This window comes from Streptomyces sp. NPDC000345 (assembly GCF_042898825.1).
GTDB lineage: Bacteria > Actinomycetota > Actinomycetes > Streptomycetales > Streptomycetaceae > Streptomyces.
Map to the genome: position 1 here is coordinate 1 of NZ_JBIAZE010000005.1, position 57,029 is coordinate 57,029.

A 57,029-nucleotide genomic window follows, 5' to 3' on the forward strand; every position below is an offset into this window, starting at 1 on the left:
CCGAGGGCACCCCGCCCCTTGGGGTTGCGCCTGCCGCCGGGGGGCCCCTGGGCTCGCGCACCTCCCACCCCCCCCGGGGGGGGGGGGGGCCCCGGGTCCCCCCGGGGCCCCCCCCTCGTCGTACGCGCCGTCGACCGCGTGAAGACCGCTAGATGCGCACCTCGACCGTGCGGGCCAGCCGGTCGTGCAGCCCCCGCCCGTCCCGGTCCCAGACCAGGGCCGGGATCGCCAGGCACAGCAGGACCGTGCGGATCAGCGCGCCCAGCGGCCGCACGGCGCCGGTCTCCACCGACACCACCCGCAGACCGAAGAGACGCTTGCCGGGGGTGAAGCCGAGCGTACCCACCGTGAGCAGGCTCACCACCAGGAAGACCAGCAGGGTCCAGTTGCTGGTGGAAGGGGTGTAGCCGTCGGTGATCAAGCTGTATGCGATCAGCAGGCACAGGCCCCAGTCCACGGCCAGCGCCCCGAGCCGCCGGCCCGGGCGGGCGATCGAGCCCGGTCCCTCTTCCGGCAGACCGAGTTGTTCGCCCCTGTATCCGAAGTCGACTCCGGCGTCCTCGGCGGCCGCGCGGGGGCCCGAGAGCCACGATCCGATTGCTTCCCTCTTGTCCACGCGTCCACGGTACTGCCCCCGTTTCGCGATACGGACAGGTGGGGGAATCGGACGGAGTCCGGTTAACTTGTGCGAAACAAATGGGTCACGCCAGAGAAATCACCCGTCCCTAGGGTCGAGGTCAGCGTGTGCCACCGCACTGGCCGCACGAACGAACTACCACCCCGGCACGGGAACGGCCGGGAGTAGGAGGAGCTGGATGTTCCAGAACGCCGACGAGGCCAAGAAGTTCATCGCGGACGAGGACGTCAAGTTCGTCGACGTCCGCTTCTGCGACCTGCCGGGCGTCATGCAGCACTTCACGGTGCCCGTCGAGGCGTTCGACCCGGACGAGGAGCTCGCCTTCGACGGTTCGTCGATCCGCGGCTTCCAGGCCATCCACGAGTCCGACATGGCTCTGCGCGCCGACCTGTCGACCGCGCGGGTGGACCCGTTCCGCCGCGACAAGACCCTCAACATCAACTTCTTCATCCACGACCCGATCACGGGCGAGCAGTACTCCCGTGACCCGCGCAACGTGGCGAAGAAGGCCGAGGCGTACCTCGCGTCGACCGGTATCGCGGACACCGCGTACTTCGGCCCCGAGGCCGAGTTCTACGTCTTCGACTCCGTGCGCTTCGCCACCAGCGCGAACGAGAGCTTCTACCACATCGACTCCGAGGCCGGCGCCTGGAACACCGGTGCCCTCGAGGACAACCGTGGTTACAAGGTCCGCTACAAGGGCGGCTACTTCCCGGTCCCGCCGGTCGACCACTTCGCCGACCTGCGCGCCGAGATCTCCCTGGAGCTGGACAAGCAGGGTCTGAAGGTCGAGCGCCAGCACCACGAGGTGGGCACCGCCGGCCAGGCCGAGATCAACTACAAGTTCAACACGCTGCTCGCCGCCGCCGACGACCTCCAGCTCTTCAAGTACATCGTGAAGAACGTGGCCTGGCGCAACGGCAAGACCGCGACCTTCATGCCGAAGCCGATCTTCGGTGACAACGGCTCGGGCATGCACGTCCACCAGTCCCTGTGGAGCAACGGCGACCCGCTGTTCTACGACGAGGCCGGTTACGCGGGCCTGTCGGACACCGCCCGCTACTACATCGGCGGCATCCTCAAGCACGCCCCGTCGCTGCTGGCCTTCACCAACCCGACGGTGAACTCCTACCACCGCCTGGTGCCGGGCTTCGAGGCGCCGATCAACCTGGTGTACTCGCAGCGCAACCGCTCCGCCGCCATGCGTATCCCGATCACGGGTTCGAACCCGAAGGCCAAGCGCGTCGAGTTCCGCGCGCCCGACTCCTCCGGCAACCCGTACCTCGCCTTCTCGGCCCTGCTCCTCGCGGGCCTCGACGGCATCAAGAACAAGATCGAGCCGGCCGAGCCGATCGACAAGGACCTCTACGAGCTGGCTCCCGAGGAGCACGCGAACGTCGCGCAGGTCCCGACCTCGCTCCCGGCCGTCCTCGACTCCCTCGAGCGCGACCACGAGTTCCTGCTCGCGGGCGACGTCTTCACGTCCGACCTGATCGAGACCTGGATCGACTTCAAGCGCGCGAACGAGATCGCCCCGCTGCAGCTGCGTCCGCACCCGCACGAGTTCGAGCTCTACTTCGACGTGTGATCGGCGCGTAGTCCGTCACGTCTGTCAGTCGGCGCCCCCGTTTCCTGTTTCTCAGGACGGGGGCGCCGTCGTATCGTTTTCTGGCACTGCTGTTCGAGAACAGGCAACAGGGGGATACGGGGATGCCCGAACAGGACGACGACCAGCGGGAGTTCGATCTCCAGTGGGCCGACCAGGCGGCGCACAAGGAGCCCTCCGCGCGAGCCCGCATGCTGGCCGCCCGCTGGAAGGAGAACCCACCGGAACCGGTCCCGTTCCGCGGCGACCCGGAGCCGGCCGCACCCCGCAGATCGTCCTGGGTGTCGACGACGATCGTGCTGGGCTGCGTGGCGGCGGTGATCCTGGTCCTGGGCTACGCACGCTTCCAGGCGCCGTACTAGAAACGGGCCGCACACCGGGGACGGGCCGCCTCCGAGGACGGGCGTCTTCGGGGACGGGCCGCCTCCTGGAGGGGGCCGAGCCGGCCGGCCGGGACCTTTTGCTGGTACTAGGGCCGTTCGGGACCCGTTCATGGGAGGGGCCGGGTGCACACTTGCAGTGGGGCGAGTGCCTGACTGCCTGAGGTGATGCAGATGCGGAGCCGTTTCCGGAGCGACCGGGGGCTGACCGTGCGGATGACGGTCACCATGTTTCTGCTCGGGTTGCTGTACGTGGCGTTCGTCGCCGCGCTGATCGTGCTGCTGAAGTCGTGGCTGCTGGTCGTGGTGCTGGTGGCGGCCATGTTCGTCGCGCAGTTCTGGTTCTCCGACCGGATCGCCCTGTTCGCGATGCGCGGCCGGGTCGTGGAGCGGGAGGAGTATCCCGAGCTGCACGCGGTCGTGGACCGGCTGTGCGCCCTGTCGGACATGCCCAAGCCGGTCGTCGCCGTGTCCGACATGGACATGCCCAACGCGTTCGCGACCGGGCGCAATCCGGCCAACGCGGTGGTGTGCGTGACGACGGGGCTGCTGCGGCGGCTGGACCCGGCGGAGCTGGAGGGTGTGCTCGCGCACGAGCTGTCGCACGTGGCGCACAAGGACGTCGCGGTCATCACGGTCGCGTCCTTCCTCGGGGTGATCGCCGGGCTGATCGTGCGGTTCGCCTTCTACTCGCAGCTGTTCGGCGGCGGGCGCAGGGACCAGAACACCGCCGCCGTCTTCGCCGCGGTGATGGGGGTGTCGGCCGCCGTGTACGCGATCAGCTTCCTGTTGATCAGGGCCCTGTCCCGCTACCGGGAGCTGGCCGCCGACCGCGCCGCGGCGCTGCTCACCGGCCGTCCCTCGGCGCTGGCCTCCGCGCTGACGAAGGTCTCCGGTGACATCGCGCGGATCCCGACGAAGGACCTGCGCACCGCCCAGGCGTTCAACGCCTTCTACTTCACCCCGGCGACCGGCAAGGAGCCCGGCATCGAACGGTTCTTCTCCACCCACCCGAGCCTGGAGCAGCGGCTCGACCAGCTGGGCCGGATCTCCGGTGAGCTGGGCGAGGCGGCCACGCCCGGGAAGGCAGGCTGACGGATGGGTCTGCTGGACATCCTGCTCGGCCGCACGAGGGCGGTCACACCCGACCTGGACCAGCTGTTCGCGCTGCCGTCGGCGGCGGTGACGCTGGAGGCGGCGGCCGGGTTCACCCCCACCGGGCAGGGCGCCGTCTGTTTCGCGACCGTCGAGGGCGCCGCCTTCGAGCAGACGCACCGCGAGGTCCAGGCCCTCCTCGACGCGGACGCCGAGCGCACCGGTCCCCCGGTCCGGCTCCTGCGTGACGACTACGGCTACTCCTGGCTGCTGTCGTCCCGCACCCCCGACGATCTGTCCGCCCTCGTCAACGATCTGCACGCGGTGAACAGCGCGATGGAGGTCAACGGCTTCGGGCCGCAACTGCTGTGTTCCCTGGCAGGCTTCGTCAACCCCGCCGGCCGGCCGCTCGCCCTGGTCTACCTCTACAAGCGCGGCACCTTCTACCCGTTCGCGCCGCTGCCCGAGCGGGGGCAGCGGCGCGACAACGCGCTGGAGCTCCAGGTGAAGGCGGCCCTGACGGACGACCTGCGGATCGAGCCGGACCTGAGCCGCTGGTTCCCGCTGTGGGGAGCGCCCGGCCTCTGAGCCGGCCTCGCGCTACTTTCCGCCGCGCTCGCGCGCGTAGCGGCGCTCCCACTTGGTCTGCAGGTCCCGGCGCGCACGGTAGGCCTTGTACGTCGCCGGCGCGGCCCCCGGCCCCGGGGCGGGGCCCGGCGAGGAGGCCGAGGACGAGGACGAGGAGCCGCGCCCGTACTGCACGTACACGTAGAGCAGGGCGACGGCGGCGAGCCAGTAGAGGGGGTTTCCGAATCCCAGGACGACCAGGACGAAGGTCCCGGATATGACGATGGTGCCCATGCCGTTCAGCGTAGGGAGGCGGTCACTCACCGTGCATCTCCTTTTCCGTGGGCGTCGCGGCACCGGCCTCACACGTCGGGCGCCGCGGTGACCACCCCGGCCGCGACCGCCGCGCCCAGCGCCGCGTGGTCGGCGGCCGTCCGGTCGGCGTAGGCCAGGGCGAAGTCGGCGACGGCGCGTTCGAAGGTGTCGGCGCCGCCGAGGTAGCCGGCGATGGCGATCCGGTCGCCGGAGCGGGCGTGGGCGCGGGCCAGGGCGCTGCCGCACAGGCGCGCGTACGCCGTGAGCTCGCCGGGGGTCATGCCGGCGACGTCGGCGGAGCCCTTCATGTCCCGCAGTTGCCGCCAGTAGTAGGCGCGCCCCTGGGGGCCGGTCATCCATCCGAGGAAGATGTCGCTCGCCGCCTGGAGGAGCCGCTGACCGGCGACCACCCGGTGGCCGGGATGGAGGTACGGCCCGCTGGGCAGATGGGCCTCCAGGACGGACGCCCGGGCCTCCTTGATCTGCAGGAACAGCGGATCGTCGGTGTCCCGTCCGGCGAGCAGCACGATGAAGCAGCGCAGACCGACGCCGCCGACGCCGACGACCTTGCGGGCGGCGTCGACGAAGCGGTAGCGGTCGAGGAGCAGCCGGCGTTCCTCGGAGAGGGTGGAGCGGTAGTCGCTGAAGATCTTGCGCAGGGCGGCGGAGTCGGACACGCCCGCGGGCTGGAGCAGCGGCGGGTCGTGGATGATGCGCCGGCGTCCGTCGACGTGTTCGGTGAGTCTGCCGAGGGCCTGAAGGCTGGTGCGGCGGCGGGCGCGGGTGAGGCTGGCCTCGGCGTGTCGGCGGTGGCGGGCGGAGCGCACCAGGGGCAGCAGCCGTTCGGCGTCGATGCGGTCGTACCAGACGGCGAGTTCGCCGAGCCGGGCCAGCCGCCGTATCGCGCCGCGGTAGGCGGCGACGGCCTCCACGGTGGCGGAACGCACCCTGGCCTCGGGGTGGCCGTTCTCGCGGGCCGCCACGGCGACGGAGACCGCGAGCCGCTGGACATCCCACTCGAAGGGGCCGGGAAACGTCTCGTCGAAGTCGTCTAGGTCGAAGAGCAGGGACCGTTCCGGGGAGGCGTACAGCCCGAAGTTGAGCAGATGGGCGTCGCCGGACAGCTGGACGGTCAGCCCGGTGTGCGGCCGGGCGGCCAGGTCGGCGGCCATCACGGCGGCGGCTCCGCGCAGGAAGGCGAGCGGCGAGGCGGTCATGCGCCCGTAGCGGACCGGCAGCAGTTCGGGCAGCCGGTCGCGCCCCTGCCGTTCGAGCACGGCCACGGGATCGTCCCGGTCGACCGGGGGCGTCCATCCGGCGTGCGCGGACCGGGCGAGGCGCTTACGGGCCTCCTTGCCGCGCCGGGCCCGTTCGGCGGGAGTGCCGGGAGCGCCGAAGGCGCGGGGGGCGTTCATCTGCGTCGTCTCCGTACCACGTCGGCCCTCCCGACTCGTACGCACCACCACCGGGCCCCTGTTCGCAGTGAAGGACGGGCCGGTCAGGCCCGCACGCCGGGTACGGCGAACGGGTGACCCGGACGGAGCGGGCCCGGTTGTCAGTGGCGTCGGGGAGGATGCGGTCAGGAACCGGTGACGACGGGCGGAGGCCGTGATGGGTGAGGGAACTCGGTACATCGACGGGGCGGAGCGGCGGGCCCGGCTGGCCCTGCGGCACCGGCTGACCCCCGCGGGGCGGGCCGCGACGCCCGAGGCGGTGGCCGCGTCCCTCGTCGCCCTGCACGGCACGGACCCGGCGACGGTGTATCTGGCGGTCGGGGCCCGGCTGAGGGAGCCGGCGCGGACGGTGCCGGAGACGGAGCGGGCGCTGTACGGCGACCGGACGCTCGTGCGCATGCACGGCATGCGGCACACGGTGTTCGTGTTCCCCACGGAGCTGACGGCCGTCGTGCACGCCTCGACCGGCCTCGTGGTCGCCGCCCGGGCGCGGGCCGCCCTGGTGAACGACATGGCGAAGGCCGGTGCCCCGGACGCGGCCTGGCTGAAGGAGGTCGAGGAGTCGACGCTGGCCGCGCTGGGGCGGCTGGGGCAGGCGACGGCGACCGAGCTGGCGCGGGAGGAACCGCGGCTGCGGGAGCAGTTCGCGTACGCGCCCGGGAAGAGCTACGAGGGGGTGCACACCGTGTCGGCCCGGCTGCTGCGGCTGCTGGGCGTGGAGGGAAAGGTGGTCCGGGGCCGCCCGCTGGGCTCCTGGACGTCCAGCCAGTTCCGCTGGGCCCTCGCGCCGGCCCATCCCGAGCTGGATCCGGCACACGCCCAGGCGGAGCTGCTGCGGCGCTGGCTGACGGCGTGCGGCCCGGCCACCGAAGGCGACCTGAAGTGGTGGACGGGGTGGAAGGTGAGCGACGTCCGGCGGGCGCTGAAGGCGATCGGCGCGCGGGCGGTGACACTGGACGAGGGCACGGGGTACGTCGTCGAGGGCGACGTCGATCCGGTGGCCGCCCCGGAGGAGCCCTGGGCGGCTCTGCTGCCCTGCCTCGACCCGACGGCGATGGGCTGGCAGGCCCGGGACTGGTATCTGGCGCCGGAGCTGCGGCCCGCCCTGTTCGACCGCAGCGGCAACGTGGGGCCGACGGTGTGGTGGAACGGCCGGGTGGTGGGGGGCTGGGCCCAGCGGGCGGACGGCGGGATCACGTGGCGGATCCTGGCCGGGGAGGGCGTCGGCCGGGAGGCCGAGGCGGCGATCGCGGCGGAGGCGGAGCGGATGACCGGGTGGCTGGGCGACGCCCGGGTGACGCCTCGGTTCCGGACGCCGGCGGAGAAGGAACTGGCGGGCTGAGGCGAGGGGGCGGCGGCGGGCGGTCCGAGGGGAACGGGCCGGTCTAGGGGAGCGCCGGGTGCCGTCCGCGCGGACGGCACCCGGCCGCCGGGTCACCGGTTGTAGCGCATGAACGCCCTGACCATGTGGCACGTCGTGTCCGACGGCGGGTGGACGCCGATCAGCTCCGCCGTGCTGCGGATCTTCTCGTTCCGGGCCTGGTTCGGCATGTGGACGCCCAGGTCGAGCAGCGCGATGGCGAGGCGCATCGCCTTGAGGCGGCGGTTGTGCGCCACGTACCACTCCCGCGGCCGTCCGGCCGGCAACGGCGTCTTCGCCACGGGCACATAGGGCTGGTCGAGCTGAACGGAACGCTTCGCGGTGGACTGGGTCGGCAACGGCTTCGGCTTCAGTGCGGCAGCGGGCACGGGCATCCTCCTGTCGCGGTCGGAACCCCACCGGGGCATCCGGCGGAACTCTCGAACACTGCTTACAGTCTACTGCCCACCACTGACAATCGGGGAGCCCGCACAGCCAGCAAATGCCCAGGTGGGGAAGGAAATTGGCGTCATGTCACACCAGATTCACGAGAGGCGCACGAGGCTCCGAATATTCGAACAGACCCCTCCTTCGGACCCCCGCTCCGACCATCGCTCCGTCCGCAGCCCAGGGGCCACTACCGTGGACGGCATGGAGATCTGGATCAATCCGGCCTGTTCGAAGTGCCGCAGCGCGCTCACGCTTCTCGACGCCGAGGGGGCTGACTACACGGTTCGCCGGTACCTGGAGGACGTGCCGGGCGCGGGCGAGATCAGGGAGGTGCTCGACCGGCTCGGGCTGGAGCCGTGGGACATCACACGGACGCAGGAGCCGGTGGCGAGGGAACTGGGGCTCAAGGAGTGGGCGCGGGACGCCGAGTCGCGCGGGCGCTGGATCGCCGCCCTCGCCGAGCATCCCCGGCTCATCCAGCGCCCGATCATCACGGCCGACGACGGCACGGCGGTGGTGGCGCGCACCGACGAGGCCGTACGGGACGCTCTGTCCCGATAGTCGGGTGGGCAGCGGTTCGTCCGGTGACGGGAGCCCGGGTACCAACCGCTGTTACCCTCCGCCGCCATGACCTTCGGTGATCAAGGAATCCCGCCCGCGCAGCCCGACCCGCACGCCCAGCCGGACCCCTACGCCCAGCCGGACCCCTACGCGCAGCCTTCGCCGTACGGCCGGCCCTCGCCTTACGGCCGGCCCGACCCGTACGGCCAGGCGTCCCCGCACACCCCCCACCCGCACGGCGCGGCCGACCCGTACGCCCGGTTCGTGGCGCAGCGGGAGCACATACGCCGTCGGCGGACGCGGCGGGCGGTGGCCGCCGGGGCCGGTGTCGTGCTCGCCGGCGCCATCGCCGCCGGCGCGCTGATGATCGCGGGGGGCGGGGACGAACGGCCCACGGCCGCCTCGGACACCAGCGCCTCGGACACGGCGACCCCGGACACGGCGGCCGCGCCCTCCGCCGACGTCAGCCTCCCCTCGGACGCCCCCAGCTCCCTCCCCTCCCTGCTCGCCCGTCCGGTGATCCGGCCGGAGCAGGCCTTCCCCGCCACGAACGTCCGCCTCCCGGACGGCTCCCGGTACACGCGTGTGGACATGGCCACCACCACCGACTGCGCCGAGGGCATGTCACCGGAGCTCGCCCAGCTGATCGAACAGGGCGAGGAGTGCTCGCGGTTGACGGCGGCTCTGTTCACGGACGCCGAGCGGCTCTCGCAGATCACGGTCACCGTGCTGAGCTTCGCGCGCGTCGAGGACGCCTCGCGGGTCTTCATGATGGCCTCGATGGACCCCGTGACCTATCAGGTCGTCTCGCTCGACCCGCCCCCGCAGGCCGGCCTGCCGACCGTGCCGCCCGGTTCGGCCGGGGTCTTCCGCCGGGTGATGACGGTCCGCTCGGTGGTGTTCGCCAACGGGCAGTGGGGGGACGGCAAGGAGACCCGGGAGGCCGAACTCACCGCCGAGACCGAGGGGTTGCTCCGGCACGTCAATGACACGGTCGTGGCCTACGAGGAGGGGAGGACGGGGACGCGGTGACCCGCTCCCGGCCCGCCTCCCGACCGGTTCCCAGCCCGCCTCCCGACCCGCCCGCCGGCCCGCTGTGACGCGCGCCACGCCAATTGACTCCTGCGACCGCTGAGCAACCTCGTTCGGGATCTCGTACATAGCGGCGTACGCTCCCCTACCTCTTCAGGAGGCGCGCATGTCACGCAGGAGAACACTCGGCACGAAGAAGAAGATCGCGCTGCTCGTCAGCGCGGCGGCGGTGGCGGGCGGTGGGGCCTTCGCCATGGCGAGCAGTTCGAACGCCGCCCAGTCCCCCCGGACGCTGTCCGCCGCGGACTCGAACGTCTGTCAGGGGCTCGCCACCGCCCTCGGCAACAACCAGAAGTTCATCGACGGCCAGCGGGCCGCTCCGGACGCGCAGTCGGCGGCCCGGATCGCCAACCGTGAGGCGGTCATCGCGCAGATCAAGGTCCAGCAGAAGGCGTCGGGGTGCGTCGTTGGGGAGTCGGCTCAGGACTCCCAGACGACGCAGCCGGCCCAGCCCTCGCAGGCCCCCTCCGCGACGGCCTCCGCCCCCGCGGCCGGAAACACGGGCAACACCGGAAACGCCGGGAACACGGGGACCGGCGGTGCCGCCGCCTCGGGTCAGCAGGTCTGCAACGGCTCGACCGTCACGCTCTCCGGCGAGGCGGGCGCACCGGCCGCGTCCAGCAACCAGTTCCCGGCGGGTACGAAGCTGAAGGTCACCAACCTGGACAACAACAAGTCCGTCACGGTCGAGGTGACCTCGGTCTCCGGCAGCTGCGCGCTGCTGAACAACGCCGCTTTCGAGCAGGTCCGTGAGCCCGGCAAGTTCCTGATCCGCAGGGCCCTGATCGAGAAGGTGGGGTGAGACTCAGCCGCCCAGGAACGAGATGAGGCGGCGGCCCAGGTCCGCGGGCGCGGCCTGGGGAAGCGCGTGATGGGAGACGTCCGGCAGGACGACCGTCTCCACACCGTCCCCCAGCAGTCGCTCCGCCCTGGCCGTCACCGTGTACGTGTCACGGGTCCCCCCGCTCGAGCGAAGCCGAGCGCGGGGATGGGTCCTGCTGTTCGCGGCCACGAGCAGCAGGACCCGCACCCGCAGTGACCGCAGCGCGTCCGCTGCCGGACGCGGGCCGGTCACCGGCCGCCCGGCGGGGAAGCCCGCGGCGGCCTCCTGGAGCCGGAGCCAGTCGGGGTCCATGACCGCTCCCCCGGTCTCCCATTCCAGGAAGGCCCGCACCCGGCGCGGGGTGGGCCGCAGCAGCATCGGCAGGGCGCGGAGCAGATACGCCGTCTCGAACCCGGCGAAACAGAGGGTCGGGTCGAGGAGGAACAGGCGGCGTACCCGCTCCGGTGCGCGCAGGGCGTGGTGCAGGGCGATCCAGGCGCCGTAGGAGTGCCCGCCCACGTCCGCCCGCTCGACGCCCAGGCCCGTCAGCACCGCGTCCAGCCAGTCCCCCAGCCCGGCGACGTCGCGCACCCCGCGCACCCGGGTGCGCCCCGCCGCCCCGGGCAGGTCGACGGCGTACACCCGCCGGACCCGGGCCAGCTCGGCCGCCTGCGCGAACCACGACGCCGAGGTCGCCCCGCCGCCGCCCGGCAGGAGCAGCAGCGCGGGCGCGTCACGCGGCCCGCAGACGTTGACGTGCGTCGGGCCGAACGGAGTGGGGACGGTGACCGCCTCCCGGTCCGCCGGCCACTTGGCCATGACCTTGTCGTAGGCGGCCTGGAATGCGTCGTCGTCGTACGTGCCCATGAGACCTCCCCTATTATCTCGCTGAGCAAGATACATGGCGAGCGAGATGAACACGATGGGAAGGGCAGGCGCATGGCGACCGAGGACCCGGAACTGCGGACCGTCCACCTCCTGCGCGCGGTGGCCGTGGAACTCGGCCTGCACAGCGCCCGGTTCGCGAACCGGAACGGTATGCACCCGACGGACGTACGGGCCCTGATCGCGCTCATGGACGCGCGGCGGGCGGCCGAGGAGATGACGGCGGGGCGGCTCGGGGCCGCGCTCGGGCTGAACTCGGCGGGGACGACCGCCCTCGTGGACCGGCTGGAGCGGGCCGGCCATGTCCGGCGGGTGCGGAGCGCGACGGACCGGCGCAGGGTCGTGGTCGAGGTGGACGAGCGGGCGGTCGAGCTCGGCCGGTCCTTCTTCGGCCCGCTCATCGGCCAGGTGGTGGACCTGCTGCGCGGCTACGACGAGCGCGAGCGCGCCGCGATCCACGGCTTCCTGGAGGGGGTGCGCGAGGCCGCGGCCGAGGCCGGCTGATAGCGGCGCACCCCCGCTCCCCCGCCTGCCCTACCCCCTTCCGCGCCCCGCACTCCCATCGCATACGAGCGCGCGGGGGGTCACGGACCGCCGTCGCGTCTGCTCCCGCGAACGGTGACCCGGGACCCGGCGCATGCCCTCACAAGGTGAGCCGCAGCACAGAACCACCAGGTAACACGGGGTTCACATTCGAGCAATGATCGGGAAATCGCCTGTTGACAAGCTTCCGGGCAAACACCCGCGGCGCCCCAGTGCCGCAGCGCCGCAGCACCCGCAAGTGCGTCAGACACACCCCCGAAGGAAGTGGCCCGTGACCTTCAAGGCTGAGTACATCTGGATCGACGGCACCCAGCCGACCGCCAAGCTCCGCTCCAAGACCAAGATCATCTCGGGTGAGCCCGCCGGTCTGGACGCGCTGCCGATCTGGGGCTTCGACGGGTCCTCCACGAACCAGGCCGAGGGCCACGCCTCGGACCGCGTCCTCAAGCCGGTCTTCACCTGCCCCGACCCGATCCGCGGCGGCGACGACATCCTCGTCCTGTGCGAGGTCCTGAACATCGACATGACGCCGCACGAGTCCAACACCCGTGCCGCGCTCACCGAGGTCGCCACCAAGTTCGCGTCCCAGGAGCCGATCTTCGGCATCGAGCAGGAGTACACCTTCTTCCAGGACGGCTACCCGCTCGGCTTCCCCAAGGGCGGCTTCCCGGCCCCCCAGGGCGGCTACTACTGCGGTGTCGGCGCCGACGAGATCTTCGGCCGTGAGGTCGTCGAGGCCCACCTCGACAACTGCCTGGCCGCCGGCCTCGGCATCTCGGGCATCAACGCCGAGGTCATGCCCGGCCAGTGGGAGTTCCAGGTCGGCCCGCTCGCCCCGCTCGAGGTCGCGGACCAGCTGTGGGTCGCCCGCTGGCTGCTCTACCGCACCGCCGAGGACTTCGGCATCTCCGCCACCCTGGACCCGAAGCCGGTCAAGGGCGACTGGAACGGCGCCGGCGCGCACACCAACTTCTCCACCAAGGCGATGCGCGAGGGCTACGACGCCATCATCACCGCCTGCGAGTCGCTCGGTGAGGGCTCCAAGCCCCTCGACCACGTCAAGAACTACGGCGCCGGCATCGACGACCGCCTGACCGGTCTGCACGAGACCGCCCCGTGGAACGAGTACTCCTACGGTGTCTCCAACCGCGGCGCCTCGGTCCGTATCCCGTGGCAGGTCGAGAAGGACGGCAAGGGCTACATCGAGGACCGCCGTCCGAACGCCAACGTCGACCCGTACCTGGTGACCCGTCTGATCGTGGACACCTGCTGCTCCGCGCTGGAGAAGGCCGGCCAGGTCTGATCCGCACCGCGGCTCTCGTGAAGGGGCGCCCCGCCGGTCCGGTGGGGCGCCCCTCGCGCATGCCGCCGGCGACCGCGCGGGCGCCCGTCGGACGTCGGCTTCAGGCCAAGGAAGCGTCCAAGCAGTGAGAGACGGCTCCTGTGACGGGCAGGTGTCTGCTTCAATATGTTCATGGCCAGCTTCCAGAAGTACACCGCGACGGGTCGCCATGACCTCGAGCCCTTCTGGCCTTCCCGTCAGCACCACGACTTCGACCGGGTGTGTTGCCGCGCGACGAACGCGCCGGCCCCCTAAAGCCGTACACCCCGGCCTTCGGCCGCCGCGAGACGACGTACGTCCCTTCCGACGAAACTCCTCGCGCGAAAGAGCTGACCTCTCATGGCGACCACTCGTTCTCTCTCCACCGCCGCTCTCCCCGACCCCGTCCCCAGCGGCTCCCGGCACCGGCTGCGGGCCGTCCAGCCGGACGACGTGGTGGACGTGGCGGATCTCCTGCCGCCCGGCGCCACCTGGCTGCCGGCACCCCGGCACAGCCTGCCCGCCCTGCCCGGCCGGCCGGAGATGGTCGGCTACCTGGTGCTGATCCCGGCGGACCAGCGCCAGCCGTTCCAGCCCGTCCCGGTGCCGGACACCGGCTCGGCCGACCCGCTCGTGCGCATCGACCCCGTGCAGCGCACCGCCGAGGTGGACGGGCGGGAACTCGACCTCACCTACCTGGAGTTCGAGCTGCTCGCGCACCTCGTGGCGCATCCGAACCGGGTGCACACGCGTGACCAGCTCGTCACCACGGTCTGGGGCTACGGCCATGTCGGCGACGGCCGTACGGTCGACGTCCACGTCGCCCGGCTGCGCCGCAAGCTGGGCGCGGAACACCGCCGGACCATCCAGACGGTGCGCCGGGTCGGCTACAAGTACACCCCGCCGACCGGCCGCTGACCCTCTGCCCTCGGCAGAGCACGGTTCCGTCCCGCGCCCCGGCCGGGCACAGTCACCGGCATGAGACTTCTGGTGCTGGGTGGTACGGAGTTCGTGGGACGGGCCGTCGTCGAGGCGGCCCTCGGGCGCGGCTGGGACGTGACGGTCCTGAACCGGGGGCACCACGCGCCCGCCCCGGGGGTGACGGCCCTGACCGGCGACCGCACCGCGCCGGGCGGACTGGACGCCCTCGACGCGCACGCCGGGGACTGGGACGCCGTCGTCGACACCTGGTCGGCGGCGCCCCGCCCGGTGCACGAGGCGGCGCGGCTGCTGCGGGGCCGCGCCCGCCGGTACGTGTACGTGTCGAGCTGCTCGGTGTACGCCTGGGCCCCGCCCGCCGGGTACGGGGAGGACGCTCCCGTGGTCGAGGGCGCCGCGCCCGACGCCGACCGGACGGACTACGTCCACGACAAGCGGGGCGGCGAGCTGGCCGCCGTGGACGCCTTCGGCGCCGAGGGCTCGGTCCTCGTACGGGCCGGGCTGATCCTCGGCCCGTACGAGAACGTGGGCCGGCTGCCCTGGTGGCTGGGCCGGATGGCGCGCGGCGGCCCGGTCCTCGCCCCCGGTCCGCGGGACCTTCCCCTCCAGTACGTCGACGCCCGCGACCTCGCCGCGTGGATCCTCGGGGCGGCCGAGCAGGAGCTGAGCGGGCCGTTCAACCTGATGAGCCCTCAGGGACACGCCACGATGGGCGAGTTGCTCGACGCGTGCGTCCGGGTCACCGGGTCGGATGCCGAACTGCGCTGGACCGGGCCCGAGGTCGTGCTCGGTGCCGGCATCGAGCCGTGGACCCAGCTGCCGGTGTGGGTGCCGCCGGGAACCGACATGCACGACGCCCTGCACGCGGCGGACGTCTCGCGGGCGCTGGCCACGGGGCTGTCCTGCCGGCCGGCCGGGGAGACCGTCGCCGACACCTGGAAGTGGCTGCGGTCGATCGGCGGGACGGCGCCGCACCGCCCGGACCGGACGGTCAAGGGTCTCGATCCGCGGGTGGAGGCCGAGGTCCTCGCGGGCACCCGGGGTGTATCTGACACCACCCCCTGAGACGGGGGTTCGGGCCCGTGCCCGTGCCGGCCCGCTCGGCCAGACTGGCGCCATGAACACCGACACGAAGAGGCGCGAGGGCGGTTCGAGGGCGCGGGACATGATGCTCGCCGCCGTACGGGGGCTCGTACTGGCCGTCGCGGTCTGGCCCTGGACGGTGGCGGCCTACGTCCTTGCCCTCGTCTCGATCGCGCTGGTTCCGCTCGGCATCGGCGCCGTCACGACCCCCTGGGTCATGACCGCGGTGCGGGCCCTCGCGGACAACCGGCGTGATCTGGCGGAGAGATGGTGCGGGATACGCATTCCCTCGGCGTACCGGCCGCCGCCCGGCACCGCCAACCCGTTCCAGCGCACCAACGCGCTGCTGCGGGACCCGGCGACCTGGCGGGACCTGCGGTGGCTGTTGGTGGACATGGTGGCCGGGCTCATGACCGCGCTGCTGCCGGTCGTGCTGGTCCTCTATCCCGTGGAGGGGCTGGCGCTGGCGGCGGGACTGTGGCGGGTCGTGACGGACGGGTCGGGGGGCGCGTACTGGTACGGCTTCGTGCCCGTCGACAGCCAGACGGCCGCGGTCGGCGCAGGCGCGCTGGCAGTGCTTCTCCTGGTCGTCGCCGACCGGTACGCCGTGAGCGCGCTGCGGCTCCACTTCCGGCTCACCGGGGCCCTGCTCGCCCCCAGTCAGGCCGAACTGGCCGAGCGGGTCAGGGTGCTGACCGAGACCCGGCGGGACGCCGTGGACACCTCCGCGGCCGAACTGCGGCGCATCGAGCGGGATCTGCACGACGGCGCGCAGGCCCGGCTCGTGGCGATGGGCATGGACCTCGGCACGGTCGAGATGCTCGTCGACAAGGACCCCGAGCAGGCCAAGCAGCTGCTCGCGCAGGCCCGGCAGTCGTCCGCCGAGGCGCTGGCCGAGCTGCGCGACCTGGTGCGCGGGATCCATCCGCCGGTGCTGGCCGAGCGCGGACTGGGCGATGCCGTACGGGCGTTGGCGCTGCGGCTGCCGATCGCGACGGAGGTGGCCGTGGACCTTCCCGGACGGGCCGAGGCGCCGGTCGAGTCGGCCGCGTACTTCGCCGTCAGCGAGGTGCTCACCAACGCGGTCAAGCACTCCGGCGCCGAGCGCGTCTGGGTCGACCTGCACCACACGGACGGGCATCTGCGGATCTGCGTCACCGACAACGGCCGCGGCGGCGCCGTGACCGGGGCGGGCTCGGGCCTGGCCGGGGTGGAGCGGCGACTGGGTACATTCGACGGCGTCCTGGCCGTCAGCTCCCCGGCGGGCGGTCCCACCATGGTGACCATGGAGATTCCTTGCGCGTTGTCCTAGCCGAAGATCTGTTCCTGCTGCGGGACGGGCTGGTGCGGCTGCTGGAGGCCTACGACTTCGAGATCACCGCCGCCGTGGAGAGCGGGCCCGAGCTGGAGCGGGCCCTCGCCGAACTGGAGCCGGACGTCGCCGTCGTCGACGTCCGGCTTCCGCCCACGCACACCGACGAGGGCCTGCAGTGCGCGCTCGCGGCCCGCCGCAGGAGGCCGGGCCTGCCGGTGCTGGTCCTCTCCCAGCACGTGGAACAGCTGTACGCGCGCGAGCTGCTCGCCGACGGCACCGGCGGGGTCGGCTATCTGCTGAAGGACCGGGTGTTCGACGCGGAGCAGTTCGTGGACGCCGTACGGCGGGTCGCGGCGGGCGGTACGGCGATGGACCCCCAGGTGATCCAGCAGCTCCTCGCCCGCCGCTCGGGCGACGGGCGGGGCCCGACGGACCGGCTCACCCCCCGCGAGCGGGAGGTTCTGGAGCTGATGGCGCAGGGCCGCTCGAACGCGGCGATCGCCGGCAGACTGGTCGTCACCGAGCGGGCCGTCGCCAAGCACACCGCGAACATCTTCGTGAAGCTGGGTTTGGAGGTCTCGGACGACGACAACCGCAGGGTACTGGCGGTGCTGGCCTATCTGGACCGCGACCGGTAGCCCGCCAACTACCGTGAAGAGTGGGGTCGTTGGGGCCGTTTTGTCGTACGGACCTCTCATCAATTTCTGAGAACGCTGAACACCCCTGGGACGGCGCGCGTAAGAGAGGGGGCAGCTTCACTCCTGTCGGGCGCCTCGATGCTGCCCCGCCAAGGAAGTCAGAGGAGTTCCATGGGACGCAACATACGTAAACGCCGTTCGTCGATGGCCACGAAGGCCGTGGCAGCATCGGCGGCCCTAGCGCTCGGTGGGGGCGGGCTGATCTGGGCGAACTTCTATGCTTCGGCTCACGAGTCGAGCAGCTCGGGCCAGAACACGACCAAGGCCGCCACCGCGGCCGCGCAGGTCGCCACCATCTCCTGCCCGGACGTGGGGCAGAAGCTGACGAACGTGCCGGCGAAGGCCAAGCAGGGCGTCGCCACCGAGCTGGCGAACCTCGACAAGCAGATCACCGAGGCCTACGCCCGCCTCGCCTCGACGCGTCAGGCACAGGCGAACGACTCCGGGTTCGTGCAGAACGCGATCGTCGGCCCCCTCAAGGAGAAGCGGGCTGCCACGATCGACCGGATCCGCATCAACATCCAGCGGGTCGGCGGCCAGTTCGACAGTTCGCTGAGCCAGCTCGCGGCCTGCACCACGCAGACGGCGAACACCAACGCCGGCCAGGCGGGTGGCGGCCAGCAGCAGAACGGCGGCCAGCAGCAGCAGAACGGCGGTCAGCAGCAGAACGGTGGCCAGCAGAACGGCGGTCAGCAGCAGGCCGGCGCCAACGGCCAGGGCGGCAACGGCCCGACCGCGGCGGACTTCGTGGACATCACCAAGGTCCAGGCCAACGCCCAGCTCGGCGTCGGCGCCAACGGCCTCGCCGCGAACGGCAACTCGGGCTCGCGCGGCACCTTCACCACCAAGTGCGGCACCAACGGCAACGACAACCACAACACGGACAACGTGATCGTGGCCCCCGGTGTCAGCAACGGTGCCCACCACCTGCACGACTACGTCGGCAACCAGAGCAACGACGCCTTCGCGAGCGACCAGGAGCTGGCGGCCGCCCAGACCAGCTGCCAGAACCAGGGCGACAAGTCCTCGTACTTCTGGCCGGTGCTGCGTGTCCAGGACGGCTCGCAGGACTTCGACCAGAACAACGACGGCGGCGGCAAGGAAGGCAACGTCGGCAAGATCCTGCAGCCGGTCCAGGCCCAGCTGAAGTTCGTCGGCAACAAGAGGGGCAAGGTCGTCGCGATGCCGACGGCCCTGCGCATCATCACCGGTGACGCCAAGGCCTTCGTCAACGGCAACGGCAACGCCAACGTGAACTGGAGCTGCACCGGCTTCGAGAACAAGGTGCAGCTGGAGACCCAGTACCCGATCTGCCCGCAGGGCAGCCAGGTCGTCCGCACGACCAACTTCCAGAGCTGCTGGGACGGCAAGAACATCGACAGCGCCAACCACCGCACGCACGTGGCGTTCGTCCAGGCCGACGGCACCTGCGCCAACGGCTTCAAGGCGATCCCGCAGCTGCAGGTCCGGCTGGTCTACAACGTTCCGCGGCCGACCGTCCAGAACGGCGTCGTGAAGAACGCCTACGCGGTGGACAGCTTCCCGGAGAACCTGCACAAGCCGATCACCGACCACAACGACTTCATCAACTTCTTCTCCGCGAACACGATGAACAAGGTGGTCAACTGCATCAACACCGGCAAGCGGTGCCAGTGATCCGCTGAGGTCGACTGAGACCGGCTGAGACCGACTGAAAGGCCGGCGGTGAGGAATCCTCACCGCCGGCCTTCCGTGTTGCCCGTGGACCGTCCGGGTTCAGTGACCGGAGTGCGTCGCGCCGCCGGACGCCTCGTGCGACGCGTGCGCGGAGTGGTCGGTGCCCTCCTCGACGTCGCCGCCGAGCGTCTTGCGCAGCGCCGTCACGGTGCTGGTCTCCTCGCCCACGGCCACCCACTTGCGGCCGACCAGGTAGTGACCGCCGTAGTCCTTGGCCCCGTTGATCCATTCGCGCTGCCCGCGGTCGGTGGCGAAGGTCAGCAGCAGGAACTTGCCCGCGGCGGTCTTGCAGATGGCCTGGCGCAGTTCGTCGGCGTCGGTCTGCATGTTCGGCTTGCAGTCCACCTCGGCGGCCAGGTGTTCCAGGCTGCCGGTCGCCGCCGCCGGCACGGACACCTCTGCCTTCCCGGAGCCTGAGGAGCCGCACCCCGCCAGCACCAGCGCCGCCGCGGCGGCCGCCGCCGCGAAGATCGGTCGGGTCACCTTCATCTGTCCTCCCTGCAAGAGCCTCGTCCTGGATACGGCTCCCGCGTGCGGTCCGCTCAAAATACCGGGGTGAGCGGGACACCGACGTGCGAGAGTGAGCCGGTGAACCGAGACTGGGAAGACCGCGTGACGGCCGCCTGGGCCACCCTGGACGAGTATCCCGAGGAACGGGCGGGCGCGTTCCGCGCCGTGATCGACGCGCTCGTCGACGAACTGCCCGAGGGCAGTCCGCTCGGCCTCTTCGAGCAGGCGAGCGCCTGGGACTCGACCGGGCACTCCGACAAGGCCGTCCCGCTGTACCGGGAGGCACTCGCCCGCGGACTGAGCGACGTGAGCCGCTACAAGGGCCGGCGCGCCAAGATCCAGCTCTCCAGCTCCCTGCGCAACACCGGGCTGGCCGAGGAGGGCGTCGAACTCCTCACCCCCGAACTGGACGCCCCGTCCGACGAGTTGGACGACGCCGTCCGGGCCACGCTCGCCCTGTGTCTGTCCAGCCTCGGCCGCGACCGCGAGGGCCTGTCCCTGGTCCTCGGCGCCCTCGCCCCCCGTCTCCCGCGCTACCAGCGCTCGATGGCGAACTACGCGCGGGCACTCGTGGAGCCGTAGACCGCCCCGGCCGGACGGCGGTGACCATCCACCGCCCCGCTCGTTCTGCTGGACGTGCAGTCACAGGATGTCGCCCCGCGCCCCGCACCCGGCTCCGTCACCGACCGGGTCGTCGACGTCGAGCAGGCCGAGGCCGCGCTCGTCGAGCACTACCCGCGTCTCGTCCGGCTCGCCTACCTGGTGCTGCCGCCGGGCCCCGGCCGGGGCCGCCGGGTCCTGACCGCCCACGCCCTCGTCCAGCGTGCCCTGCCCCGCGGCCGCGGCTCGGCCCCCGTGATCCCGGCGCAGACCCAGGCCGGCGCCCGCGACGGCGACCCCGGGTACGCGTACGTCCGCCTCCAGGTGGTGCGTACGGCGCTGGAGGCGGGCGCACCGCTCGGGCTCCGGGCGTGGCCCAGGCGCGCCCAGCTCCCGCCGCTGCTCCCCCAGGTCCTGGGCCTCAGGCTGTTCCCGCGCTCCGGCGGTGCCGACGAACTCGCCCTGGACCAGCGCCTGTCCGCCCTCTCCGGCCCGGCCCGTGCCGTCTACGTCCTGCGCGGTCTGGAGAAGCTGCCGGACGGCGACGTGCGCAAGGTGCTCGGCGAGGCCGGTGTCGAGGACACCGACCGCGCGCTGCGCGAGGCCGACCGGGTTCCCGCTCAGTACGCGCTCCTCGACTCCCCCGAGTTCGACCCCTGCTCGCTCCAGGCCCGGCCCACCGACCTCATGCGCCGCCGCCGGCACACCAGGGCCGCGCTCGCCGCCGCCGCCGCGCTCGCGGTGTGCGGCGCCCTGGTGGCCCTGCCCGGCGACGGCTGGGGACCGGACGGTGCCGCCGCCCCCCTGTACGCGCGCAACCCGGCCGCCGAGGCCGCCCTCGACCCGGGCCGGCTGCTGCGGGTCTCCCCCGTCGCCTGGAAGACGTCCGCGCGCACCGACTTCTCCGTCTGGCCGGCCCGCGGCGCGCTCGTCCGCGACGGCGCGCTGCTGCGCCGCGCCCTCGCCGTCTGGGCCCGCCCCGGCGAGGCGGTCCGGGTCTCCGCGACCCCCGACACCCCCTCCGGCGGCCCCTTCGGCCCGCCCCAGCTCCTGTACGCGGGCGACGTCGGCACCGCCCGCGTGGTGATCCTGTACGACGGTCTGCGCATCGCCCGGTACGCGGAGCCGAGGGACGGCACGGCCGGGGCGGCCCTCGACTTCGCGCGGGTCGACGGCGCGGCCGGTGCCGAGGCCGCCGCGATCGTCCTGGACCGGGCCGACGGCAACGTCCGCTGGCTGACGGCGCCCTGGGTGACGAGGGCGGGCGAGCGGGACCTGTCCAAGCCCGGCGCCGGGGTGATGGACCTGACGCTCACCGACGGCGTCACCTCGCCGCTGGCCAGCCCCGCCACCCGGACCGGCACCTGCACCGGCTGGAACGTCCTCCAGCTCACGGACGCCTCGGGCACCCACCTCCTCACCGACCTGGGCGAACTGGTCCCCGCCCGGCTCACCTCGGGCCGGCCCGGCGCGCCGGGGGAGGCGACGGGCGCGGAGGCGCTCAGCACCTGGGCGCCGTACGCCTGCTCGCTGGCGGACGTGCGCGGGCAGGGCGTACGGACGGTCAACGCGTGGTCGTACGCGCGCCAGCCGCTGCCGGACGGGAGCGGCTCGGCGGAATGGGTGTGCACCCGGGCGGAGACCTGGCGGGGCGACGGGACCCGGGTCCTCGCCCAGTTCCGCACGCCGGGCGGGCTGTCCGGGGCGGCCGTCGCGAAGGCCGGGGACGTGCCCGGGTGCGGGCCGCGTGATCCGCATGTGCTCGCCGGGGTGCTGTGGAAGTCGGAGGGCGGCAACTGGTACCTCCTCGCGGCCGGCGACCGGCGGACACGGTCCGTGCGGGCGACCGGCGGGGTGAGCGGGTCGGCGCCGGGCAACCTGCTCACCCTGCGCGCGGAGAAGGGCGCGAAGGCGGATCTGAAGGGCACACTGGGGGACGGGCGTTCGATCAACGGCCTCAACTGATCGGCTCCGGTCCCCGCGCCAGGGGTGCGAAGTGACCGGCTGGTGCTCGTCAGGTGAACGCCCGCGGCCGAACCCGTCCGTTCGAGGCCGGATCCGATCGGTAAGGTGTGCCCATGACTACCGGGGTTCGTCGAAGAATGGGAGTCGAGGAGCGTCGGCAGCAGTTGATCGGCGTCGCCCTCGAACTGTTCGCCCAGCGCTCACCCGACGAGGTCTCCATCGACGAGATAGCGGCCGCCGCCGGCATCTCGCGTCCGCTCGTCTACCACTACTTCCCCGGCAAACTCAGCCTGTACGAGGCTGCGTTGAAGCGGGCCTCGGAGGATCTCGCCGACCGCTTCGTCGAACCCGCGGAGGGCCCGCTCGGGTCGCGGCTGCTGCGGGTGATGCGCCGCTACTTCGACTTCGTCGACGAGCACGGCCCCGGCTTCTCGGCCCTCATGCGCGGCGGCCCGGCCGTCGGCTCCTCGACCACCAACGCCCTGATCGACTCGGTACGCCAGGCCGCCTACGAGCAGATCCTCTCCCACCTCAAGATCACCGACCCGCCCGCCCGCCTGGAACTGGTGATCCGCTCCTGGATCTCGCTCGCCGAGTCGACCGCGCTGATCTGGCTGGACGGACGGCGCATCCCGCGCGCGGAGCTGGAGGTGCAGCTCGTGCACGACTTCGCCGCGCTCACCGCCGTCAGCGCGGCCTTCGACGACGAGATGCGCGCCGTGCTGCGCCCCGCGCTGAGCGGCGAGCCGGCCGACGGCCCCTTCGGCGACCTGGCGACCCGGTTGATCGCCCTGGCGTCGTAGGCCGGGTCCGGCGGATCACGCCGACGACGCGGCCGGTCAGCCCTCGAACTTGCGGTACGACGGGTCGAGGTCACGGATCTCGGCGGAGGCGTGCAGCACGAAGTCCCGTTCCGCCGGTACGTGCTCGCGCAGCAGTTCCAGGACCGCCTCGGTCAGCCGCGCCTTGGTCTCGTCGGTGCGGCCGGCGAGCAGCCCGATGGTGACGTGGACGACCGCGTGCCGCGCCTCCAGCGGGTCCTCGTACCCGAACGCGGTGGCGTCGGCCGTGCGGAACAGGGTCTTGCAGGCCTCCGGCTTGGCGGCCGCGATCTCCACCACCGACGAGTGCAGGGCCGCCGCGAAGGCGGCCGGGTCGAAGTCGTGGGCCATCGTGGCCGAGTAGTCGACGGTGATGTTCGGCATGAGCACTCCTCTTCCAGGGCGTCCTGAGGCTCACCCTAGCCGCAGCGCCAGCATCGCGATGTCGTCCTCCTGGTCGCGGCCGAAGCGGGCGAGCAGCAGGTCGCACAGGGCGTCCAGACCCTGCGGGGCCTCGGCGGCGGCCGTGCGCAGCCGCTCCAGACAGACGCCGAGGTCCGTGCCGCGCGTCTCGATCAGACCGTCGGTGACCATCAGCAGCCGGTCCGCGGGCCCCAGCACCAGCTCGGCCGGCTCCGGACGGTCGAGGCCGAGCCCGAGCAGCGGCCCGTGCACGTCGACGTACCCGGCACCGCCGGAGCCGGAGACGACCAGCGGGGGAAGATGGCCGGCGTTGGCCACCCGCAGCCGCCCGGTGGCCGGATCCAGCAGGGCCAGGCACACGGTCGCCGTGACCTCGGGGTGGTAGTGCTGGATCATCCGGTCGAGACGGGCGGCCAGCACCGCCGGATCGGGGTCCTCGACGCAGTAGGCGCGCAGCGCGTGCCGGATCTCCACCATCACCGCGGCCGCCTCCAGCGAGTGCCCCACGACGTCACCGACCGCGGTGAACACCCCGGCGCCGGTGGACACGGCCGCGTAGAAGTCGCCGCCGATCTCCGTCTCCCGGGACGCGGGCACGTACCGCACCACGAGGTCCACGCCGGGCAGGCGGGGCGGCCGTTCGGGGCGGGGCAGGAAGCTGTGCTGCAGGGTGCGCGCGACATGGCGTTCCACCTGGTACATCAGCAGCGGCTCGGCGGCCAGCGCGGTGACCTGGGCGAGCCGGGAGAGCAGGCCGTCGTCGGCGAGGGGGGCGGCGGCGGGGGTGGCCACGCAGACCGGGGTGCGGCGGCGCCGGGTCACGGCCAGCACCAGGCGGGCCGCCTCCCGCCGGCCGGGCCGGAAGAACCCGGGGGGCCACAGCGTCGCCGGCGCGACCACGCCCCGCACCCCGCCGGGCCCCGCCGCGAGCCGGGAGACCATCCGGGCCACCGTCTCGTGCGCGGCCGCGTCCGGCAGCCCGAGCGCGCCGCGGTCGCGGGTGGTCCCCCGGTGCAGTCCGCCGTCCGGGCCGACCACGAAGACGACGGCCGGGGCGCCGATGAGCCGCGCGGCGCCCTCCGCGGCCGCGTGGGCCAGCTCCCCCGGGCAGCGCGCTGTCTGTACGGCGACGGTCGCCTCCGCGAGCAGGGTGAGCCGCCGGGCGCGCACCTCCGGGTCACCCCGCCGGCGCGCCCCGCGCAGCGCGGCACGCACGACGGACGGCGGCTGCGGGGGTTCGGCGGGCACCGTCAGACTCCCGGCCCTCTAGGAAACGACGTGGTGGGGCGGCCCCGCACCCGGGACCGCCCCACCAACGTAGCCCTGTATCAGGAAACCCGGGAGAATACCGCGACAGTACGACCCGGAACGGCGAACGTGCCCGATTCACGCACGTAGGACGAGGTCTTGACGGTAGAGTCCGCGCCCGATGCCTGTACCGGGTGCAGCCGGTAGTCCTGGCCGGCGAGAGAAACGATCCGCTGCTTCTGCTCGGCCGGAGTCGCGTTGAACACGACGACCAGGTCGCCCAGCTCCATGGTGATCACACCGGGTGTCTCGTCCGTGCCGGACAGCGGGAAGGACAGCGCCGACTGCACCGCCTCGGCCGTGCCGAGCGAGAACGCCTTCTCCGTGGTACGGATCCGCAGCAGGTCCCGGTACGCGGCGGAGGCGGCCGTGATCTGCGCACAGCCCACCCCGACGGAGGTCAACAGGGGCTTGGCGTAAGGCCACTTGGAAGTGTTGTCGGCCGCCGGGGGCAGTCCGCGTCCGAAGCCGTTGCCGTCGGCGCAGTTCCAGTGGATCGCGTTGAACCAGTCACCGCTGTCGTAGGAGTTGCGGTCCAGGGACTTGGAGCGCAGCAGGTCGGAGCCGGCCTGGGAGAGCGCCGGACCCTGCGAGAGGGCGGTCGTGGCCATCGCGAGCACCTGCATCCGGGCCCGGTCGGCCGCGGACGTGTCCTTCGGCAGCTTGTAGGCGAGGGCGTCGAACAGGGACTCGTTGTCGTGCGCGTCGGCGTAGGCGAGGGCGTCGCCCGGCGCGTCCGCGTAGCCGGCGGGCGAGCCGTTGTAGTCGACCTCGGCGCCGGTGACCTCCTTGCCGTCGGTGCCGGTGAAGGTGAACTGCCGGAGGTTGCCGGACAGGCCGACCTTGATCAGGTCCTGGTAGTGCAGGAGGCGGGCCTTCTGCTGCGCCGCAGTGCCGTTCGCCGTGGACGCGTTGGGGTCGGTGTAGAGCCCGGACGCGAAGCCCTGGATGCCGGGGTCCTCGTCGAAGGGGCCGCCGCCGCGGACGGCGTCCCGGGCCCGGTCGGAGAAGGTCGCGACGCCGGTGCCGGCCATGTTCTTCTGCGTGGCCTGCACGAAGCGGGCGTCGTCGGCGACCTCGCCGAAGTTCCAGCCCTCGCCGTACAGGATGATCTTCTTGCCGTCCACGCCGTCCTTGGCGGGGGTCAGCGCGTCCAGGGCCTTCCTGACCGCCAGGATGTTGGCCTTCGGGTGATGGCCCATGAGGTCGAAGCGGAAGCCGTCGACCTTGTACTCCTTGGCCCAGGTGACGATCGAGTCGACGACCAGCTTGCCCATCATGGCGTTCTCGGTGGCGGTGTTCGCGCAGCAGGTGCTGTTGGCGACCGATCCGTCGGCGAGGAGGCGCTGGTAGTAACCGGGGACGATCCGGTCGAGGACGGAGGTGTCCGCCTGGCCGCTCGCCGCGGTGTGGTTGTAGACGACGTCCATGACGACCCGGAGGCCGTCGTCGTTCAGCGCCTTCACCATCCTGCGGAACTCGACCGTACGGGCGATGCCGTCCGGGTCGGTGGCGTACGACCCCTCGGGGACGGTGTAGTGGTACGGGTCGTAGCCCCAGTTGTAGGCGTCTTTCGCGGCGGTCTTCGTCACGCACTCCTGCTGCTGCCCGGAGTCGGCCGCGTAGGAGGCGAGATCGCAGTCCGGGGTCGCCTGGTCGGCCCTCTTCTCGGGGATGGTGGCGATGTCGAAGGCCGGCAGGAGGTGCACGTACGAGGTGCCCGACCGCGCCAGCTCGCGCAGATGCGCGGAGCCGTCGCTGTCCCGGTCGGTGAAGGCGAGGTAGGTGCCCTGCTCCTTCGCCGGGACGGTCTCGTCCGCGACGGAGAAGTCCCGGATGTGCAGCTCCTGGATCTGGGCGTCCTCGAGGGCGACCGCCTTGGGCTTGGTGTACGACGACCAGCCGCCCGGTGCCAGGGACTTGTCGTCGAGGTCGACGAGGAGGCTGCGCTCGGAGTCCGTGGTGAGCGCGACCGAGTAGGGGTCGGTGACCTTGTTGGTGACGACCTTGCGGACGCTGGGCGCCCAGACCTTCACCACGTACCGATAGGGCTTGTTCTTCCAGGACCTGGGGCCGGTGACGGACCAGACGCCGGTGGCGGAGTCACGCTTCATCCGCACGGTGGAGCCGTCGAGTTCCAGTGCCACGCTCTGCGCGGTCGGCGCCCAGACGGCCGGCGTGGGGCGGCCGTCGTGGAACACCGGGCCCAGCTCCGCCTTCGTCGCGGCGGGGTACAGATCGTCGAGTACGCCGGCGATCTGGACGCCCGTCGCCGCCAGGACGGCGCCGTTGGCGGCCCGCTGGGAGGCGACGATCTGACCGCTCAGCGCCTCCCGCACCCGGTCGCGGTCGCGCGGGTCGACCGACCAGGCCGTGTAGCCCTTCAGATGCGGGAACTTCGCCTTCTGGGCGTCGGTGAGCGTGGTCTTGGCCAGCCGCAGCCACCGCTCGTCGTCGCTGGTGAGCGTGCCGTCGTCGACGGTGATCGAGCCGTCGTGGGAGTACAGCAGCTGGGTGGAGGCGGCGGCCTCGGAGCCGTTCCAGGCGACCGTGTTCCGGTCGATCCAGACCGCCTTGGAGGTGGTCAGGTCGAGCGCGGCGGCGGATCCGGCGGGCTGCGGGAGCAGGTACTTCTCCTGGCCGTTCAGCAGCCACACCTCGTGGCCGTTCGCCGTGAGGTCGAGGGACTGGTCGGCGGGCAGGTCCTTCTCGTCGCCCTTGTGGATGATGTAGCTGAGGCTGGTGGCCCCGTCGGCGAGCGGTACCTCGAAGACCGCGCCGTAGGCGTCGGTGCGCACCGGCTTCAGGGGGCTGGACCACTCGCTGGGCTGGGCGGCGCCCGTCCAGACGTGCAGGCCCCAGCCGTCGTAGTCCCCGTCGGCACGGTGGTAGTGCAGGACCGCCTTGGTCTCGTCCTGGGCCGGGTGGCCGGGGTTCTCCGTGAGGACGGCCTCCTTGCCCTGCTCGATCCAGACCTCGCCGGTCTTCGTCACGTCGATCGTGCGGTCGGCGGAGACGTCCTTGGTGCCGTCCTTGTCGATGACGAGGAAGCCGACGTTCGACGCGCCCGGCTTCAGCTTGACGTAGGCGAAGGCGCCGTACGCGTCCCGGCCGGTGAAGGGATGGCTGTCCGGCCAGTTCGTGGACTCGCCGTCGGCCAGGTCGCCCCAGGCGTACAGGCCCCAGTCCGCGTAGTCGCCGTCGGCGCGCTTGTAGTGGACGATCGCGTAGTCGCGGGAGGAGGCGGTGGGGACCTCCTCGGCGGGCGGGGTGCCGGTGGTGCTCGCGGCGGTGGCACCGGCGGTCCGGCCGGCCGAGTCGACGACCACCGCCTTGTAGCGCAGGGCGGTTCCGGCGGGCACGTCCCTGCCGATGGTCTGGGTGACCTTGTAGGGGGCGTGGTCGGCGGAGCCGAGGGTCTTCCACCGTCCGTTGCCGGTCTGGGCGGCGAAGACGACCCGGTTGAGCTGTCCGCCGTCGACGTCGGCGCTCAGCTCGACGGTGCCGGTGGCGCCGGCGGCCGGCGCCCGGAGGGTGAGCGCCGGTTTGGTGGCGGGCCTGCCGAGCGGCCCGGCGGCCTTGAGGACGATCGCGGAACCGGCCGGCACGGTCACGGTGATCTTCTTGCCGGCGTCGGAGGTCACCGTCTTCCCGGTGCCGTGGATCCCGTGGAAGGCCATGTTCGCGGAACCGGTCGCGAAGGTCGCCGTCTTCGCCGTGTCCGCGTTGTTGAAGGCGACCACGTACTCGGTCGTGTCCTTGCCGGTGCCGGTGCGGGAGAAGGCGTAGACACCGGCCCCGTCGGCCGCGTACCGCTCGGTCTGGACTCCGTCCGTCAGCGCCGGGTTGGCCTTGCGGAGCTTGGCGAGGGCGGCGATCCGCCGGTACAGCGGCGCGCGCGTGTCGTAGGCGTCGCTCGCGTGGGTGCGGTCGGTGCCGATCTCGTCGTCGTCGAGATAGTCGGCGACCCGGGAGGCGAACATGGTCTGGCGGGCGTTCTTGTCGCCGCCGGATCCGGTGAAGCCCTGCTCGTCGCCGTAGTAGACGACCGGGTTGCCGCGGCTGAGGAACATCAGCTCGTTGGCGAGCGTGTCCTTGGCGAGCAGTTCGGCGTCGGTCGCCTCCGGGTTGTCCTGGTTCAGGAAGTACCCGATGCGGCCCATGTCGTGGTTGCCGAGGAAGGTGACCTGCTCGTACGCGTTGGCCTTGTCGGTCGTGTACTTGTAGTCGTCGGCGAAGACGGACGCCAGTGTCCGCGCGCTGCCGCCCTGCGAGGCGTACTGCCGGGCCGCCTCCTGGAAGGGGAAGTCGAGGGTGGCGTCCAGGCGGCCCTGGGTGACGTAGGGGGAGGTGATGTTCGTGTCGGCGGAGTAGACCTCGCCGAACATGAAGAAGTCGTCGCGCCCCCGCTTCGCCGCGTAGGCGTCCAGGGCCGTGGCCCACTGGGTCCAGAACTCCATGTCGACGTGCTTCACGGTGTCGATCCGGAAGCCGTCGATGCCGAAGTCCCGCACCCAGCGCCGGTAGATCTTCTCCATCCCGCTGACGACCTCGGGACGCTCGGTCCACAGGTCGTCCAGGCCGGAGAAGTCGCCGTACGTGGTCGACTCACCGGCATACGTCGAGTCGCCGCGGTTGTGGTACATCGTCGGGTCGTTGAGCCAGGACGGGACCTTGGCGGTCCGCTGCGCGGCGGTGACCGTCGGGGTGCGCGGGAAGGAGTCGGCGTCGACGGCGGGGAACCCGGAGCCGCCGGCCGCGTGGTCGGCGTCGTCGAAGGGCTCGCCGTCCTTCGTCAGGTACGGGAACGCGCCCTTGGAGAGGTAGTCGTAGGACTTCTCCTCGTAGTCGACGACGTCGGCGGTGTGATTGGTGATGACGTCGAAGAAGACCTTCATGCCCTTGGCGTGCGCCTTGGCGATGAGGGTCTCGAGGTCCTTGTTGCTGCCGAAGTGCGGGTCGACCTGGGTGAAGTCGGTGATCCAGTAACCGTGGTAGCCGGCGGAGGCGTTGCCGCCCGTCCCCTGGACCGGCCGGTTCTTGAAGATCGGGGCCATCCAGATGGCGGTGGTGCCGAGGCCCTTGATGTAGTCGAGGCGCCTGGTCAGGCCCTTGAGGTCGCCGCCCTGGTAGAAGCCCTTGTCGGCGGGGTCGTATCCGGTGCTGAGGCGCGAACCGGTGAGGCCGCCCTTGTCATTGGCGGCGTCCCCGTTGGCGAAACGGTCCGGCATGACGAAGTAGAACTGCTCGCGGGTGTCGTCGTGCCGGGCGGGCGCGGCGGCGAGCTTCGCGTCGGACGGGGGCGGGGGCGGACTGTCCGCGTGCGCGGCGAGCGGCTGCACGAGGGCGGCCGCCAGCGCTGTCACGGTGACGGCCGCGATCCGTCTGGCTTGCGCGGTGCGGCGCGCCGAGGGCGCCGGCCATCTCGGTATCACAGGCGAGAACTCCTTGCGATTACGGCTCTCTTGGGTCCGACCCCGCGCGACCGTATCGCTAACGAAAGGTTTACAGCAAGAGCCTTGCAATTCACAGCAAGAACTTTCACCTGAAACCTTGACGTGCCCTTCTCAACTGCCCCACGCTCACGGCTTGTTGAAACCAGAACTCCCCTCTCTGGAGCCGCACATGACAGTCAGACACCATCCCCCGGGTGTCCTGCGGCGGGCCGCCATCGCCGCGGCCGCCGCCACCCTGGCCCTCGCCGGTGCCGTCGCACTGCCGGCCACGGCCGCCCGCGCGGACACCACCGCCCAAGGCGATGTCATCGCCAACCTGTGGGAATGGAACTGGGACTCCGTCGCCGCGGAGTGCACCGACGTGTTGGGACCGGCCGGGTACGGGGCGGTCCAGGTCGCCCCGCCCGCCGAGTCCCTCAAGCAGTCCTCGTACTACTGGTGGGACGTCTACCAGCCGTACTCCTACAACCTGAACAGCCGTTTCGGCTCGGCGGCGGAGTTCGCGTCGATGGTGACCGCCTGCCACGACGCGGGCGTCAAGGTCTACACGGACGCGGTGATCAACCACACCGCCGCCCAGACCGGCACCGGCTACAACGGCACGACGCTCACCACCAAGTACGACACCCCGGAGTGGGACCCGGGCGACTTCCACCAGTCCGACGACTGCAACGACTCCGACCTGGTCATCGACGACTGGTCGAACCTCTCCGAGGTCCAGAACTGCGAACTCCTCGGCCTGCCCGACCTGGAGACGGAGAACGACAGCGTCCGTTCCGGCATCGCGGCCTTCCTCAACAAGCAGCTGGCCCTCGGGGTGGACGGCTTCCGGGTGGACGCGGCCAAGCACATCCCGGCCGCCGACCTCCAGGCCATCGAGGCCAAGCTGACCAGCACGACCTCGGGCGCGACGCCGTACGTCTTCCAGGAGGTCTACCCCGGTTCGACCCCGCAGCCGGCGGACTACTACGCCTCCGGTGACGTCCTGGACTTCACCTACGCGAGCAAGCTGAAGTCGGCGTTCCAGGGCAATGTGAGCGACCTGGAGTCGCTGTCGTCGTCCGGGATCCTCCCGGCTGCCCACTCGGTGTCGTTCGTGACCAACCACGACACCGAGCGCAACGGGCTCCACATGAGCTACAAGGACGGCGACGGCTACCAGCTCGCCAACCTCTTCCAGCTCGCCTACAAGTGGTCCACGCCCACCGTGTACGCCGGCTGGGAGTGGACCCAGAGCGACCAGGCCCCGCCGAACTCGTCCGGGTTCGTCACGGACACCGACTGCTCCAACGGCGCCTGGTACTGCCTGGACCGTGACACCGGTGTCGTCGGCATGGTGGCCTGGCACAACGCCGTGGACAGCGCGGCCGTGGCCAACTGGCAGACCAAGTCCTCCTCGGTCATCGGCTTCAGCCGGGGCTCGGCGGGCTTCTTCGCCCTGAACAACGGCTCCTCGTCGGCCACGTACACGTTCACCACGGGCATGGCCGACGGCACGTACACCAACGTGGTCGACGGCGGAAACGGCACGGTCACCGTCTCCGGCGGCAGCGCGACCCTGACCATCCCGGCGAAGAGCGCGATCGCCTTCTACAACGGCTCCTACACCTGCCCGACGACGTGCGACGGCGATACCGGCGGCGACACCGGCACCTCCACGGTGACCGCCACGTTCAACGAGTACGCCTCCACCACGCCCGGCACCAGCGTCTACGTCGTCGGCTCCCTCGACGCCCTGGGCGGCTGGGACACCTCCAAGGCGGTCCGGCTCTCCTCCACCGGCTACCCGATCTGGTCGGGCGCGGTGAGCGTGCCGGTCAGCACGGCCTTCGAGTACAAGTACATCAAGAAGGACAGCTCGGGCACCATCACCTGGGAGTCCAACGCCAACAGATCGGCGACGACCACCACCTCGGCCCTGACGCTCGACAACACCTGGAACGTGGCGGACGCGAACGCGACGGACGTCACCTTCGACGTCACCGCCACGACCGGCTACGGCACCGACGTCTACGTCGTCGGCTCGATCGCCTCCCTCGGCTCCTGGAACCCCGTCGACGCCGTCCCCCTCTCCGCCGCCTCCTACCCGACCTGGTCCAAGTCGGTCGTCGTCCCCAGGAACACCACCTTCGAGTACAAGTACGTCAAGAAGGACGGCTCCGGCAACGTGACGTGGGAGTCCGGCACCAACCGCTCCTACACCACGTCGAGTTCGACGGGCTACACGGCGACGGACACCTGGAAGTAACCGCACCGGCGCCTCCTGCCCCACGCATCGCCCGCGACCGTTGCCGAAACGGCCGCGGGCGACCGCGTTCACCCCGGGAAGGGCAGGGTCAGCAGCTGGACTTGCCGGTGTAGACGGCCAGGGCCGTGTTGGCGGCCAGAGTGGCGGTGAACTGGCCGGAGGAGTTCACGGTCACCGCGGTGTTGTTCTGGACGTTGCAGTACGTCCCCGCCGGCAGCGAGGTCTGATACGTCCGCGTCAGGCTGCTCGACTCGTGGTTGATGGCGACATAGCCCTTGGCGCCCCGGCCGAAGGCGATCGCGTCGCCGCCGTTGTCCCACCAGTTGGTGACGGCCTCACCCCGCGTCGCGTTGCGGAAGGCGACCATGCGGAGGATCTCGGGCCAGGCGTGCTGGCACTTCCAGCCGTTCTGCCAACAGGCGCTGACCGCACCGTTGTTGGGCGGCCCCGCGTCCACGTCGGACCACTCGTAGCCGGAGTTGATGTCCGGGGCGCCGTACGGGTGGGCGAGCATGAAGACGTTGGCGAGCGTGTAGTTCGCCCCGTCCTTGTAGTTGAGGGTGGAGCCGTTGCGCTCGGTGTCGTGGTTGTCGACGAAGACCCCCGCGACGGAACTGCTCAGGTAGCCCCAGCCCTCGCCGTAGTTCTTCAGGTAGGCGAGGTTCTCGTTGTTGAAGACCCGCTTGAGGTCGTAGGCGTAACGGAACTCCTGCACATCCCCGTTGCCCGTGTACTCGGCCGGCTGGACGGCCTCGCCGGAGCCGTAGATGACCTCCTGCTTCCAGTACACGCCCGTGTTGGTCAGCCGCGACTTGATGTCGGCGAGGTCGGCGGTGTCGATGTGCTTGGCCGCGTCGATGCGGAAGCCGTCGACGCCGAGGGTGAGGAGGTCGTTCATGTAGCCGGCGACGGCCTTGCGGACGTAGTCCTCACCGGTGTCGAGGTCGGCCAGGCCGACCAGTTCGCAGTGCTGGACGTTCCAGCGGTCGGAGTAGTTCGAGACCTGGGAGGTGCAGTCGTCGAAGTCGTAGGAGGAGTACAGCCCGGGGTAGGTGTACTTCGTGTACGACGATCCGCCCGTGCCCGTGCCGCTCCCGGCCGACATGTGGTTGACGACGGTGTCGACGACGACCTTGACGCCGGCCGCGTGGCACGTGTCGACCATGTTCCGGAAGGCGGCCCGGTCGCCGAGCCGACCCGCGATCTTGTAGCCCACCGGCTGGTAAGACGTCCACCACTGCGCGCCCTGTATGTGCTCGGCCGGTGGGGAGACCTGGACGTATCCGTAGCCGGCCGGTCCGAGGGTGCTGGTGCACTCCTTCGCCACCGAGGCGAAGTTCCACTCGAAGAGGACGGCGGTGACGTCCTTGGTGCCGGGCGGGGTGGCGTGGGCGGCGGGGCCGAGCAGGGTCAGGCCGGCGGCCAGGGCGACGGCGCCCGAAAGGGTTCTGCTGCTTGCCATGTGGGGTTCCTTCTCCATTGAAGGCTCTTGCTGAAATCTTTCAGAAACCTTGCGGTGGCGCGATGTTAAGGGTCCGGTGGCCGGAAAGGGCAGGGGTGTGCGTGAAGGATCTGCAAGAACTTACGGAGTGACACCCCGGATACGGGCTACTGGCATCGCGGGCACCACACGGTGCCGCGCCCGCCCACGTGGGACCGGCGCAGGGGGCTGCCGCAGCGCGGGCAGGCGGCGTCGGGGTCGTCGCGGTGGCCGGTGAGCCAGGTGTTCCGCGGCGGGACACGGCCGGCGGGGATCGCGGAGCGCAGGGTGCGGCGCATGTGCGTGTACAGGCTGCGGCGGTCGGCCTCGCCGAGACCGTCGGCCCGGCTGGTGGGGCTCAGTCCCGCGCGCCACAGGATCTCGTCGGCGAGGAGATTGCCGAGCCCCGCCAGGACGGTCTGGTCGGTGAGGACGGTCTTGACGCTGCCGCGGTGGGAGGAGAGCGCGGCCTCGAAGTCCTCCCGGCCGACCGCGGTCGCGTCGGGGCCCAGGCGGCCCAGTACCCGTACGACCTCGGACTCGTCGTGGGCCAGCCACAGACCCTGGAGCTTGCGCTGGTCGCGGTAGCGGAGCTGCCGGTCCCGGGACACGGTGACCAGGACGCGGTCGTGTGCCTCGACCGGGTCGTCGGGGTGGGCGCGGAGCAGTCGGCCGGTCATGCCGAAGTGCAGCAGGAGGGTGGGGCCGCCGGTGCGGGCGAGCAGCCACTTCCCGCGCCGCTCGGTCCGCGTGAAGCGCCGGCCCTCCAGGGCGTCCCGCAGCTGCCGTGCGCTCACGCCGTGCAGCACTCCCGTGTCCCGCACCTCGACGCGCCGTACGACCCTGCCCCGCGCGCAGGACTCCAGCACCCTGCGGAATCCCTCGACGTCCGGCAGCTCGGGCATGGGGTCACGTCCTCCCGGTACGTCCTCCCCGGTCGAAGAGCCGCCCGCCCGGTGGCGGGCCACGGCCCCTTCCTCCATGGTGGCCCGTGCCGGGCGCCGGTGCAGCAGCGTTCCGCCGGAGGGCCGCCCGGCGCGTGCCGGAGATCGTCCGGTCCGCGTGCGCACACCTCCGGCCGGGCCCCCGTGGGCGCCGCGGTGATCCTCGCCGGCGTCCGCCGGGAGCGGCTCGCGCGGGTGCGCCCCTGTCACGGGGGGCGCGACGGTTCACCGACGGAGGGTGGCCGTCAGGGCGCGGCAGGACGGGTGACGTCGGCGGCATCGGCCGGCGGCACACGAAGGCCCGCCGCTCCCGAGGAGTGGCGGGCCCGTGGTGCGGGAGGTCAGGCCGTCGTCCACCACACCGTCGTGTCGGCCGGCAGCTTCGCCTCTCCGTCCGTCTCCGCCACCTCGCCGCTGGCGAGCAGGACACGGCCGTACGACGGGATCCGGACCGACTCGCCGGACGTGTTCGCGACGCACACGAACTCGCCGCGGCGGAAGGCCAGGACGCCCTCCGGGGCCTTCAGCCATTCCACCGCGTCGCCGGCGCCCAGGTCGGGGTGGGTGCGGCGCAGGTGGAGGGCGGAGCGGTAGAGCTCCAGGGTGGAGCCGGCCACGCCCTGCTGGGCCTCCACGCTCAGCTCCGCCCACTCGGTCGGCTGGGGCAGCCAGCTGCCGCCCGTGCCGAAGCCGTACGACGAGCCCTCCCGCGTCCACGGAATCGGCACCCGGCACCCGTCGCGGAAGCCGTCCTGGCCGGCGCCGCGGAAGTAGGCGGGGTCCTGGCGGACCTCGTCGGGGAGGTCGACGACGTCGGGGAGACCGAGTTCCTCGCCCTGGTAGACGTACGCCGAGCCGGGCAGGGCCAGCATCAGCAGGGTCGCCGCGCGGGCCCGGCGAAGACCCAGTGCGCGGTCGCCCGCCGAGCGGATCTGGGTGCCCAGGCCGGGCGGGTTGGCGAAGCGGGTGGCGTGGCGGGTCACGTCGTGGTTGGACAGGACCCACGTGGCGGGGGCCCCCACCGGGCGCATCGCCTCCAGCGTGCGGTCGACGACCGTCCGCAGCTCCTCCGCGTCCCATTCGGTGGAGAGGTACTGGAAGTTGAAGGCCTGGTGGAGTTCGTCGGGGCGGACGTAGTTCGCGGTGCGCTCGACCGTGGGGGTCCAGGCCTCCGCAACGAAAATGCGCTCGCCCGAGTACTCGCCCAGGATCAGGCGCCACTGGCGGTAGATCTCGTGGACGCCGTCCTGGTCGAAGAACGGCATGACATCGTTGCCCAGCAGTTTGAGCTGGTCGTGGGAGCCGAGGTCGGGCAGTCCGGCCGCCTTCACCAGACCGTGGGCGACGTCGATGCGGAAGCCGTCCACGCCCATGTCCAGCCAGAACCGGAGGATCGAGCGGAACTCGTCGCCGACCGCGGGGTGTTCCCAGTTGAAGTCCGGCTGCTCGGGCGCGAAGAGGTGCAGGTACCACTCCCCGTCGTCGACCCGGGTCCACGCCGGGCCGCCGAAGATGGACTCCCAGTCGTTGGGCGGGAGTTCGCCGTTCTCGCCCTTCCCCGGGCGGAAGTGGTAGCGGTCCCGCAGCGGTGAGCCGGGGCCCTCCGCCACCGCCCGCTTGAACCACTCGTGCTGGTCCGAGGAGTGGTTGGGGACGAGGTCCACGATGATCCGCAGGCCCAGTTCGCGGGCGTCGCGGATCAGCGCGTCGGCGTCCAGGAGGTTGCCGAACATGGGGTCGACGGCGCGGTAGTCGGCGACGTCGTAGCCGGCGTCGGCCTGGGGGGAGGCGTAGAAGGGGCTGAGCCACACGGCGTCCACGCCGAGGTCGCGCAGGTACGGGAGGCGGGAGCGTACGCCTTCCAGGTCGCCCATGCCGTCGCCGTTGCTGTCGGCGAAGCTGCGGGGGTACACCTGGTAGATCACCGCGTCCCGCCACCAGTCACGGCGCTTGGCGACGGTGGCGACGGCCGTTGCGGAGGTGGGGGTCGGGGCCGGGGCTGCGGAGTGCTGCTGGCTCATGGCGTCCTTGGTACGTAACGGGGTTGTGTTCATGGGTTGTCGGGGTCCGGTGGCGGGGGTGGGTGGTGGGTCGGTGATGAGGCGGCCGCGGTGCCGGCGGGGTCGGATGGACACCGCGGCCGCCACCCGCGCGGTCGGGTGCGCGGGAGTCTTTTCACTTGGTCACCGGGGAGGGCGGGTCAGCCCTTCGTGCCACCCGCGGTGAGTCCGGTCACCAGGTTCTTCTGCACGAGGTAGAAGAACACGGCGGCGGGTATCGCGATCAGCACGGCGGTCGCGGCCATGAGGTTGCGCTGGGCGTCGTGCTCGCTGACGAACGACTGCAGACCGACGGCGAGCGTGTACTTGTCGTCACTGAGCATGAACGTCGAGGCGAAGGCGACCTCGCTGAAAGCGGTGAGGAAGTTGTAGAAGGCGGCCACCGCGAGGCCCGGTCTGGCGAGCGGGAGGACGAGCCGGAAGAAGGTGCCGAAGGGGGTGAGCCCGTCGACGCGTCCGGCCTCGTCGATCTCGAAGGGGATGGTGTCGAAGTACCCCTTGAGCAGCCAGGCGCTGTACGGGATGACCGTGGTGCAGTAGACGAGGATGAGGCCGAAGTAGTTGTCGATGAGCTTCAGGTCCGAGAGGATCTGGTACATCGGCACCATCAGTACGGCGACCGGGAACATCTGGGTGACCAGCAGCACCCACATGAACTTCTTGTACCCGGGGAAGCGCATGCGGGAGACCGCGTAGCCGGTGGTGGCGGCGATCAGCACGCCGATGAACGTGGTGCCGAGCGTGACGATGAGCGAGCTCTTCAACCAGTCGAAGAACTTGGTGTGCTCGACGACGAACGTGTAGTTGTCGAACGTCATCTTGTCCCAGATGCCGCCCGGGTGGAGGTAGTCGTCCTTGTCCGGGCCGAGGGACAGATAGAGAAGCCAGACGATCGGGAAGAGCGCGATCAGGCTCGCGACGGTCAGGACGCCGTGGGAGACCAGGGAGCCGGCGAGGCTCGTCTCGCCGCGTCGGCGGCTCCGGCGCGCTGTCTTCACGGGGTCCTCCTTGCTCACCGGGGCGGAGGTCTGCGCGGTGGTCGTACTCATGGAGAACTCCTGCCTCAGATCGCGAGCTGCTGCTCGTTGCGGTTCAGCCAGCGGCGGTAGAAGGAGGTGAAGACGATCAGGATGGCCAGCAGCAGGATGCCGTAGGCGGCCGACTGGGCGAAGTCACGCGGCTGCTGTCCGAAGCCGAGGTAGTACGCCCAGGTGACGAGGATGTGGGCGTCGGGGGCGGTGTTGCCGAACAGCAGGAAGATCACGGCGAACTGGTTGAAGGTCCAGATGACGCCGAGCAGGATGACGGTGGAGCTGACCGTCCGCAGGCCCGGCAGGGTGACGTAGCGGAACCGCTGCCAGGCGCTCGCGCCGTCCATCTCGGCGGCCTCGTAGAGGGAGGCGTCGATGGACTGCAGTCCGCCGAGCAGGGAGATCATCATGAACGGCACACCGCACCAGGTGTTGACCATGATCGCGGCGAACCGCTGCCAGAAGGTGTCCTCCAGCCAGAGCGGCGTCGGCAGATGGAGGGTGTCGAGCGCGGAGTTGATGATGCCGCCGTCGGCGAGCATGAAGCGCCAGCCGAAGACGGTGACGAAGGTGGGCACCGCCCAGGGCAGCACCAGGATCAGCCGGTACAGCGTGCGGCCGCGCAGCTTCTGGTTGAGCAGGAGCGCGAGGCCGAGGCCGATGGTGTAGTGCAGGGCGACACAGACGACCGTCCAGACGATCGTCCAGAGGAAGTGCGACCAGAAGCGGTCGTACGCGGTCGGGCCCCAGAGGATGTCGGCGTAGTTGTCCAGGCCGATGAACTTGTAGGTGGCGTCGATGTGGTTGACGCCGATCGTGCGCGCGGTGTTGAGGCTGTTGGCGTCGGTGAGGGTGAGATAGAGGCCGTACACCAGGGGATACAGCACGAGGACGCCGAGGACGACCGCCACCGGGGCGATCATCGCGTAGGCGTACCAGTGCTTCTGGTAGCCCCGCTTCAGGCGCCCGCCCAGGCCGGGCCCTGGCTCACGGTCACCGCGGCGCTTGCCGGTCGCGCGGTCGATGGCGACTGTCATGGTTCGACACCTTCTGGATCTTCACGCTGGATCTTCGAGGGGGGTGTACGGCTCACAGGCCGGTGGCCGCCGGATCTCTCCCCCCATGCAGCGGGAGATCCGACGGCCACGCGGGGCTCACTTGCTGAAGTCCGGCACCAGCTTGGCGATGGCGGTCTCGGCGGTGCTCAGGCCCTTGTCGAGGGACTCCTTACCGCCCGCGATCTTGGGCAGCTCGGTGTCGAGCGGCCCCCACAGGGAGCTGTACTCCGGCAGCGCGGGGCGCGGCTGGGCGGCGGCCAGGACGGCGCCGTAGCCGGCGATGCCCGGGTCGGCCTTGACCTGGTCGGTGTAGGCGTCGTCGCGCGTCGGCAGGGTGGAGTTCTTCAGCGCGATGGTCGCCTGGGACTTGGCGGACGTCATGAAGTTGACGAACTTCAGCGCGGCGGCCTGGTGGGCCTTGTCCGAGCCGGCGTAGACCGAGAGGTTGTGGCCGCCGGTCGGGGCGCCCGCCTTGCCGGCGGAGCCGGCCGGGACGGTGGCGATGCCCAGGTTGTTCTTGTCCTTGAAGGCGCTGCCCTTGTAGAAGTTGGTGATCTCCCAGGGGCCCTGGACGATCGCGGCGACCTTGCCGTTGACGAACGCGTCCTGGATGTGGGCGTAGGCGTCGGCGGTGGTGTCGGCCTTGTGCAGGCCCTTGCCGTCGAACAGGCTCAGCCAGGTGCCGTACGCCTTCTGCGCGGCGGCCGAGTTCACCGTGATCTTCTTGGCGTCGACGTCGACGGTGTCGGTGCCCTCGCCGTAGAGGAACGTCTGGGCGTAGTAGGCCTGGGTGGAGCCCCAGTAGCCGTCGACGCCGGTCTTGGCCTTGACGGTGGCGGCGGCCTTCTTCAGGTCGTCCCAGGTCTTGGGGGCCTCGGTGATGCCGGCCTTCTCGAAGAGCGCCTTGCTGTAGACGAGCGCGAGGGTGTCGGTGACGAACGGCACGCCGTACGTCTTGCCGTCGTACTTGGCCTGCTCGACCAGGTTCGACTTGAACTTGGCCTGGTCCGCGAGGGCGTCGGTGCCGTCCAGCGGCAGGAAGTAGCCCTTCTTGGCGAAGGCGGGGGTCCAGCCGACCTCGGAGCGCAGGATGTCCGGGGCGCCGGAGGCACCGGCGGCCGTGTCGAACTTGTTCTGCGCCTGGTCGAAGGGCACGTTGACGTACTTGACCTTGATGTTCTTGTTGGCGGCCTCGAATTCCTTGACCAAGGCCTGGTACGTCGGTGCCTCATTGGTGGCGTTGGAGGTGTCCCACCAGGTGATGGTCACCGGGCCGTCCGACTTGTCGCTGCCGCTGTCGTCTCCGCCGCAGGCCGTCGCCGCGAGGGCGAGGGACGCCACCAGCGCGGTGGCCGCTATGCCACGCCGCATGAGTTCTCCTTGAGGGTGAAAGCCCGTGTAGCTACAGGGGGCGGTCCCGTCCACCGTCCCTGTCGACTTGGCCGACTGCGCCGTTGCCGCCGCCGGGCGAGGCCGAACGTAACAGCGTTGTAAGCGTCACGAAAGTCCTTGCAGCAAAAAAGCGCAAGAGGTCTCCGAAGTTATCCGGGCGTGACCCGACAGCGACCACCGTGAGACGCTTGTTTACGCCCGTCGAGCACTTGGGGGCGGTCTGTGCAAGACTCTGCAAGCTCTTGCCATCACTTACATGAGGGATCACGAGGGAGCGCGATGACGCAGCAGCCCGGGCGCGGCCGGCCCAACGGTCGCCCACGGCGTCCGATTGGTGTGCAAGGCGACACCTGGCCGGTACAGTCCACGTCTGTGACCACACGGCTTGCCGACATCGCTGCGCAGGCGGGGGTGAGCGAAGCGACCGTCAGCCGCGTCCTCAACGGCAAGCCTGGCGTCGCCGCCACCACCCGCCAGTCCGTGCTCGCCGCGCTGGACGTCCTGGGCTACGAACGCCCGGTCCGCCTGCGCCAGCGCAGCGCGGGCCTCGTCGGCCTCATCACGCCCGAGCTGGAGAACCCGATATTCCCGGCCCTGGCCCAGGTCATCGGCCAGGCGCTGACCCGCCAGGGCTACACCCCCGTGCTCGCCACCCAGACCCCGGGCGGCTCCACGGAGGACGAGCTGACCGAGATGCTGGTGGACCGCGGGGTCGCCGGCATCATCTACGTCTCCGGACTGCACGCGGACACCACGGCCGACATGCAGCGCTACGAGCAGCTGCGCGCGCAGGGCGTCCCCTTCGTACTGGTCGACGGCTTCTCGCCGAAGGTCCAGGCCCCCTTCATCTCGCCGGACGACCGCGCGGCGATGACCCTCGCGGTCACCCACCTCGTCTCCCTCGGCCACACCCGCATCGGGCTGGCCCTGGGCCCCAAGCGGTTCGTGCCCGTGCAGCGCAAGATCGAGGGCTTCGTCCGCGCCATGCAGGACCAGCTGGGGCTGAACCCCCAGTCCATCGAGGCCGATCTCGTCCAGCACTCCCTCTACACCCTGGAGGGAGGTCAGGCCGCGACCACGGCACTGATCGACCGGGGCTGCACGGCGATCGTCTGCGCCAGCGACATGATGGCGCTCGGCGCCATACGGGCCGCCCGCCAGCTGGACCTGGCGGTTCCCCAGGACATCTCCGTGGTCGGCTTCGACGACTCCCCCCTGATCGCGTTCACCGACCCGCCGCTGACCACGATCCGCAAGCCCGTGCCCGCGATGGGGCAGGCCGCGGTGCGCACGCTGCTGGAGGAGATCGGCGGGACGCCCGCGCCGCACAGCGAGTTCGTGTTCATGCCGGAGCTGGTGGTGCGCGGTTCGACCGCTTCGGCGCCGGAGAAGCGAAACCGTCCGTAGGGTGGAGAAAGCGGGGATTTCCCCCACTGCGCCAGGAGGACGGCGGGGGTCTTTCCGCCGTAGAACGTGCAGGCCGAACCCGACCGAGGGATGATCGGGTGAAGAGGGCTTTTCTGGCAGACTTTGTGTCCATGGGTGACTCGACCGTGACGCCACTGGAAGGCCGTGAACAGGCCGTTCCGCAGCCCGTCACGACCGGGGGCGCGCCCGCGCCGCTCCCGGCTCCCGCCCCTTCGTCCGGCCGCCGCCGGCTCGGCCGTCTGCGCAGCCCGCGCCGGCCCCGCCTCTGGTTCGAGATCCTCCTCATCGCGGTGAGCTACTGGACCTACTCACTGATCCGCAACGCCGTTCCGGAGCAGCGCGCGGAGGCCCTGCGCAACGCGGACTGGATCTGGCAGGCGGAGCAGCGGCTCGGGGCCGCCTTCGAGGAGTCGGTCAACCACGCCGTGAACTCGGTGACGTGGCTGATCGTGGGCATGAACTACTACTACGCGACGCTGCACTTCGTCGTCACCCTGGGCGTCCTGGTCTGGCTCTACCGCAGTCACCCCGGCCGCTACGCCGCGACGCGCCTGGTCCTCTTCGCCACCACCGCCGTGGCCCTGGTCGGCTACTACTTCTACCCCCTGGCGCCTCCGCGCCTGATGAGCGGCGGCGCCTTCGTCGACACGGTCATGGTCCACCAGACCTGGGGTTCGATGGCCTCGGGCGATCTGAAGCACATGTCGAACCAGTACGCCGCGATGCCGTCCATGCACATCGGCTGGTCCCTGTGGTGCGGCCTGACGATCTTCGCGCTGGCCAGGCTTCCCTGGGCGCGGATCCTGGGCCTGCTCTACCCGGTGGTGACCCTGGTGGTCATCGTCGCCACCGCCAACCACTTCTGGCTGGACGCGGTGGGCGGCGTCCTCTGCCTCGCCTTCGGCTTCACGGTGGCCGGCCTCTGGTACGGGACCCTGCCGTACAGCCTGCCGAGGGTGGTGCCGGAGCGAGAGCCCGGCGGGCCGCTGCTGCCGACGAAGGCGTAGCCCTGGCGGGCGGCACAAGCGGGACCCGGCACCGCTTGCCGACGGGTGCGGGACCCGGCACCCCTCACCGACGGATGCGGGACCCGGCACCCCTCACCGACGGATGCGGGCGTGACCGGCGGTGGCCGGACCGTCGGCTGGCGCCTGCGGGGTCACCCCCGGTGGTCCCGGCTGCCGCCCGCGGGGTCACCCCCGGTGGTCCCGGCTGCCGCCCGCGGGGTCACCCCCGGTGGACCCGGCGGCCGCCCGCGGGGTCACCCCCGGTGGACCCGGCGGCCGGCTGCGGCGGTCACCCCCGGTGGACCACGTGGCCGCCGGTCACCGTCAGCCGTACCGGCGCCTCGGCGACTTCGTCCGCCGGGGCCTCCACCGGGTCCAGGCCGAGCGCGGTGAGGTCGGCCCGCAGGCCGACGGCGATGCGTCCCGCTTGGCCGGCCTCTCCCGCCGCCCGCGCCGCATGGGTCGTACACCCCTCCAGCGCCTCCAGCCCGGTGAGTCCCGCCCTGCCCGCGGCGGCGCCCCGCGGCGCACGCGCCGTGGCCAGGACCGCCCGGACGTCGTAGGGGGCGATGGGCCAGTCCGAGCCGAGGGCGACCGTCGCGCCCGCGTCCCGCAGATCCCGCAGCCGCCAGGCGTGCCCGGCCCGGCCGGCGCCCAGCCGCCGCGACCACTCGTCGGTGCCGTCGGCCCGGGTGTACGCGGTGTGCGGCGGCTGCATCGACGCGGCCACCCCCAGCTCGGCGAACCTCGGCAGCAGCGCGTCGGGCGCGGTCTCGATGTGCTCGATCCGGTGCCGCCCCCGGGCACCCTCCCCGAGGCCCGCCACCACGTCGAGGACGTACCGTACGGCCGCGTCCCCGATGGCGTGCGTGGCCGTGCGCACCCCGGCTGCGTGCAGCTGCCGTACGGCGGCGGCGTACGCGTGCGGGTCCGGCCAGAACGCCTCCGTCCCCTGACCGTGACAGTCCGCGTGCTCCAGCCAGGCGGTACCGCCCTCGACGGTCCCGTCCATGAAGAACTTGACCCCGTCGACCACCCAGTGCCGTCCGCCCCGCCCCTGCCCGGCGACCAGCTCCCCGAGTCCGGCCCGGTCGATCCCCGGCATGCACCAGGGCGCGAACCGCAGCCGCACCGGCAGCACGGTCTCCCCCGCCACCGACGCGACCAGCTCCGGGTCACCGGCGTCCATGACGTGCGCCCCGGTCAGCCCGGTCGCGGCCATCGCGGCGAGCAGCCCGGCCAGCCGTTCCCGCCGGGCCGCGCGGGACGGCCGGGGCATCACCTCCGCCACCAGTTCCATCGCCGCGTGCTCGACGAGATGCCCGGTGGGCCGGCCGCCTGCGTCGCACACGATCTCCGACCGCTGGGCGAACTCCCGTGGCCCCGTCACCCCGGCCGCGGCGAGCGCCGCGCCGCTGACCAGCGCGGAGTGGCCGTCGTAGAGCCGTACGAAGGCCGGGGCCCCGCCGAGGACGTCCTCGACGAGCGCGCGGTCGACGGGCCGCCCGTCGAAGGCGTTGTGGTCCAGCCCGAAGCCGACCACCCACCCGTCGATCCGCTCGGCACCGGCCAGGGCGGCCCGCAGCCCCGCCAGACCGGTCACCCCCGACAGATCCACGCCGGTCGCCATGTCCAGCCCCCACACGGGGTGGCTGTGCGCGTCCACCAGCCCGGGCACGAGGTGCGCACCCTCCAGGGGGACGACCTCGGTGCCCGGCCCGCGCCAGTCGCGTACGTCGCTCTCGTCGCCGACCGCGGCGATCAGCCCGTCGCGGACGGCGACGGCGGTGGCGTGGGGCCGGGCGGGGTCGAGGGTGCGGACCTTGGCACCGGCGAGGATCAGGTCGGTCATGCGGGTGACTCCCTTTGTCTGCGGGCTCAGGGCTGTTCGGCGAGCGGTGCGGACTCGACGGGCACGGCGGGCTCACCGGGCTGGACGGGTTCACCGGGCTCGGCCGGCTCGGCGGCGAAGGCGGCGTACACCCGGGGCCGCGCGCGGCGCAGCCACCACGCGAGGCCGAGACCCCCGGCGAAGACGGCGGGCGCCAGGACGACCAGCACGGTGTTCACGGTGTCGGAGGCGCCGGTGAACAGGTCGATGTGAGTGATCACGAGCCCTATGGCGGTGGCGAGCAGCACGGCGGCGACGACCGGCGCGACCACCGTCCGCAGCACGCCCTCCTGGTGCCGCACCCGGCGGAAGTAGCAGGGGACGGCGATCGCGGCGAGCAGCTGGAGCACGAACAGTCCGATCATGCCCGGGGTGTTGACCCACAGCAGCAGCTGCCCGTACGGGTCGGCACCCGCCGCCCAGAACGCGATCACGACGACCGCGCCGAGGACGGTCTGTGCGACGCCGGCGACGTACGGGGAGCGGTGCCGGGGGTGGATGCGGCCGAGGGCGGCGGGCAGCACTCCCTCCTCGGCGAGCGCGAGGACGTACCGGTTGATGGCGTTGTGGAAGGCGAGCAGGGAGGCGATGACGCTGGTGACGATGAAGACGTGCATCAGGTCGGCCGCCCAGCCGCCCACGTAGGTGGTGATGGCGGAGAAGAAGAGCCCGCCGGGGTCCTTGGCGGCGGCCGCGATCACGTCGCGGTCGCCGAAGGCCTGGATGGTGATCCACACGATGAAGGCGTAGAAGAGCCCGAGGAACCCGATGGCCGCGTACGTCGCGCGCGGCACCGTCCGCTCGGGGTGGCGGGCCTCGCGCCGGTAGATGACGGTCGACTCGAACCCGGTGAAGGCGGCGAAGGCGAAGGCGAGGACGACGGCCGTACCCGGCACGAGCACGTTGCCCGGCGCGAAGGACGCCCCCGAGAACCCGTGCGCGCCCCCCTTGACCAGCACACCGCCGGCGAGCAGCAGCAGGATCCCGGTCTCCGCGGCGAGCAGCACCCCCAGCACCTTGGCGCCGAAGTCGATGGAGCGGTAGCCGCCGTAGCCGATGACCAGCAGCCCGGCGAGGGCGATCGGCAGCCAGGGCACGTCGGTGCCGAAGAGGGCCCGTGCGGTGTCGTGACCGGCGCTGCCGAGGAGGCCGTAGACGCCGGTCTCCATGCCGTTGTAGCCGATGAGGGCGAGCAGCGCGGCACCGATGCCGACCGGACGCCCGAGCCCCCGGGTGATGTACGCGTAGAAGGCGCCGCCGCTGCGCACGTGCCGGCTCATGGTGGTGAAGCCGACGGCGAAGACGGCGAGGGTGAGACCGGCGATGAGGTAGCCGGCCGGGGCGCCGATGCCGCCGAGCAGGATCGCGAGCGGGGCGACGCCCGCCATGACGGTGAGCGGGGCGGCGGCGGAGACGACGAAGAAGGCGATGTCGGCGGTGCCGAGTGAGCCGGAGCGGAGGGTCGCCGCGGCGGGCGGCGTTCTCTTCTCGGGGGTGGTGACGGACATGGGAAGCCCTTCGAGCGCGGCGGACGGGAGGGTTCCGGGCGTGCGGGATGACCGGCGTTCCCGAGGCGGGGTGGGCGCCCCGGACCCGTAAATCTAAAGGCTTTCGGTTTCGGCAATGTAGCCTCCTCCTGGGCATCCGGGAAGCCCCTCACCGACCTTCGTCCGCCATCCACGGGGAGAACGCACACATGGGACGGCCGCGCACACCGCTCCTAGACCGCGAGCGCATCACCACGACCGCGCTGCAACTCATCGACGAGCAGGGAGAGTTCAGCGTGCCGCAGATCGCCAGACGGCTCGGCGTGCAGACCGGCTCGGTGTACCACCACGTGGACGGCCGCGACGGCATAGTGGAGCTCCTGCGCGAACGGGTCGCGTCCGCGATCGACCCGCAGACCCTCGGCCTCACCCCCTGGGACCGGGCCCTGGAGTCCTGGGCCCGGTCCTACCGGGCCGCGTTCGCCGCGCACCCGAGGACGATCCCGCTCCTGATGACCTCCCCCGTACGGGCCCCCCGCGTCCTGGAACAGTACGAACGGGCGGTGACCCTCCTCCTGGACGCGGGTTTCGCCCCCGCCGACGTGATGCCGATGATCATCGCCCTGGAGAACCTGGTCCTGGGCTCGGCCCTGGACCTCGCGGCCCCCGAGACGATGTGGGAACTGACGGACGACACCCCCACCCCCCACCTGGCCGAAGCCCTGGCCGCGGTCTCGGAGAACAGGGCGGACCGAGCCTTCGAAACAGGCCTGCAAGGCCTGATGAACCACGCGAGAACCCTGCAATCCACTACCGCATAGCCCCGAACCCGCACGGACACGCACACCCGCACCCGCCGCCCGCCCGCACCCGCAGGACGGCGGGAGCGGGCCGTGGCGGTGCGTCGAGCCCGTCGCTCAGCCGGTCGCACCCAAGTCGGACTGTGGCAGCGCGCAGAGGCGCCCCCCTGCGACGGGCTCGCCGCACCGCCACGGCCCCGACCCACCCACACGGGCGGGCGCAAAGCCCCCCTCAGCCATCAGCCCCGCGGAGGCAGGCCCCCGCACAAGCGCCCCCGGCCGCAACGGCGAGGCCCCCGCGCAGCTCCCCCCTCACCCCCCGTAGAACAACTGCTCCACAACCCCCCGAGCCCGCCGAGCCGTCCGCCGGTACCCGTCCAGCAGCTCCCCCACCCGCCCGGGCCCGTACCCCAGATACCGCCCCACAGCAGCGAGCTCCCGGCTCTCCGAGGGAAACGTGTCCCCCGCCCGCCCCCGCACCAGCATCACGGCGTTGCGCACCCGCGTGGCCAGCACCCACGCCTCGTCGAGGATCTCCGCGTCCTCCTGCGAGATGACCCCGGCCGCACGCGCCGCGCTCAGCGCCTCCCGGGTCCGGGTGGTCCGCAGCCCCGGCTCCCCCCACCCGTGCCGCATCTGCAGCAACTGCACGGTCCACTCCACGTCGGACAGCCCGCCCGGCCCCAGCTTGGTGTGCAGCTTCGGATCCGCCCCCCGGGGCATCCGCTCCGACTCCATCCGGGCCTTCAGCCGCCGGATCTCCCGCACGGCATCGTCCCCGAGCCCGTCCGCCGGATACCGCAGCGGATCGATCAGCTCGATGAACCGCCGCCCCAACTCCTCGTCCCCCGCCACGGGTTCGGCCCGCAGCAGCGCCTGCGACTCCCACACCAGCGACCACCGCCGGTAGTAGGCCTCGTACGACTTCAGCGTCCGTACGAGCGGCCCGGACTTCCCCTCGGGCCGCAGATCGGCGTCGACCAGCAACGGCGGATCGGCACTGGGGATCTGCAGCAGCCGCCGCATCTCGGCGACGACCCGGTTGGCGGCCTCGCCGGCCTCCCGCTCCTCGACGCCTTCCCGCGGCTCGTGCACGAACAGGACGTCCGCGTCCGAGCCGTAGCCCAGTTCGTGCCCGCCGAACCGCCCCATGCCGATGACCGCGAACCGGGTCGGCAGACTGTCCCCCCAACCCTCCCGCACCACGGCCCGCAACGTCCCGGCCAGGGTGGCGGCCGTCAGGTCCGAGACGGCGGCCCCCACCCGGTCCACCAGCGCCCCCTGGTCGGGCTCGGCCGGCTGCATCTCGGTGCCGTACGAACCGACGATGTCCCCCGCGGCCGTACGGAACAGCTCCCGCCGCCGCACCCCGCGCGCCGCGGTGACGGCCTGCTGGGCGTTCTCCGCGCGCCCCACCGTGGCCAGGATCTCCTGCTCCAGGTGCGCCCGCCCGCGCGGCTGGAGCCCGCCCCCGTCGCCGTCACCGTCGCCCAGCAGCGCGACGGCCTCCGGCGCCCGCATCAGCAGATCGGGAGCGAGCCGCCCGGCGGACAGCACCCGGGCGAGGTTCTCGGCCGCGGCCCCCTCGTCCCTCAGCAGCCTCAGATACCACGGAGTCTTCCCCAACGCGTCGGACACCTTGCGGAAGTTGAGCAGCCCGGCGTCCGGGTCGGCGGAGTCGGCGAACCACGCCAGCAGCACCGGCAGGAGCGTCCGCTGGATGGCGGCCTTCCGGCTGACGCCCGAAGCGAGCGCCTCCAGATGCCTCAGCGCGGAACCGGGATCCGCGTACCCCAGGGCCACCAGCCGCTCCCGGGCCGCGGCCAGACTCAACCGGGCCTCTCCGGTGGCGAGCTGGGCCACCGCGTCCAGCAGCGGCCGGTAGAAGATCTTCTCGTGCAGCCGCCGCACCACGGCCGCGTGCCGCTTCCACTCGCGGTTCAGTTCCCCGACCGGATCGGCCCGCAGCCCCAGCGACCGCCCGAGCCGCCGCTGGTCAGCCTCCTGTTCGGGGACGAGATGGGTCCGCCGCAGCCGGTAGAGCTGGATCCGGTGCTCCATGGACCGCAGGAACCGGTAGGCGTCGTCGAGCTGGACGGCGTCGGCCCGCCCCACATACCCGCCCGCGGCCAACGCCTGCAGGGCGTCCAGAGTCGTCCCGCTCCTCAGCGAGGCGTCGGACCGCCCGTGCACCAACTGCAGCAGCTGCACGGCGAACTCGACGTCCCGCAACCCGCCGGGCCCGAGCTTCAGCTCACGCTCGACCTCGGCGGCCGGAATGTTCTCGACGACCCTCCGCCGCATCTTCTGCACGTCGGCGACGAAGTTCTCCCGCTCGGCCGCCTTCCACACCATCGGCTCGACGGCGGCGATGTACTCGGCCCCCAGCTCCAGATCCCCCGCCACCGGCCGGGCCTTGAGCAGCGCCTGGAACTCCCAGGTCTTGGCCCACCGCTGGTAGTAGGCGAGATGGCTGCTGAGCGTCCGCACGAGCGGCCCGTTGCGCCCCTCGGGCCGCAGATTGGCGTCGACGGGCCAGATGGTCCCCTCGACGGTCGTCTCGGAGCAGATCCGCATCATGTGGGAGGCGAGCTTGGTGGCGGCCCGCAGCGCCTTGCCCTCGTCGGCCCCGTCGGCGGCCTCCCCCACGAAGATGACGTCCACGTCGGACACGTAGTTCAGCTCGTGGCCGCCGCACTTCCCCATGGCGATGACGGCGAGCCGGCACAGGGCCGCCTCCTCGGGCGCGGCATCCCGCGCGATGCCGAGCGCGGCCCGCAGGGTGGCCGTGGCCAGGTCGGCGAGCTCGGCCGCGGTCTGAGCGACATCGGTCGTCCCGCACACGTCCCGCGCGGCGATCGACAGCAGACACCGCCGGTAGGCGACCCGCAGGGACACCGGGTCGTCCGCCTCCGCGAGCCCCCGTTCGAACTCCTCCACCCCGGGATGCAGATCCCTGGGCTCGTACGTGAGCAGCGCCTCCCAGTCCTGTGGATGCCTGGCCAGGTGGTCGGCGAGGGCGGCGGACGCTCCCAGCACTCCCAGCAGCCGGTCCCGCAACGGCTTGGCCGCTATCAGGGTGTCGAGCAGTCCCCGGCGGGCCGTGGGCCCGGACTGGGCCTCCAGCAGCCGTACGAGCCCGCGCAGCGCGAGATCCGGGTCGGCCGTCGCCCCCAACGCCTCCAGCAGGAACGGATCGCTGCGCACCGGGGACAGCTCGGGCCCGTCCAGCAGCCGCTCGGCGGCGGAGGGGTCCGTGAAGCCGTGCCGCAGCAGCCGAGTGAAGGTACTGCTCCTGCGCCCCGGCGCCATCCCCGGCCCTCCCTCGGATCAAGGTCGTACGCCCCCGAGCGTAACCCGCGCCCCTCGGTGGCGCCCCGTGCCGGTTTCGGGTTCCGTGGAACAGGAACGGCCGCGGCGACGGAGCCGGTGGGCCGAGGGAGGCGAGGAGTCAAGCCATGGACATGTCGCTAGAGGTGATCCTGCTGCCGGTGTCCGACGTGGACCGCGCCAAGGAGTTCTACCGGGACAAGGTCGGCTTCCACGTGGACCTCGACGGCGAGGTCATGGAGGGCGTACGCATCGTCCAGCTCACTCCGCCCGGTTCGGGCTGTTCGATCGCCCTGGCCGGCGGTCTCCAGGTGCCCACGGGCACGCCTCTGCCCGGCAGTTACCACGGCCTGCAGCTCTGCGTCACGGACGCCGACGCGGCGTACCGGGAACTGACCGCCCGCGGCCTGGACGTCACCGAACCCCAGCGCTTCGCCCCTCAGGACGGCGCCACCTTCATGTACTTCACGGACCCGGACGGCAACGGCTGGGCGATCCAGGAGTACCGCCGCAGACTGACCGAGCCCCTGCACCAGGTGCTCTCCGGCACCGGCGGCTGAGCGGCCGCCCCGAAGGCTCGCGGGACCGCCGGAACGCGGCCCCGCCCCATGAGCGCGACGAGCCCCCGCCGGGGAGGCCCGCCGCACCTCCACGCCCCAGGACGCGCCGGCGAACGCGGGCCTACAGCACCGGCAGGTTCTTCCGCAGTTCGAAGGCGGTGACCTCGCTGCGGTACTCCTCCCACTCCTGCTTCTTGTTGCGCAGGAAGAAGTCGAAGACGTGCTCGCCGAGCGTCTCGGCGACGAGGTCGCTGCGTTCCATCAGGGTCAGGGCCTCGCCCAGGTTCTGGGGCAGCGGCTCGATGCCCATGGCGCGTCGCTCCGCGTCGGAGAGGGCCCAGACGTCGTCCTCGGCGCCCGGCGGAAGCTCGTAGCCCTCCTCGACGCCCTTGAGGCCGGCGGCGAGGAGCATGGCGTAGGCCAGGTAGGGGTTGGCGCCGGAGTCGAGGGAGCGGACCTCGATGCGGGCGGAGCCGGTCTTGCCGGGCTTGTACATGGGGACGCGGACCAGGGCGGAGCGGTTGTTGTGGCCCCAGCAGATGTACGAGGGGGCCTCGCCGCCGGCGCCCGCGGTGCGCTCGGTGCCGCCCCAGATGCGCTTGTAGGAGTTGACCCACTGGTTGGTGACGGCGGCGATCTCGGCGGCGTGCTTCAGCAGGCCGGCGATGAAGGACCGGCCGACCTTCGAGAGCTGGTACTCGGCGCCGGACTCGTAGAACGCGTTGCGGTCACCCTCGAACAGGGACAGGTGGGTGTGCATGCCGGAGCCCGGGTGCTCGGAGAACGGCTTCGGCATGAAGGTCGCCTGCACGCCCTGCTCCAGCGCCACCTGCTTCATGACCAGGCGGAAGGTCATGATGTTGTCGGCCGTGGAGAGCGCGTCGGCGTAGCGGAGGTCGATCTCCTGCTGGCCGGGGGCGCCCTCGTGGTGGGAGAACTCGACCGAGATGCCCATGGACTCCAGCATGGTGATCGCCTGGCGGCGGAAGTCCATGCCCACGTTCTGCGGGGTGTGGTCGAAGTAACCCGAGTTGTCGGCGGGGGTCGGGCGGGAGCCGTCGACCGGCTTGTCCTTCAGCAGGAAGAACTCGATCTCCGGGTGGGTGTAGAAGGTGAAGCCCAGGTCGGAGGCGCGGGCGAGGGCTCGCTTGAGCACGTAGCGCGGGTCCGCGAAGGACGGGGAGCCGTCCGGCATGAGGATGTCGCAGAACATGCGGGCGGTGCCGGGGGCCTCCGCGCGCCAGGGCAGGACCTGGAAGGTGGACGGGTCCGGCTTGGCGATCATGTCGGACTCGTAGACCCGGGCGAAGCCCTCGATCGCGGAGCCGTCGAAGCCGATCCCCTCGTCGAACGCCTGCTCGAGCTCGGCCGGGGCCACGGCGACGGACTTGAGGAAGCCCAGCACGTCCGTGAACCACAGGCGTACGAACCGGATGTCGCGCTCCTCCAAGGTCCGGAGCACGAACTCCTGCTGCTTGTCCATCTTCCGCTTCCCCATCCTTGCTGGTCAGGCCGCCTGTCCCTCGTCCCGCGAGAGGCGGTCGGGCACCCGAGCATCCCACCACAACACCATTTCGTGCGCGTTGCGGACCATGATCGCCTGGGCGACCCCGCCCTGAACGCTCACGTCAGGCAGGTGTACTGCTCTCCCGCCCATCTTGCCTGCTCGGACTGACATCCGTAATGCCCGGCCCCCTCCGTCCCTCCCACCTCGTTAATTTGCATCTCAGATGCAAGTTTAACTAGCGTGCGGCCCAGCCGAACGCCGGCCCGCAGCGCCGGCGAGTCCTGAGGAGACCCGATGCTGTCCGAGCAGTCCGCAGCCACCGTCCGCGCCACGCTCCCCGCCGTGGGCGCGGCGATCGGCGAGATCACCGAACGCTTCTACGCCGACCTGTTCACGGCCCACCCCGAACTCCTGCGCGACCTCTTCAACCGCGGCAACCAGGCCGCGGGCACCCAGCGCCAGGCCCTGGCCGGTTCCATCGCCGCCTTCGCGACCCACCTCGTGGAGCACCCGGACGCCCGCCCGGACGCGATGCTTTCCCGCATCGCCCACAAGCACGCCTCCCTGGGTATCGCGCCCGAGCAGTACGAGGTGGTGTACGAGCACCTCTTCGGCGCCATCGCCGCCGTCCTGGGCGACGCGGTCACCCCCGAGGTCGCCGCCGCCTGGACCGAGGTCTACTGGCTGATGGCGAACGCGCTGATCGCGATCGAGCGGCGGCTGTACGAGGAGCGCGGGGGCGCGGGCGAGTGGCGGCGGTGGAAGGTCGTGGAACGCCTCCCGGAGACCGAGGACGTCGTCACCCTCCGGCTGAGCCCGCTCGACGCCGGAGAGGTGCGGGAGTTCCGCGCCGGCCAGTACGTCTCCGTCCGCGTCGGTCTCCCCGACGGCGCCCGCCAGATACGCCAGTACAGCCTCTCGGGCGCCCCGGACTCCGCCGTACGCCAGATCAGCGTCAAGCGGGTCCCCGGGGACGGGACGGCCCCGGACGGCGAGGTCTCCAACCACCTCCACGCGCACGTGCACGAGGGCGACGTGCTGGAGCTGTCCGAGCCGTACGGCGACCTGGTCCTCGACGACGCCCGGGACACCCCCCTGCTGCTGGCCTCGGCCGGGATCGGCGTGACCCCGATGGTCGCGATGCTGGCGCACCTGGCGGCGACGGGCCACCGGGCCCCGGTCACGGTCGTCCACGCCGACCGCTCCCCCGCGGCCCACGCACTGCGCGCCGACCACGAGGCGTACGCGGCGAAGCTCCCGGAGGCGTCCGTGCACCTCTGGTACGAGCGGGAGGCGCCGGAGGGCACCGCGACGGGCCTGGCCGACCTCACGGACGTCTCCGTCCCCACGGGCACGCGCGCGTACCTGTGCGGCCCGCTGCCGTTCATGCGGGCGGTGCGGGGGCAGCTGATCGAGAAGGGCGTGGCCCCGGCCGACATCCACTACGAGGTGTTCGGCCCGGACCTCTGGCTGGCGGCGGCCTGACGGCATCGATGCTCACGGTCCGGGGATGCTCGACCCGAGAGGCCCGTCCCGCTTCACCTCCTGGAGGATCCCCACCGTGACCATCGACTGGGTCAGGCTCGAACTCGACGTGACCGCCTTCGACACCGCGCGCTTCGAGCCGTACGTGCGGCGCTGCCGGGACGCCGGGCTGCGCCTGACCACCCTCGCCGAGCTCGGCGACACCCCCCGGCACCGGCGCGCGCTCTACGAACTCAACAAGGAGTGCTCGGCCGACATCCCGGAGCGCGGCGCGTTCCACACCTACGAGGAGTACGTCCGCCTCCGCCTGGAGGTCCCCTCCTACGATCCGCGCGGCATCGTGCTCGCGCTCGACGGCGACACCTGGTGCGGCCTGGCCGCGTCCTCGGACCACCGTGCCGAGGGCTTCGTCTTCAACGAGATGACCGGCGTCAGGGCCGGCCGCCGAGGCCGCGGCCTCGCGATCGCGATGAAGACGTACGGCATCGGGTTCGCCGCCCTGTGCGGCGTCCGCCGGGTCCGCACCTTCCACCACCCGGCCAACACGGCCGCCATCCGGATGAACCGGCACCTGGGTTACGTGGACGCGGACGGGGACTGATCTCAGGCCTCGAACAACGGCTCGTACGGGTCGCCCTCGGGTCCCGAGACCAGGACGTGGTCCTTCCCGGGGCCGAGCGCGACCTCCCGCAGCCGGTTCAGCGCGGTCGCCTCGTCCGGCAGGTCGAGGCCGAGGGCCGCGGCGGCGCGGTCGGCCGGGAGGCCGGGCAGGTCCGCCAGGTACTCGGCGCCCGGTGCCCGGCTCTGTTCGACGGTGAACGCCGTGCAGTCGCGCCACCACGGGACCACCAGGAGGAGTCGCAGGAGCTCCGGCAGGCCGATCGCGACGAGTGCGGCGCGGCCGTCCAGGTCCTCGAACAGGACCGGGCGTTCCTCGCCGCCCTCGCCGCAGAAGAAGCAGGTGTCCCCCGCGCCGCTGCCCGCCGGCCGTTCCAGCGTGGTCCCCGAGGTGAGCCTGAGCTCCTCCGGCTCGTCACCGCGGTCCGGCTCGAAGCCGCACGGCCGGGCGAGGTGCCGGGCCGTGTGCTCGTCCTCGCGCAGGGCGGCGATCAGTGAACGCACGGGCCGCCCGACATCGGCCTGCCGGAGCCGGTCACACCCGCCTGGAGATCCCCAGCAGCACCGGTCCCGTCGGGTCCGCCACGATGTCCTCGATCTTGATCGGGTCCAGGGACGCGAAGAACGCCTCCTGGGCGCGGCGCAGGGCGCCGCGCAGCCGGCAGGCCGCGTTCAGGGGGCAGGGCGTGGCCCCCTCGCATTCGACCACGTCCCCCTCGCCCTCGAAGGTGCGGACCAGGCCGCCCACCGACGCCTTGCGGCCCTTCTCGGTCAGGGACAGGCCGCCGCCCCGGCCCCGGCGGGCCTCCAGGAGGCCGAGGTGCTGGAGTTCGGCCACGACCTTGGCCGCGTGGGTGTAGGGGACCTCCATCGAGGCCGCCACCTCGCGTGTCGTGGGGGTGGTCTCTCCCGCGACCGCGAGGCGCATGAGGAAGCGCAGGGCCAGGTCGGTGGATCGCAGGAGGCGCATGGGGGAAGCGTAGATAATACGCATCTGTCCTTCAAATTATCGGCCGGGGCCGGCCTGGCTGTGACCTGTCTACGCCGGACCCCCTCTCCCCCATTACGATCAGCGCACTCGCACCGCCCGACCGTCCCGCCCCTTTCCCCCAGAAGGACAGGCTCATGGGTTCCGCCAACCAGACCAGCAGTGCCGAACGCAAGGCGCGCATAGAGCAGATGCGGCGGGCTCAGCTGGCCCGCGAGCGGCGCAGCCGGTTCCTCGTGATCACCGGCAGCGCCGTCGCCGTCGCCGCGCTCGTCGCGGGCGGGGTGTTCGTCGTGAAGTCGCAGTCGGGGGACGACGGCTCCTCCGTCACCGCCTCCGACTCCAAGTCCTCCGGGCACTGGGTCACCGGCTCGGACGGCGTGAGGACCTGGAAGGGCACGCTGGGGCGCACCCATGTCGCCAAGACCGTGAAGTACCCGATGGAGCCCCCGGTCGGCGGCAACCACGACCCGGTCTGGCTGAACTGCAACGGCGACGTGTACACCGAGCCGGTCAACAACATGAACGCCGTGCACTCGCTGGAGCACGGCGCGGTCTGGGTGACGTACAACAGCAAGGCCGGCAAGGCCGACGTCGAGGCGCTCGCGGCGAAGGTGAAGAAGACGCCGTACACGCTGATGAGCCCGGACGACGAGCAGGCCGACCCGATCATGCTCACGGCGTGGGGCAAGCAGCGGACGGTGACGGGCGCCGACGACCCGAACGTGGACGCGTTCCTCGAGGAGTTCGTGCAGGGTGAGCAGACACCCGAGCCCGGCGCCTCGTGCACCGGCGGGACGATGAAGTGAGGAAGCACGCCGCCCTGATCGCGGGGGCCGCGGCGGCGTTCCTCGTCGCGGTCGGTGCGCTCACCTACGCCGTCGCCGAGGACGGCGGGCCGGACACCGCGACCCCCGCCGCGGACTCCGCGGACGCCGGGTTCGCCCGGGACATGGCCGTCCACCACCAGCAGGCCGTCGAGATGTCGTACATCGTGCGGGACCGGACGGACGACGAGGAGGTGCGCCGGCTCGCCTACGACATCGCCCAGACGCAGGCCAACCAGCGCGGAATGCTCCTGGGCTGGCTCGATCTGTGGGGACTGCCCAAGGTGTCCTCCGACGCGCCCATGAGCTGGATGGGCATGGGCGGCATGAGCGACGGCGAGGACGGCGCGCTGATGCCCGGCATGGCCACCGACGCCGAACTGGAGAAGCTCGGCACCCTCGACGGCGAGCAGGCCGAGGTGTTCTATCTCCGGCTCATGACCGCCCATCACAAGGGCGGCATCCACATGGCCGAGGGCTGTGTGGCGAAGTGCACGGTCACGGTGGAGAAGCGGCTCGCGCGGGGCATGGTCGAGGCGCAGCAGTCGGAGATCGACCTGATGACGGACCTGCTGACGGCGCGGGGAGCCAAGCCGTAGCCCACCCCGCGGCCCGTCCCCAGGGTTTTCCCTCGATTTCACGGACGTATCCGTCAAATCAGCCCAGGAAGCGGTCACTTGGCCGCTTCTTGGTGTTCGCATTCCCCTGGCATGAACGGTTCATCGCCAGAGTGGCCCCCACGTCGAGTGATCCACTCGCGTCGAACCACATACAGGGGGTCCGATGAGATCCAACCGTGCCGCGCTGCGCGCCGGGGTGAGCATGGCAGCGACACTGCCCATGATCGCCGGCGCGCTGGCGCTCGGCATACCCGCGGCGCACGCCGCGGACGGTCCGGCCCGTGACACGCTGGCCGGGACCAAGCCCGCGTGGGCGACGGCCAAGGCGGACAAGGGCGCGACCTC

Annotated in this window: 48 protein-coding genes and 1 pseudogene (1 of these 49 running past the window's edge); 28 read left to right on the forward strand and 21 right to left on the reverse strand. The window is 71.6% G+C overall.

Annotation, left to right across the window (positions count from 1 at the left end; genetic code table 11):
* Positions 1-148: 148 nt before the first annotated feature.
* Positions 149-616, reverse strand: a complete 468-nt coding sequence (locus ACFY30_RS13115) for an RDD family protein (RefSeq protein ID WP_390655739.1) — start codon at positions 614-616, stop codon at positions 149-151.
* 199 nt (positions 617-815) lie between these two features.
* Here ACFY30_RS13115 and glnA (ACFY30_RS13120) point away from each other — a divergent pair, with 199 nt between their 5' ends.
* The 4 genes from glnA (ACFY30_RS13120) to ACFY30_RS13135 all read left to right on the forward strand — a co-directional run bounded on the left by glnA (ACFY30_RS13120) (position 816) and on the right by ACFY30_RS13135 (position 4,306).
* A complete protein-coding gene (glnA, locus tag ACFY30_RS13120; RefSeq protein WP_390845287.1) occupies positions 816-2,225 on the forward strand; it encodes a type I glutamate--ammonia ligase in 1,410 nt (469 codons plus the stop codon).
* Between the two features lie 122 nt (positions 2,226-2,347).
* Positions 2,348-2,605 carry a hypothetical protein gene (locus ACFY30_RS13125; protein ID WP_390845288.1) on the forward strand — a complete coding sequence of 86 codons (258 nt, stop codon included), beginning with the start codon at positions 2,348-2,350 and terminating at the stop codon, positions 2,603-2,605.
* A 192-nt stretch (positions 2,606-2,797) separates the two neighbouring features.
* Positions 2,798-3,718 carry a zinc metalloprotease HtpX gene (htpX, locus tag ACFY30_RS13130; protein ID WP_390845289.1) on the forward strand — a complete coding sequence of 307 codons (921 nt, stop codon included), beginning with the start codon at positions 2,798-2,800 and terminating at the stop codon, positions 3,716-3,718.
* Positions 3,719-3,721: 3 nt separating this feature from the next.
* Positions 3,722-4,306, forward strand: a complete 585-nt coding sequence (locus ACFY30_RS13135) for a hypothetical protein (RefSeq protein WP_390845290.1) — start codon at positions 3,722-3,724, stop codon at positions 4,304-4,306.
* Positions 4,307-4,318: 12 nt separating this feature from the next.
* Here the strand turns inward: ACFY30_RS13135 and ACFY30_RS13140 are convergent, their stop codons facing one another.
* Positions 4,319-4,579: a hypothetical protein gene (locus ACFY30_RS13140; RefSeq protein ID WP_390845291.1), complete on the reverse strand. Its 261-nt coding sequence runs from the start codon at positions 4,577-4,579 to the stop codon at positions 4,319-4,321.
* A 68-nt stretch (positions 4,580-4,647) separates the two neighbouring features.
* The gene (locus tag ACFY30_RS13145) at positions 4,648-6,015 is read right to left on the reverse strand and encodes a DUF2252 domain-containing protein (RefSeq protein WP_390845293.1); all 1,368 of its coding nucleotides are present in this window, start codon (positions 6,013-6,015) and stop codon (positions 4,648-4,650) included.
* 196 nt (positions 6,016-6,211) lie between these two features.
* Between ACFY30_RS13145 and ACFY30_RS13150 the strand changes: the two genes are divergently transcribed.
* Positions 6,212-7,396 carry a winged helix DNA-binding domain-containing protein gene (locus ACFY30_RS13150; protein WP_390845294.1) on the forward strand — a complete coding sequence of 395 codons (1,185 nt, stop codon included), beginning with the start codon at positions 6,212-6,214 and terminating at the stop codon, positions 7,394-7,396.
* A gap of 92 nt (positions 7,397-7,488) precedes the next feature.
* Here the strand turns inward: ACFY30_RS13150 and ACFY30_RS13155 are convergent, their stop codons facing one another.
* Positions 7,489-7,803 (reverse strand): hypothetical protein, encoded by a 315-nt coding sequence (locus ACFY30_RS13155; protein WP_390655728.1) that lies wholly within the window; start codon positions 7,801-7,803, stop codon positions 7,489-7,491.
* A gap of 262 nt (positions 7,804-8,065) precedes the next feature.
* On the opposite strand from ACFY30_RS13155, the gene ACFY30_RS13160 reads away from it, so the two are divergent.
* From ACFY30_RS13160 to ACFY30_RS13170, 3 genes are all read left to right on the forward strand, one after another.
* Positions 8,066-8,425, forward strand: a complete 360-nt coding sequence (locus ACFY30_RS13160; RefSeq protein WP_390845295.1) for an arsenate reductase family protein — start codon at positions 8,066-8,068, stop codon at positions 8,423-8,425.
* A 66-nt stretch (positions 8,426-8,491) separates the two neighbouring features.
* Complete coding sequence (locus ACFY30_RS13165) at positions 8,492-9,457, forward strand: hypothetical protein (RefSeq protein ID WP_390845296.1); 966 nt, start codon at positions 8,492-8,494, stop codon at positions 9,455-9,457.
* A 166-nt stretch (positions 9,458-9,623) separates the two neighbouring features.
* Positions 9,624-10,319: a hypothetical protein gene (locus tag ACFY30_RS13170; RefSeq protein ID WP_390845297.1), complete on the forward strand. Its 696-nt coding sequence runs from the start codon at positions 9,624-9,626 to the stop codon at positions 10,317-10,319.
* Between the two features lie 3 nt (positions 10,320-10,322).
* On the opposite strand, the gene ACFY30_RS13175 is transcribed toward ACFY30_RS13170, so the two are convergent.
* Entirely contained in the window at positions 10,323-11,207 is an 885-nt protein-coding gene (locus ACFY30_RS13175) for an alpha/beta fold hydrolase (protein ID WP_390845298.1), read from the reverse strand.
* A gap of 72 nt (positions 11,208-11,279) precedes the next feature.
* Here ACFY30_RS13175 and ACFY30_RS13180 point away from each other — a divergent pair, with 72 nt between their 5' ends.
* The 7 genes from ACFY30_RS13180 to ACFY30_RS13210 all read left to right on the forward strand — a co-directional run bounded on the left by ACFY30_RS13180 (position 11,280) and on the right by ACFY30_RS13210 (position 18,780).
* Entirely contained in the window at positions 11,280-11,729 is a 450-nt protein-coding gene (locus tag ACFY30_RS13180; protein ID WP_390655723.1) for a MarR family winged helix-turn-helix transcriptional regulator, read from the forward strand.
* A 310-nt stretch (positions 11,730-12,039) separates the two neighbouring features.
* Entirely contained in the window at positions 12,040-13,071 is a 1,032-nt protein-coding gene (gene glnII, locus ACFY30_RS13185; protein ID WP_390845299.1) for a glutamine synthetase, read from the forward strand.
* 378 nt (positions 13,072-13,449) lie between these two features.
* On the forward strand, positions 13,450-14,007 hold the full coding sequence (locus ACFY30_RS13190) for a winged helix-turn-helix domain-containing protein (protein WP_390845300.1): 558 nt from the start codon (positions 13,450-13,452) through the stop codon (positions 14,005-14,007).
* Positions 14,008-14,067: 60 nt separating this feature from the next.
* Positions 14,068-15,093 carry an NAD-dependent epimerase/dehydratase family protein gene (locus ACFY30_RS13195; RefSeq protein ID WP_390845301.1) on the forward strand — a complete coding sequence of 342 codons (1,026 nt, stop codon included), beginning with the start codon at positions 14,068-14,070 and terminating at the stop codon, positions 15,091-15,093.
* Between the two features lie 52 nt (positions 15,094-15,145).
* Positions 15,146-16,423, forward strand: a complete 1,278-nt coding sequence (locus tag ACFY30_RS13200) for a sensor histidine kinase (RefSeq protein ID WP_390845302.1) — start codon at positions 15,146-15,148, stop codon at positions 16,421-16,423.
* Positions 16,408-17,064: a LuxR C-terminal-related transcriptional regulator gene (locus ACFY30_RS13205; protein ID WP_390845303.1), complete on the forward strand. Its 657-nt coding sequence runs from the start codon at positions 16,408-16,410 to the stop codon at positions 17,062-17,064. The genes ACFY30_RS13200 and ACFY30_RS13205 overlap by 16 nt, the downstream gene beginning before the upstream one ends.
* A gap of 171 nt (positions 17,065-17,235) precedes the next feature.
* A complete protein-coding gene (locus ACFY30_RS13210) occupies positions 17,236-18,780 on the forward strand; it encodes a DUF1996 domain-containing protein (RefSeq protein ID WP_390845304.1) in 1,545 nt (514 codons plus the stop codon).
* A gap of 99 nt (positions 18,781-18,879) precedes the next feature.
* Here the strand turns inward: ACFY30_RS13210 and ACFY30_RS13215 are convergent, their stop codons facing one another.
* Complete coding sequence (locus tag ACFY30_RS13215; protein ID WP_390845305.1) at positions 18,880-19,329, reverse strand: hypothetical protein; 450 nt, start codon at positions 19,327-19,329, stop codon at positions 18,880-18,882.
* A 99-nt stretch (positions 19,330-19,428) separates the two neighbouring features.
* Between ACFY30_RS13215 and ACFY30_RS13220 the strand changes: the two genes are divergently transcribed.
* From ACFY30_RS13220 to ACFY30_RS13230, 3 genes are all read left to right on the forward strand, one after another.
* Complete coding sequence (locus ACFY30_RS13220; RefSeq protein ID WP_390845306.1) at positions 19,429-19,932, forward strand: tetratricopeptide repeat protein; 504 nt, start codon at positions 19,429-19,431, stop codon at positions 19,930-19,932.
* Positions 19,933-19,986: 54 nt separating this feature from the next.
* The gene (locus ACFY30_RS13225; RefSeq protein WP_390845307.1) at positions 19,987-21,915 is read left to right on the forward strand and encodes a hypothetical protein; all 1,929 of its coding nucleotides are present in this window, start codon (positions 19,987-19,989) and stop codon (positions 21,913-21,915) included.
* Between the two features lie 113 nt (positions 21,916-22,028).
* Positions 22,029-22,718 (forward strand): TetR/AcrR family transcriptional regulator, encoded by a 690-nt coding sequence (locus ACFY30_RS13230; protein WP_390845308.1) that lies wholly within the window; start codon positions 22,029-22,031, stop codon positions 22,716-22,718.
* Positions 22,719-22,754: 36 nt separating this feature from the next.
* On the opposite strand, the gene ACFY30_RS13235 is transcribed toward ACFY30_RS13230, so the two are convergent.
* The 3 genes and pseudogenes from ACFY30_RS13235 to pulA all read right to left on the reverse strand — a co-directional run bounded on the left by ACFY30_RS13235 (position 22,755) and on the right by pulA (position 29,902).
* Positions 22,755-23,120 carry a 5-carboxymethyl-2-hydroxymuconate Delta-isomerase gene (locus tag ACFY30_RS13235; protein WP_390845309.1) on the reverse strand — a complete coding sequence of 122 codons (366 nt, stop codon included), beginning with the start codon at positions 23,118-23,120 and terminating at the stop codon, positions 22,755-22,757.
* A 30-nt stretch (positions 23,121-23,150) separates the two neighbouring features.
* Positions 23,151-24,413 (reverse strand): annotated as a pseudogene (locus tag ACFY30_RS13240) (PP2C family protein-serine/threonine phosphatase); the annotation flags it as partial.
* Between the two features lie 74 nt (positions 24,414-24,487).
* A complete protein-coding gene (gene pulA, locus ACFY30_RS13245; protein WP_390845310.1) occupies positions 24,488-29,902 on the reverse strand; it encodes a pullulanase-type alpha-1,6-glucosidase in 5,415 nt (1,804 codons plus the stop codon).
* Positions 29,903-30,092: 190 nt separating this feature from the next.
* Between pulA and ACFY30_RS13250 the strand changes: the two genes are divergently transcribed.
* Positions 30,093-32,171 (forward strand): carbohydrate-binding module family 20 domain-containing protein, encoded by a 2,079-nt coding sequence (locus tag ACFY30_RS13250; RefSeq protein ID WP_390845311.1) that lies wholly within the window; start codon positions 30,093-30,095, stop codon positions 32,169-32,171.
* Between the two features lie 88 nt (positions 32,172-32,259).
* Here ACFY30_RS13250 and ACFY30_RS13255 read toward each other — a convergent pair whose 3' ends face one another.
* The 6 genes from ACFY30_RS13255 to ACFY30_RS13280 form a co-directional block, all read right to left on the reverse strand.
* Complete coding sequence (locus ACFY30_RS13255) at positions 32,260-33,633, reverse strand: alpha-amylase family protein (protein WP_390845312.1); 1,374 nt, start codon at positions 33,631-33,633, stop codon at positions 32,260-32,262.
* A gap of 146 nt (positions 33,634-33,779) precedes the next feature.
* Positions 33,780-34,556 carry an Fpg/Nei family DNA glycosylase gene (locus tag ACFY30_RS13260; protein WP_390845313.1) on the reverse strand — a complete coding sequence of 259 codons (777 nt, stop codon included), beginning with the start codon at positions 34,554-34,556 and terminating at the stop codon, positions 33,780-33,782.
* A 380-nt stretch (positions 34,557-34,936) separates the two neighbouring features.
* Entirely contained in the window at positions 34,937-36,616 is a 1,680-nt protein-coding gene (locus ACFY30_RS13265; RefSeq protein ID WP_390845314.1) for a glycoside hydrolase family 13 protein, read from the reverse strand.
* A gap of 179 nt (positions 36,617-36,795) precedes the next feature.
* Complete coding sequence (locus tag ACFY30_RS13270; protein WP_390845316.1) at positions 36,796-37,704, reverse strand: sugar ABC transporter permease; 909 nt, start codon at positions 37,702-37,704, stop codon at positions 36,796-36,798.
* A gap of 14 nt (positions 37,705-37,718) precedes the next feature.
* Positions 37,719-38,723 carry a carbohydrate ABC transporter permease gene (locus tag ACFY30_RS13275; RefSeq protein WP_390845317.1) on the reverse strand — a complete coding sequence of 335 codons (1,005 nt, stop codon included), beginning with the start codon at positions 38,721-38,723 and terminating at the stop codon, positions 37,719-37,721.
* A 117-nt stretch (positions 38,724-38,840) separates the two neighbouring features.
* Complete coding sequence (locus ACFY30_RS13280) at positions 38,841-40,115, reverse strand: extracellular solute-binding protein (RefSeq protein ID WP_390845318.1); 1,275 nt, start codon at positions 40,113-40,115, stop codon at positions 38,841-38,843.
* A 393-nt stretch (positions 40,116-40,508) separates the two neighbouring features.
* Between ACFY30_RS13280 and ACFY30_RS13285 the strand changes: the two genes are divergently transcribed.
* Positions 40,509-41,543, forward strand: coding sequence for a LacI family DNA-binding transcriptional regulator (locus ACFY30_RS13285; protein ID WP_390845319.1), 1,035 nt, complete (start codon positions 40,509-40,511; stop codon positions 41,541-41,543).
* A 131-nt stretch (positions 41,544-41,674) separates the two neighbouring features.
* On the forward strand, positions 41,675-42,571 hold the full coding sequence (locus ACFY30_RS13290; RefSeq protein WP_390845320.1) for a phosphatase PAP2 family protein: 897 nt from the start codon (positions 41,675-41,677) through the stop codon (positions 42,569-42,571).
* A 289-nt stretch (positions 42,572-42,860) separates the two neighbouring features.
* Here the strand turns inward: ACFY30_RS13290 and ACFY30_RS13295 are convergent, their stop codons facing one another.
* Together ACFY30_RS13295 and ACFY30_RS13300 are read right to left on the reverse strand one after the other, a co-directional pair.
* Positions 42,861-44,423 (reverse strand): amidohydrolase, encoded by a 1,563-nt coding sequence (locus ACFY30_RS13295; RefSeq protein WP_390845321.1) that lies wholly within the window; start codon positions 44,421-44,423, stop codon positions 42,861-42,863.
* 26 nt (positions 44,424-44,449) lie between these two features.
* Complete coding sequence (locus ACFY30_RS13300; protein ID WP_390845322.1) at positions 44,450-45,970, reverse strand: APC family permease; 1,521 nt, start codon at positions 45,968-45,970, stop codon at positions 44,450-44,452.
* A gap of 188 nt (positions 45,971-46,158) precedes the next feature.
* Here ACFY30_RS13300 and ACFY30_RS13305 point away from each other — a divergent pair, with 188 nt between their 5' ends.
* A complete protein-coding gene (locus ACFY30_RS13305) occupies positions 46,159-46,770 on the forward strand; it encodes a TetR/AcrR family transcriptional regulator (protein ID WP_390845323.1) in 612 nt (203 codons plus the stop codon).
* A 291-nt stretch (positions 46,771-47,061) separates the two neighbouring features.
* On the opposite strand, the gene ACFY30_RS13310 is transcribed toward ACFY30_RS13305, so the two are convergent.
* On the reverse strand, positions 47,062-50,061 hold the full coding sequence (locus ACFY30_RS13310) for a bifunctional [glutamine synthetase] adenylyltransferase/[glutamine synthetase]-adenylyl-L-tyrosine phosphorylase (RefSeq protein ID WP_390845324.1): 3,000 nt from the start codon (positions 50,059-50,061) through the stop codon (positions 47,062-47,064).
* A 146-nt stretch (positions 50,062-50,207) separates the two neighbouring features.
* On the opposite strand from ACFY30_RS13310, the gene ACFY30_RS13315 reads away from it, so the two are divergent.
* Complete coding sequence (locus ACFY30_RS13315) at positions 50,208-50,639, forward strand: VOC family protein (RefSeq protein WP_390845325.1); 432 nt, start codon at positions 50,208-50,210, stop codon at positions 50,637-50,639.
* 121 nt (positions 50,640-50,760) lie between these two features.
* On the opposite strand, the gene glnA (ACFY30_RS13320) is transcribed toward ACFY30_RS13315, so the two are convergent.
* Positions 50,761-52,122 carry a type I glutamate--ammonia ligase gene (gene glnA / locus ACFY30_RS13320; protein WP_390655696.1) on the reverse strand — a complete coding sequence of 454 codons (1,362 nt, stop codon included), beginning with the start codon at positions 52,120-52,122 and terminating at the stop codon, positions 50,761-50,763.
* A 318-nt stretch (positions 52,123-52,440) separates the two neighbouring features.
* On the opposite strand from glnA (ACFY30_RS13320), the gene ACFY30_RS13325 reads away from it, so the two are divergent.
* Both ACFY30_RS13325 and ACFY30_RS13330 read left to right on the forward strand, forming a co-directional pair.
* Positions 52,441-53,631, forward strand: a complete 1,191-nt coding sequence (locus ACFY30_RS13325; RefSeq protein ID WP_390845326.1) for a globin domain-containing protein — start codon at positions 52,441-52,443, stop codon at positions 53,629-53,631.
* A 25-nt stretch (positions 53,632-53,656) separates the two neighbouring features.
* Positions 53,657-54,232, forward strand: coding sequence for a GNAT family N-acetyltransferase (locus ACFY30_RS13330; protein ID WP_390845327.1), 576 nt, complete (start codon positions 53,657-53,659; stop codon positions 54,230-54,232).
* 2 nt (positions 54,233-54,234) lie between these two features.
* Here ACFY30_RS13330 and ACFY30_RS13335 read toward each other — a convergent pair whose 3' ends face one another.
* The gene (locus tag ACFY30_RS13335; RefSeq protein ID WP_390845328.1) at positions 54,235-54,753 is read right to left on the reverse strand and encodes a hypothetical protein; all 519 of its coding nucleotides are present in this window, start codon (positions 54,751-54,753) and stop codon (positions 54,235-54,237) included.
* 31 nt (positions 54,754-54,784) lie between these two features.
* Positions 54,785-55,219, reverse strand: a complete 435-nt coding sequence (locus ACFY30_RS13340; RefSeq protein WP_390845329.1) for an Rrf2 family transcriptional regulator — start codon at positions 55,217-55,219, stop codon at positions 54,785-54,787.
* Between the two features lie 155 nt (positions 55,220-55,374).
* Between ACFY30_RS13340 and ACFY30_RS13345 the strand changes: the two genes are divergently transcribed.
* From ACFY30_RS13345 to ACFY30_RS13355, 3 genes are all read left to right on the forward strand, one after another.
* Positions 55,375-56,046, forward strand: a complete 672-nt coding sequence (locus ACFY30_RS13345; protein WP_390845330.1) for a DUF3105 domain-containing protein — start codon at positions 55,375-55,377, stop codon at positions 56,044-56,046.
* Entirely contained in the window at positions 56,043-56,663 is a 621-nt protein-coding gene (locus ACFY30_RS13350; RefSeq protein ID WP_390845331.1) for a DUF305 domain-containing protein, read from the forward strand. Before ACFY30_RS13345 ends, ACFY30_RS13350 begins: the two co-directional genes overlap by 4 nt.
* A 184-nt stretch (positions 56,664-56,847) precedes the next feature.
* Positions 56,848-57,029 carry the beginning of a protease pro-enzyme activation domain-containing protein gene (locus tag ACFY30_RS13355; protein WP_390845332.1) on the forward strand. Its footprint extends 1,759 nt past the window's final position, so only the first 182 of its 1,941 coding nucleotides appear in the window; the start codon lies at positions 56,848-56,850; its stop codon lies off the right edge, out of view.

Coding starts and splice junctions, on each gene's coding strand:
- ACFY30_RS13275 (WP_390845317.1), bottom strand. CDS start 38,723: ATGACAGTCGCCATCGACCGCGCGACCGGCAAGCGCCGCGGTGACCGT.
- ACFY30_RS13195 (WP_390845301.1), top strand. CDS start 14,068: ATGAGACTTCTGGTGCTGGGTGGTACGGAGTTCGTGGGACGGGCCGTC.
- ACFY30_RS13250 (WP_390845311.1), top strand. CDS start 30,093: ATGACAGTCAGACACCATCCCCCGGGTGTCCTGCGGCGGGCCGCCATC.
- ACFY30_RS13145 (WP_390845293.1), bottom strand. CDS start 6,015: ATGAACGCCCCCCGCGCCTTCGGCGCTCCCGGCACTCCCGCCGAACGG.
- htpX (WP_390845289.1), top strand. CDS start 2,798: ATGCGGAGCCGTTTCCGGAGCGACCGGGGGCTGACCGTGCGGATGACG.
- glnA (WP_390845287.1), top strand. CDS start 816: ATGTTCCAGAACGCCGACGAGGCCAAGAAGTTCATCGCGGACGAGGAC.
- ACFY30_RS13135 (WP_390845290.1), top strand. CDS start 3,722: ATGGGTCTGCTGGACATCCTGCTCGGCCGCACGAGGGCGGTCACACCC.
- ACFY30_RS13325 (WP_390845326.1), top strand. CDS start 52,441: ATGCTGTCCGAGCAGTCCGCAGCCACCGTCCGCGCCACGCTCCCCGCC.
- ACFY30_RS13160 (WP_390845295.1), top strand. CDS start 8,066: ATGGAGATCTGGATCAATCCGGCCTGTTCGAAGTGCCGCAGCGCGCTC.
- glnA (WP_390655696.1), bottom strand. CDS start 52,122: ATGGACAAGCAGCAGGAGTTCGTGCTCCGGACCTTGGAGGAGCGCGAC.
- ACFY30_RS13280 (WP_390845318.1), bottom strand. CDS start 40,115: ATGCGGCGTGGCATAGCGGCCACCGCGCTGGTGGCGTCCCTCGCCCTC.
- ACFY30_RS13215 (WP_390845305.1), bottom strand. CDS start 19,329: ATGAAGGTGACCCGACCGATCTTCGCGGCGGCGGCCGCCGCGGCGGCG.
- ACFY30_RS13165 (WP_390845296.1), top strand. CDS start 8,492: ATGACCTTCGGTGATCAAGGAATCCCGCCCGCGCAGCCCGACCCGCAC.
- ACFY30_RS13310 (WP_390845324.1), bottom strand. CDS start 50,061: ATGGCGCCGGGGCGCAGGAGCAGTACCTTCACTCGGCTGCTGCGGCAC.
- ACFY30_RS13170 (WP_390845297.1), top strand. CDS start 9,624: ATGTCACGCAGGAGAACACTCGGCACGAAGAAGAAGATCGCGCTGCTC.
- ACFY30_RS13150 (WP_390845294.1), top strand. CDS start 6,212: ATGGGTGAGGGAACTCGGTACATCGACGGGGCGGAGCGGCGGGCCCGG.
- ACFY30_RS13125 (WP_390845288.1), top strand. CDS start 2,348: ATGCCCGAACAGGACGACGACCAGCGGGAGTTCGATCTCCAGTGGGCC.
- ACFY30_RS13255 (WP_390845312.1), bottom strand. CDS start 33,633: ATGGCAAGCAGCAGAACCCTTTCGGGCGCCGTCGCCCTGGCCGCCGGC.
- ACFY30_RS13330 (WP_390845327.1), top strand. CDS start 53,657: ATGCTCGACCCGAGAGGCCCGTCCCGCTTCACCTCCTGGAGGATCCCC.
- ACFY30_RS13230 (WP_390845308.1), top strand. CDS start 22,029: ATGACTACCGGGGTTCGTCGAAGAATGGGAGTCGAGGAGCGTCGGCAG.
- ACFY30_RS13305 (WP_390845323.1), top strand. CDS start 46,159: ATGGGACGGCCGCGCACACCGCTCCTAGACCGCGAGCGCATCACCACG.
- ACFY30_RS13270 (WP_390845316.1), bottom strand. CDS start 37,704: ATGAGTACGACCACCGCGCAGACCTCCGCCCCGGTGAGCAAGGAGGAC.
- ACFY30_RS13340 (WP_390845329.1), bottom strand. CDS start 55,219: ATGCGCCTCCTGCGATCCACCGACCTGGCCCTGCGCTTCCTCATGCGC.
- ACFY30_RS13180 (WP_390655723.1), top strand. CDS start 11,280: ATGGCGACCGAGGACCCGGAACTGCGGACCGTCCACCTCCTGCGCGCG.
- ACFY30_RS13175 (WP_390845298.1), bottom strand. CDS start 11,207: ATGGGCACGTACGACGACGACGCATTCCAGGCCGCCTACGACAAGGTC.
- ACFY30_RS13200 (WP_390845302.1), top strand. CDS start 15,146: ATGAACACCGACACGAAGAGGCGCGAGGGCGGTTCGAGGGCGCGGGAC.
- ACFY30_RS13260 (WP_390845313.1), bottom strand. CDS start 34,556: ATGCCCGAGCTGCCGGACGTCGAGGGATTCCGCAGGGTGCTGGAGTCC.
- ACFY30_RS13300 (WP_390845322.1), bottom strand. CDS start 45,970: ATGTCCGTCACCACCCCCGAGAAGAGAACGCCGCCCGCCGCGGCGACC.
- ACFY30_RS13315 (WP_390845325.1), top strand. CDS start 50,208: ATGGACATGTCGCTAGAGGTGATCCTGCTGCCGGTGTCCGACGTGGAC.
- ACFY30_RS13235 (WP_390845309.1), bottom strand. CDS start 23,120: ATGCCGAACATCACCGTCGACTACTCGGCCACGATGGCCCACGACTTC.
- ACFY30_RS13210 (WP_390845304.1), top strand. CDS start 17,236: ATGGGACGCAACATACGTAAACGCCGTTCGTCGATGGCCACGAAGGCC.
- ACFY30_RS13190 (WP_390845300.1), top strand. CDS start 13,450: ATGGCGACCACTCGTTCTCTCTCCACCGCCGCTCTCCCCGACCCCGTC.
- ACFY30_RS13290 (WP_390845320.1), top strand. CDS start 41,675: ATGGGTGACTCGACCGTGACGCCACTGGAAGGCCGTGAACAGGCCGTT.
- ACFY30_RS13140 (WP_390845291.1), bottom strand. CDS start 4,579: ATGGGCACCATCGTCATATCCGGGACCTTCGTCCTGGTCGTCCTGGGA.
- ACFY30_RS13345 (WP_390845330.1), top strand. CDS start 55,375: ATGGGTTCCGCCAACCAGACCAGCAGTGCCGAACGCAAGGCGCGCATA.
- ACFY30_RS13295 (WP_390845321.1), bottom strand. CDS start 44,423: ATGACCGACCTGATCCTCGCCGGTGCCAAGGTCCGCACCCTCGACCCC.
- ACFY30_RS13265 (WP_390845314.1), bottom strand. CDS start 36,616: ATGAGCCAGCAGCACTCCGCAGCCCCGGCCCCGACCCCCACCTCCGCA.